This window comes from Candidatus Rokuibacteriota bacterium (genome assembly GCA_016188005.1).
GTDB lineage: Bacteria > Methylomirabilota > Methylomirabilia > Rokubacteriales > CSP1-6 > UBA12499.
In genome coordinates this window covers 1-55,534 of the sequence record JACPIQ010000012.1, presented here as the reverse complement: position 1 = coordinate 55,534, position 55,534 = coordinate 1, and the positions used below count along the sequence as shown (strand labels likewise).

The 55,534-nt window shown below is 68.2% G+C and carries 58 protein-coding genes and 1 pseudogene (1 of these 59 cut by a window edge); 43 read left to right on the top strand and 16 right to left on the bottom strand.

Annotated features, from left to right (window positions below):
- From HYV93_03860 to HYV93_03850, 3 genes are all read right to left on the bottom strand, one after another.
- Positions 1-243, bottom strand: the 5' portion of a protein-coding gene (locus HYV93_03860) for a DUF2283 domain-containing protein (GenBank protein ID MBI2525097.1). Its footprint begins 27 nt before the window's first position; 243 of the gene's 270 nt are visible here — the first part of the coding sequence; it begins with the start codon at positions 241-243; its stop codon lies beyond the left edge, outside the window.
- A gap of 5 nt (positions 244-248) precedes the next feature.
- Positions 249-512 carry a DUF4258 domain-containing protein gene (locus HYV93_03855; protein MBI2525096.1) on the bottom strand — a complete coding sequence of 88 codons (264 nt, stop codon included), beginning with the start codon at positions 510-512 and terminating at the stop codon, positions 249-251.
- Between the two features lie 200 nt (positions 513-712).
- Complete coding sequence (locus tag HYV93_03850) at positions 713-1,543, bottom strand: polysaccharide deacetylase (GenBank protein MBI2525095.1); 831 nt, start codon at positions 1,541-1,543, stop codon at positions 713-715.
- Positions 1,544-1,577: 34 nt separating this feature from the next.
- On the opposite strand from HYV93_03850, the gene HYV93_03845 reads away from it, so the two are divergent.
- The 3 genes from HYV93_03845 to HYV93_03835 all read left to right on the top strand — a co-directional run bounded on the left by HYV93_03845 (position 1,578) and on the right by HYV93_03835 (position 4,055).
- Entirely contained in the window at positions 1,578-2,528 is a 951-nt protein-coding gene (locus tag HYV93_03845; protein ID MBI2525094.1) for a MoxR family ATPase, read from the top strand.
- A gap of 350 nt (positions 2,529-2,878) precedes the next feature.
- Positions 2,879-3,706 carry an alpha/beta hydrolase gene (locus HYV93_03840; protein ID MBI2525093.1) on the top strand — a complete coding sequence of 276 codons (828 nt, stop codon included), beginning with the start codon at positions 2,879-2,881 and terminating at the stop codon, positions 3,704-3,706.
- Between the two features lie 157 nt (positions 3,707-3,863).
- Positions 3,864-4,055, top strand: coding sequence for an SDR family NAD(P)-dependent oxidoreductase (locus tag HYV93_03835; GenBank protein MBI2525092.1), 192 nt, complete (start codon positions 3,864-3,866; stop codon positions 4,053-4,055).
- A gap of 259 nt (positions 4,056-4,314) precedes the next feature.
- Here the strand turns inward: HYV93_03835 and HYV93_03830 are convergent, their stop codons facing one another.
- Positions 4,315-5,382, bottom strand: coding sequence for an Lrp/AsnC family transcriptional regulator (locus HYV93_03830; GenBank protein MBI2525091.1), 1,068 nt, complete (start codon positions 5,380-5,382; stop codon positions 4,315-4,317).
- 682 nt (positions 5,383-6,064) lie between these two features.
- Here HYV93_03830 and HYV93_03825 point away from each other — a divergent pair.
- The 20 genes and pseudogenes from HYV93_03825 to HYV93_03730 all read left to right on the top strand — a co-directional run bounded on the left by HYV93_03825 (position 6,065) and on the right by HYV93_03730 (position 25,228).
- Entirely contained in the window at positions 6,065-6,718 is a 654-nt protein-coding gene (locus HYV93_03825; GenBank protein ID MBI2525090.1) for a BMC domain-containing protein, read from the top strand.
- Positions 6,719-6,830: 112 nt separating this feature from the next.
- A complete protein-coding gene (locus HYV93_03820) occupies positions 6,831-7,103 on the top strand; it encodes a BMC domain-containing protein (GenBank protein MBI2525089.1) in 273 nt (90 codons plus the stop codon).
- Positions 7,104-7,216: 113 nt separating this feature from the next.
- Positions 7,217-7,684 (top strand): annotated as a pseudogene (locus tag HYV93_03815) (BMC domain-containing protein).
- Positions 7,685-7,759: 75 nt separating this feature from the next.
- Entirely contained in the window at positions 7,760-8,098 is a 339-nt protein-coding gene (locus tag HYV93_03810) for a BMC domain-containing protein (protein MBI2525088.1), read from the top strand.
- Positions 8,099-8,168: 70 nt separating this feature from the next.
- Positions 8,169-8,453, top strand: coding sequence for a BMC domain-containing protein (locus HYV93_03805; protein MBI2525087.1), 285 nt, complete (start codon positions 8,169-8,171; stop codon positions 8,451-8,453).
- A gap of 84 nt (positions 8,454-8,537) precedes the next feature.
- Complete coding sequence (locus tag HYV93_03800; GenBank protein ID MBI2525086.1) at positions 8,538-8,879, top strand: EutN/CcmL family microcompartment protein; 342 nt, start codon at positions 8,538-8,540, stop codon at positions 8,877-8,879.
- A gap of 63 nt (positions 8,880-8,942) precedes the next feature.
- Entirely contained in the window at positions 8,943-9,911 is a 969-nt protein-coding gene (locus HYV93_03795) for an LLM class flavin-dependent oxidoreductase (GenBank protein MBI2525085.1), read from the top strand.
- 105 nt (positions 9,912-10,016) lie between these two features.
- Positions 10,017-10,883, top strand: a complete 867-nt coding sequence (locus HYV93_03790; protein ID MBI2525084.1) for an amidohydrolase — start codon at positions 10,017-10,019, stop codon at positions 10,881-10,883.
- 10 nt (positions 10,884-10,893) lie between these two features.
- Positions 10,894-11,853: an amidohydrolase gene (locus HYV93_03785; GenBank protein MBI2525083.1), complete on the top strand. Its 960-nt coding sequence runs from the start codon at positions 10,894-10,896 to the stop codon at positions 11,851-11,853.
- Positions 11,854-11,869: 16 nt separating this feature from the next.
- Positions 11,870-12,943 (top strand): LLM class flavin-dependent oxidoreductase, encoded by a 1,074-nt coding sequence (locus tag HYV93_03780; GenBank protein MBI2525082.1) that lies wholly within the window; start codon positions 11,870-11,872, stop codon positions 12,941-12,943.
- Between the two features lie 439 nt (positions 12,944-13,382).
- On the top strand, positions 13,383-14,387 hold the full coding sequence (locus HYV93_03775; GenBank protein ID MBI2525081.1) for a TRAP transporter substrate-binding protein: 1,005 nt from the start codon (positions 13,383-13,385) through the stop codon (positions 14,385-14,387).
- A gap of 51 nt (positions 14,388-14,438) precedes the next feature.
- Positions 14,439-14,867: a TRAP transporter small permease gene (locus tag HYV93_03770; GenBank protein ID MBI2525080.1), complete on the top strand. Its 429-nt coding sequence runs from the start codon at positions 14,439-14,441 to the stop codon at positions 14,865-14,867.
- A 226-nt stretch (positions 14,868-15,093) separates the two neighbouring features.
- The gene (locus HYV93_03765) at positions 15,094-16,374 is read left to right on the top strand and encodes a TRAP transporter large permease (protein MBI2525079.1); all 1,281 of its coding nucleotides are present in this window, start codon (positions 15,094-15,096) and stop codon (positions 16,372-16,374) included.
- 56 nt (positions 16,375-16,430) lie between these two features.
- Positions 16,431-17,462: a TRAP transporter substrate-binding protein gene (locus tag HYV93_03760; GenBank protein ID MBI2525078.1), complete on the top strand. Its 1,032-nt coding sequence runs from the start codon at positions 16,431-16,433 to the stop codon at positions 17,460-17,462.
- 142 nt (positions 17,463-17,604) lie between these two features.
- Positions 17,605-18,066 carry a TRAP transporter small permease subunit gene (locus tag HYV93_03755; protein ID MBI2525077.1) on the top strand — a complete coding sequence of 154 codons (462 nt, stop codon included), beginning with the start codon at positions 17,605-17,607 and terminating at the stop codon, positions 18,064-18,066.
- A gap of 3 nt (positions 18,067-18,069) precedes the next feature.
- Positions 18,070-19,353, top strand: coding sequence for a TRAP transporter large permease (locus tag HYV93_03750; protein ID MBI2525076.1), 1,284 nt, complete (start codon positions 18,070-18,072; stop codon positions 19,351-19,353).
- A 29-nt stretch (positions 19,354-19,382) separates the two neighbouring features.
- On the top strand, positions 19,383-20,705 hold the full coding sequence (locus HYV93_03745; protein MBI2525075.1) for an acetyl-CoA hydrolase/transferase family protein: 1,323 nt from the start codon (positions 19,383-19,385) through the stop codon (positions 20,703-20,705).
- A 305-nt stretch (positions 20,706-21,010) separates the two neighbouring features.
- A complete protein-coding gene (locus HYV93_03740; protein MBI2525074.1) occupies positions 21,011-21,976 on the top strand; it encodes an LLM class F420-dependent oxidoreductase in 966 nt (321 codons plus the stop codon).
- A gap of 197 nt (positions 21,977-22,173) precedes the next feature.
- Positions 22,174-23,178, top strand: coding sequence for a DUF58 domain-containing protein (locus tag HYV93_03735; protein ID MBI2525073.1), 1,005 nt, complete (start codon positions 22,174-22,176; stop codon positions 23,176-23,178).
- Position 23,179: 1 nt separating this feature from the next.
- The gene (locus HYV93_03730) at positions 23,180-25,228 is read left to right on the top strand and encodes a DUF3488 domain-containing protein (protein MBI2525072.1); all 2,049 of its coding nucleotides are present in this window, start codon (positions 23,180-23,182) and stop codon (positions 25,226-25,228) included.
- Between the two features lie 28 nt (positions 25,229-25,256).
- On the opposite strand, the gene HYV93_03725 is transcribed toward HYV93_03730, so the two are convergent.
- On the bottom strand, positions 25,257-25,697 hold the full coding sequence (locus HYV93_03725) for a CoA-binding protein (GenBank protein ID MBI2525071.1): 441 nt from the start codon (positions 25,695-25,697) through the stop codon (positions 25,257-25,259).
- A 59-nt stretch (positions 25,698-25,756) separates the two neighbouring features.
- Between HYV93_03725 and HYV93_03720 the strand changes: the two genes are divergently transcribed.
- The 3 genes from HYV93_03720 to ggt all read left to right on the top strand — a co-directional run bounded on the left by HYV93_03720 (position 25,757) and on the right by ggt (position 28,755).
- Complete coding sequence (locus tag HYV93_03720; protein MBI2525070.1) at positions 25,757-26,371, top strand: cob(I)yrinic acid a,c-diamide adenosyltransferase; 615 nt, start codon at positions 25,757-25,759, stop codon at positions 26,369-26,371.
- A 107-nt stretch (positions 26,372-26,478) separates the two neighbouring features.
- Entirely contained in the window at positions 26,479-26,958 is a 480-nt protein-coding gene (locus HYV93_03715; protein ID MBI2525069.1) for a GNAT family N-acetyltransferase, read from the top strand.
- Between the two features lie 180 nt (positions 26,959-27,138).
- Complete coding sequence (ggt, locus tag HYV93_03710; protein ID MBI2525068.1) at positions 27,139-28,755, top strand: gamma-glutamyltransferase; 1,617 nt, start codon at positions 27,139-27,141, stop codon at positions 28,753-28,755.
- 23 nt (positions 28,756-28,778) lie between these two features.
- Here ggt and HYV93_03705 read toward each other — a convergent pair whose 3' ends face one another.
- A complete protein-coding gene (locus HYV93_03705) occupies positions 28,779-29,828 on the bottom strand; it encodes a methionine synthase (protein ID MBI2525067.1) in 1,050 nt (349 codons plus the stop codon).
- A gap of 15 nt (positions 29,829-29,843) precedes the next feature.
- On the opposite strand from HYV93_03705, the gene HYV93_03700 reads away from it, so the two are divergent.
- Genes HYV93_03700 through HYV93_03685 form a run of 4 tightly spaced genes read left to right on the top strand, consistent with a single transcriptional unit; the run spans position 29,844 to position 32,424 of the window.
- Complete coding sequence (locus HYV93_03700) at positions 29,844-30,104, top strand: hypothetical protein (GenBank protein MBI2525066.1); 261 nt, start codon at positions 29,844-29,846, stop codon at positions 30,102-30,104.
- Positions 30,105-30,135: 31 nt separating this feature from the next.
- A complete protein-coding gene (locus tag HYV93_03695; GenBank protein MBI2525065.1) occupies positions 30,136-30,765 on the top strand; it encodes an HAD family phosphatase in 630 nt (209 codons plus the stop codon).
- A 10-nt stretch (positions 30,766-30,775) separates the two neighbouring features.
- A complete protein-coding gene (locus HYV93_03690) occupies positions 30,776-31,738 on the top strand; it encodes an LLM class flavin-dependent oxidoreductase (GenBank protein ID MBI2525064.1) in 963 nt (320 codons plus the stop codon).
- A gap of 53 nt (positions 31,739-31,791) precedes the next feature.
- Positions 31,792-32,424, top strand: a complete 633-nt coding sequence (locus HYV93_03685; GenBank protein MBI2525063.1) for a hypothetical protein — start codon at positions 31,792-31,794, stop codon at positions 32,422-32,424.
- A 152-nt stretch (positions 32,425-32,576) separates the two neighbouring features.
- On the opposite strand, the gene HYV93_03680 is transcribed toward HYV93_03685, so the two are convergent.
- From HYV93_03680 to HYV93_03665, 4 genes are all read right to left on the bottom strand, one after another.
- On the bottom strand, positions 32,577-33,440 hold the full coding sequence (locus HYV93_03680; protein ID MBI2525062.1) for a DinB family protein: 864 nt from the start codon (positions 33,438-33,440) through the stop codon (positions 32,577-32,579).
- 149 nt (positions 33,441-33,589) lie between these two features.
- Positions 33,590-34,714: a CoA transferase gene (locus HYV93_03675; GenBank protein MBI2525061.1), complete on the bottom strand. Its 1,125-nt coding sequence runs from the start codon at positions 34,712-34,714 to the stop codon at positions 33,590-33,592.
- Between the two features lie 113 nt (positions 34,715-34,827).
- Positions 34,828-35,955 carry an acyl-CoA/acyl-ACP dehydrogenase gene (locus HYV93_03670; protein MBI2525060.1) on the bottom strand — a complete coding sequence of 376 codons (1,128 nt, stop codon included), beginning with the start codon at positions 35,953-35,955 and terminating at the stop codon, positions 34,828-34,830.
- Positions 35,952-37,169, bottom strand: coding sequence for an acyl-CoA dehydrogenase family protein (locus HYV93_03665; protein MBI2525059.1), 1,218 nt, complete (start codon positions 37,167-37,169; stop codon positions 35,952-35,954). Before HYV93_03665 ends, HYV93_03670 begins: the two co-directional genes overlap by 4 nt.
- 239 nt (positions 37,170-37,408) lie before the next feature.
- Between HYV93_03665 and HYV93_03660 the strand changes: the two genes are divergently transcribed.
- On the top strand, positions 37,409-38,788 hold the full coding sequence (locus HYV93_03660) for a PAS domain-containing protein (GenBank protein MBI2525058.1): 1,380 nt from the start codon (positions 37,409-37,411) through the stop codon (positions 38,786-38,788).
- Entirely contained in the window at positions 38,788-40,137 is a 1,350-nt protein-coding gene (locus tag HYV93_03655) for a sigma-54-dependent Fis family transcriptional regulator (protein MBI2525057.1), read from the top strand. The genes HYV93_03660 and HYV93_03655 overlap by 1 nt, the downstream gene beginning before the upstream one ends.
- Positions 40,138-40,210: 73 nt before the next feature.
- Here the strand turns inward: HYV93_03655 and HYV93_03650 are convergent, their stop codons facing one another.
- The 3 genes from HYV93_03650 to HYV93_03640 form a co-directional block, all read right to left on the bottom strand.
- On the bottom strand, positions 40,211-40,702 hold the full coding sequence (locus HYV93_03650; GenBank protein ID MBI2525056.1) for a hypothetical protein: 492 nt from the start codon (positions 40,700-40,702) through the stop codon (positions 40,211-40,213).
- A gap of 64 nt (positions 40,703-40,766) precedes the next feature.
- Positions 40,767-41,015: a hypothetical protein gene (locus tag HYV93_03645; GenBank protein MBI2525055.1), complete on the bottom strand. Its 249-nt coding sequence runs from the start codon at positions 41,013-41,015 to the stop codon at positions 40,767-40,769.
- Positions 41,012-41,686 carry a hypothetical protein gene (locus tag HYV93_03640; protein MBI2525054.1) on the bottom strand — a complete coding sequence of 225 codons (675 nt, stop codon included), beginning with the start codon at positions 41,684-41,686 and terminating at the stop codon, positions 41,012-41,014. The genes HYV93_03645 and HYV93_03640 overlap by 4 nt, the downstream gene beginning before the upstream one ends.
- Before the next feature lie 216 nt (positions 41,687-41,902).
- Between HYV93_03640 and HYV93_03635 the strand changes: the two genes are divergently transcribed.
- From HYV93_03635 to HYV93_03590, 10 genes are all read left to right on the top strand, one after another.
- On the top strand, positions 41,903-42,256 hold the full coding sequence (locus HYV93_03635; GenBank protein MBI2525053.1) for a winged helix-turn-helix transcriptional regulator: 354 nt from the start codon (positions 41,903-41,905) through the stop codon (positions 42,254-42,256).
- A complete protein-coding gene (locus tag HYV93_03630; protein MBI2525052.1) occupies positions 42,257-42,763 on the top strand; it encodes an NADH-quinone oxidoreductase subunit B family protein in 507 nt (168 codons plus the stop codon).
- A gap of 110 nt (positions 42,764-42,873) precedes the next feature.
- Positions 42,874-44,898 (top strand): hydrogenase 4 subunit B, encoded by a 2,025-nt coding sequence (gene hyfB / locus HYV93_03625; protein ID MBI2525051.1) that lies wholly within the window; start codon positions 42,874-42,876, stop codon positions 44,896-44,898.
- Entirely contained in the window at positions 44,898-45,836 is a 939-nt protein-coding gene (locus HYV93_03620) for an NADH-quinone oxidoreductase subunit H (GenBank protein ID MBI2525050.1), read from the top strand. Before hyfB ends, HYV93_03620 begins: the two co-directional genes overlap by 1 nt.
- Positions 45,837-45,839: 3 nt before the next feature.
- Positions 45,840-46,496 (top strand): hypothetical protein, encoded by a 657-nt coding sequence (locus HYV93_03615; GenBank protein ID MBI2525049.1) that lies wholly within the window; start codon positions 45,840-45,842, stop codon positions 46,494-46,496.
- A gap of 164 nt (positions 46,497-46,660) precedes the next feature.
- Positions 46,661-48,118 (top strand): hydrogenase 4 subunit F, encoded by a 1,458-nt coding sequence (locus HYV93_03610; protein ID MBI2525048.1) that lies wholly within the window; start codon positions 46,661-46,663, stop codon positions 48,116-48,118.
- Positions 48,115-49,692: an NADH-quinone oxidoreductase subunit C gene (locus HYV93_03605; protein MBI2525047.1), complete on the top strand. Its 1,578-nt coding sequence runs from the start codon at positions 48,115-48,117 to the stop codon at positions 49,690-49,692. Before HYV93_03610 ends, HYV93_03605 begins: the two co-directional genes overlap by 4 nt.
- 22 nt (positions 49,693-49,714) lie before the next feature.
- Positions 49,715-50,311, top strand: a complete 597-nt coding sequence (locus HYV93_03600) for a LemA family protein (GenBank protein MBI2525046.1) — start codon at positions 49,715-49,717, stop codon at positions 50,309-50,311.
- A 64-nt stretch (positions 50,312-50,375) separates the two neighbouring features.
- Positions 50,376-51,167, top strand: coding sequence for a TPM domain-containing protein (locus HYV93_03595; protein ID MBI2525045.1), 792 nt, complete (start codon positions 50,376-50,378; stop codon positions 51,165-51,167).
- A complete protein-coding gene (locus tag HYV93_03590; GenBank protein ID MBI2525044.1) occupies positions 51,167-51,616 on the top strand; it encodes a TPM domain-containing protein in 450 nt (149 codons plus the stop codon). The genes HYV93_03595 and HYV93_03590 overlap by 1 nt, the downstream gene beginning before the upstream one ends.
- 49 nt (positions 51,617-51,665) lie before the next feature.
- On the opposite strand, the gene HYV93_03585 is transcribed toward HYV93_03590, so the two are convergent.
- The 3 genes from HYV93_03585 to HYV93_03575 all read right to left on the bottom strand — a co-directional run bounded on the left by HYV93_03585 (position 51,666) and on the right by HYV93_03575 (position 53,949).
- Positions 51,666-51,938, bottom strand: a complete 273-nt coding sequence (locus tag HYV93_03585; GenBank protein ID MBI2525043.1) for a hypothetical protein — start codon at positions 51,936-51,938, stop codon at positions 51,666-51,668.
- 227 nt (positions 51,939-52,165) lie between these two features.
- Positions 52,166-53,338 (bottom strand): aminotransferase class V-fold PLP-dependent enzyme, encoded by a 1,173-nt coding sequence (locus tag HYV93_03580; protein ID MBI2525042.1) that lies wholly within the window; start codon positions 53,336-53,338, stop codon positions 52,166-52,168.
- Complete coding sequence (locus tag HYV93_03575) at positions 53,335-53,949, bottom strand: hypothetical protein (protein ID MBI2525041.1); 615 nt, start codon at positions 53,947-53,949, stop codon at positions 53,335-53,337. Before HYV93_03575 ends, HYV93_03580 begins: the two co-directional genes overlap by 4 nt.
- A 741-nt stretch (positions 53,950-54,690) precedes the next feature.
- On the opposite strand from HYV93_03575, the gene HYV93_03570 reads away from it, so the two are divergent.
- Positions 54,691-55,233 carry a sel1 repeat family protein gene (locus HYV93_03570; protein MBI2525040.1) on the top strand — a complete coding sequence of 181 codons (543 nt, stop codon included), beginning with the start codon at positions 54,691-54,693 and terminating at the stop codon, positions 55,231-55,233.
- Positions 55,234-55,534 lie beyond the last annotated feature (301 nt).

Below are 55,534 nucleotides of genomic sequence, written 5' to 3'. Positions count from 1 at the left end.
AGCGCGCGTCACGGCCGGTAGGCCCAAGCGACGCAAGACCCGGTTGAGGGCTGCTGCGGACAGCTTGGCTGGTGCCGTGATCTCGATGCCAATGGGCTTGCCGCCTCGGTTGAAGTCGATCACCAAGCCGCGTGCCGCCCTCTCGGTCCGATAGCTCTTGTCGCGCGGCCCCCGTGGAAGGTAGAGGTAGGCCGCCAGAGGCTGACCGTGTCGAAAGGTAACCTCCAAGTACGAGTTCTTCATATCCCTCACTCCCAGATCGGGTACGCGGTGACGACGACCAGCAGCTGCCGCTCCTGGTCCGGCTCTACGATAACCTCCCATGCCCTCCCGCGGTATCGTGTTTCGATGACCCAGCGGCCCTCGACGACGTCTTCACGACGGCCGGACGCCCGTTGCAACATTCGCCGGAGGTCGATCTCGCTGAAGCGCCGATCGTCCATCCGCTTGATCAAGTGGGGACTGAGGTCCAGTTCCCAGTCCCACCAGTCCGGCCATGCGGTCGGATTCAACTGCGACCTCCCTAGCCGATGGCCGACCCTCCCGAGATGTCGCCCCGCTTCACCCGACGACCACCTTTTCTCGCGTCGCCGCCGCGGGTACGCCGCGCTGGCCGGCCTGGCATCTGTCCTCGAGAATCAGGGCGGCACCGTGGTGTCGACGGACGCCGGCGGGGCCGCGGTTCACGCGGGAGCTTGGACCATGGTCGTGCTCACGTCCTGGCGCCACGCTGCCGCCAGTGGGCGCTGATCTCGCCAAGCGTGGCCACCCACGTGCGCGGGGTGTGGCGGACGTGGTCCACCAGCTCCCGCAGGCAGGCCAGCCGCGAGGGGCGGCCGATGATCTGCGGGTGGAAGGTGAAGTTGGTCACGCCATGCACCTCGCTGATGCCGTCGAACTCGGTGAGCCAGCCCTGGAGCACCGGCCCCGGCGCCTGGATGCTCCGCTGCCCCGTGAACATGAAGAACGGGGCGTCGTCGAGCACCCACGAGACGGGGATCTCCACCAGCGAGCGCCCCTCGACGGGCGGGTGGAGATAGGGCGCGAGGCTGTCCATCATGTTCGAGGAGTAGTCGAAGCCGTGGCGGGTGACGAGCCCGAGGGTGCTGGCGGAGAACTGCCAGGCCGGCGCGCGGTAGCCCACGGGGCGCTTGCCCGCCAGAGGTGTCAGCACCTCGAGGCTCTTGAGGAGAATCGCCTCCTCCCGGTCGGGCCCGAGCTCGCTCACCCGCTCGTGCTCGTCCCCGTGGCAGCCCACCTCGTGCCCCGCGCCGGCGATGGACCGGACGGCGTCGGGGTAGTGGCTGGCGACCCAGGCGGGGATGAAGAAGGAGGCGCGGATGCCCGCCAGGCGCAGGATGTCGAGGATGCGCGGCAACGCCTCCACGGGGCCGAAGCGCCCCTGGGAGAGCGTCACGGGCTCGCTGATGCCCCGCGCCATCCAGAGGGTCTCGGCGTCGAGGTCGAAGGTGAAGGCGCAGGCAGCCCGGGCATCCCGGGGCCAGCGGGGCGGCGTTCCAGCGGCGCCTCGTGGGGCAGTCATGGGTGACGCTCATAGTAGCCGGCTTGGTTGTAGTATGAAAGAGGCCATGCAGCGTGCCCTGGAGCAGATCCGCCGCCTCGAGGAGAGCGTCGGCCGGGCCCTGGTCGGCAAGCCCGAGGTGGTGCGCCTGGCGGTGACCGGACTCCTGGCCCGCGGCCACCTCCTCATCGAGGACGTGCCCGGGGTGGGCAAGACGACGCTCGGCGCGGCGCTGGCCCGCTCCATCGGCTGCGGCTTCCAGCGCATCCAGTTCACCTCCGACATGCTCCCCTCGGATGTCATCGGCGTCTCCATCTACCAGCCCGAGAAGGGCGAGTTCGTCTTCAAGCCCGGGCCGCTCTTCACCAACATCGTGCTGGCCGACGAGATCAACCGGACCACGCCCAAGACCCAGTCCAGTCTCCTCGAGGCCATGAACGAGGCGCAGGTCTCCCTCGACCACGCCACCTACCCGCTGCCGCGCCCGTTCATGGTGCTGGCGACCCAGAACCCCCGCGAGTACGAGGGGACCTTCCCGCTCCCCGAGTCGCAGCTCGACCGCTTCCTGCTCAGGATCCGGATCGGCTACCCGGGCGCTCCCGACGAGAAGGCGATTCTGCGGGGCGCGGGCGGCGCTCCGCAGGAGAGCGTCGAGCCCGTGCTGAGCGCACGGGAGGTGCTGGCGCTCCAGGCCGAGGCCGAGCGTGTGCGGGCCGAGGAGTCGGTGCTCGACTACCTGATGGCGCTGGTGGCGGCCACGCGCGCCTCGCCGTTCCTGAGCCTCGGCGTCAGCCCGAGGGGTTCGATCGCGCTCCTGCGCGCGGCGCGCGCCCGGGCGCTCTGCGACGGGCGGGACTATCTGGTGCCCGACGACGTGAAGGCGCTGGCGGTGCCGGCGCTGGCCCACCGCGTGATCGTCAAGGCGGCGCTGGGCCAGGCCGGCGGCGGCGCGGACGGCGAGTCGATCATCCGTGCGCTGGTCCAGGACACTCCCGTCCCCCGGTAGCCGGGCGGGAGCGGACGCCCCAGCTTTCGTGAGTCTCTGGCGACGCCTCAGACCGCCGCGCACCATCTGGCCCACCCGGGACGGGTGGTGGTGCCTCTTCGCCGCGATGGGCCTCGGCGTGGCGGCCATCAACACGGGCAACAACCTCGGCCGGTGAGAGGCGATCCGGCGGCGGGCGGCTCAAAAGAGCGGGACTCTGGCCCGGTGCGTTCGCTACAATCGGACCGCGGCTATGCAGGGCACTCGGGGGAACTGGCCGGCGACCTTCGAGTCCCGCGCGGCCTCGCAGAGTCCGAAAACCGCTGACGACGGGAAGCGCCAATAGGTGCTTCATCACGCGGAGGGATGTGGTGGCGGACATTCGAATGCGTCGCGGGTTCGTCGATACATTGGACGGCCAAATGTTCTATCGTGAGATGGGCGAGGGAAGCCCGATCGTGCTGATCCACCAAATCTTGCGCACTTCCCTCGATTACAGGCTCGTCATGCCCCTTCTCGGCCGATCCCATCGAGTCATCGCATTTGATTGGATGGGGTGCGGCGATTCCGACGCACCGCCGAAACCGTATACCCTTGAGGAACATGGCTCTGCCATCTGCTCAGCACTGGCGGAGCTTGGCATCTCGGGTGCCGCGGTTGCCGGTCACCATTCGGGTGCGGATGTTGCGATGGAAGTTGCGCTGCAGCGCCCAGATATCGTGAGCTGCGTAATCTTGTCAGGTCTCGCATACGTCGGCGATACGACGATGTTGCGGGAGCTTCATGCGAAGGCATCGAAATTGGCGGATCCGGTGCCGCGGATAGACGGAACACACCTTCTTGACCTGTGGCGGGAGGGGCTGCAGACGAACTGGGGGAAGCCTCGGCTGCCGGCCGATCGTCTCGATCTACTGAGCGAGTTTTTCCTCGAGCAAGTCAAGACTGGTTCACGACGGTTCGAGCCCTACGTTATGCAGTTCTCCTACGATGCCTCGAAGAAGCTACCTCTCGTCAGCGTCCCAATTCTGTTCATCCGCGCGAGCGACGACGTCCATATTTGCAGCGCCTCGGATGAATGGCTGCGCGATCAGCCGGCGGCGAGGCTAGTCGAGATCAGAGTTGAGGGAGGCGGCGAGATGCCGCGTCTCTATCCAGAACCCTGGGCCAAGGCGATCCTTGATTTTGTCGATCGTCGTTGATGACGGTCGCCAGCAGTCACGGAGAGGTTGCAAGTGGGGCGGGAGCACGGGGGCCCGTCGATCGAGGTCCGATAGACCGCGATCTGCGCGAGCGTCCAAGTGTTCGTGCCCGGTTGGGCCGGATGTCCGCGCCCGCTCGAGGCCGAAGAGGGATGCAGTGAACCTCTGCTTGACGGCGCTCATCACCGGGGGCGGCTCGGGAATAGGTCGGGCGACCGCTCTGCGCTTCGGGCGCGAAGGCTGTGCGGTGGCTGTGAACGATGTGAATCTCAGGGCAGCTGAAACGGTCGCGGCCGGGCACGAATCTCGTCGTCGACGGCGGAGCTACGAGCATCCTGGACGTAGGTGAGGAGTTCCGCATGTTTGAGGAAGACATGAGGAGAGTAAAATGGATGAGCAAGTGGCGGGGAAGAGCGTCAGGCCAAACGCGGCCCGAAGGAGGTGACGTCAGAGGTCTGGGGTTGCTCGAAGAGCGTTGTGCGGCGGCCGAAGCTGTGGCTGCGGAGGACATGGTCGCGTTCTGGTCCTCTCACGGTGCGCGGTCTTGGGACCACGCGAGACTCCCTTTGGCGCCGCGATGGCCAGCCCAGGGAGTATGCCTTCGCCGATCAGCCACGCGGTCTAGCCGAAGAAGCCCGGGGTGGCCTCGCTGCCTTCTCGGAATCCGGTCGTCTGCCTTCGAATTCGGCCAAGAGTGGGTAAAGAAGCTGCCGCTTCACGAGTCTCAGTACGTTCGTGGCGGACACGCCTGTGATCCAATGAATGTTTGCAATGTCGCGGGTCAGAAAGCGAAGGAAATCCTCGTTAGAGCGGAAGGCTCCAGCGACGAAGATGTCGCATTGGCCCGTGGTCACACTGACGAAGAACAGCTGAGGAAACGTCGCGAGTCTTGCGGCGACCTCACTCACGCGATTCGGCGTCACCGAAAGAGAGAGCAGCGCACAGTACTGAAAACCGAGGCGTAGCGGGTCCGCGAAAGCCTCAAAATGCAGGATGCCAAGCTGTTGGAGGCGGGCGACTCGCCGGTGTGCCGTCGCCTCCGCGATACCGAGTTCAGCTGCGACTCGCGAAAGGGACTTTCGGCCGTCAGCCTGCAGCAACGCGATGATCATCTTGTCTTGCGACCCAACACGCACCGGATCGTCGCTATCGGCACCTGATGGGCCGGCCAGGATCCGGCTCCGCCGACGCGCGCGGCGGGGCTGATCCGCGAAGAATAGTCCACGACGTTTGAAGATCTTCAAGACGTTTGAGGTGATGGACGTTCGAAAGCCCGGCATCTTGGATAAACGGCTCGTGAGAAAGTTCAAGAGGTCTGCGTTCGAGCGGAAGATACCGGCGAGGAAAAGGTTGTACTCAGTAGCTGTGATGCCGACGAAGAAAATCTCAGGGTACTTCGCGAGTTCGGCAGCCGTGGTTTCCAGGGTCGCGAGATCGAGCATGACCTGGATCTGGGCCCAGTACTGGAAACCAAGGCGCAAGGGATCTGCGAACGCAGTGAAGTGCAGGATTCCGAGCTTCTGGAGCCTGGCGACGCGCTTTCGGACGGTGGATTCAGACAGCCCAAGTTCTTCGGCGATTGCCGTGAACGGCATCCTCGCGTCGTCCTGGAGCCTGGCAATGATTTCCAGGTCCAGCTGCTGAGGCTCGTTGTTGCGCGACGGGCTGCGTGACATGAGAGCTAAGAAGACATACCCGGCCGCGCGGGTGTGGTCAGGGAGGGCCTAAGCTGCGGGCTGAATTGCCCCGGCGAAGGCGAGGTCGCGGAGACGGCGGACCAGCCGCTGAACAAGTGTGGCCTGGTCGCGACGCTCGAGGTGAGCGGCCGCCAAAGCGGTGCGGGTTCACCGACGCGAATCAATTCGCCACGTCTGTCTCAAGCGGCATCACTGGGGTGTGACCACCCCTGGGCTTGACTGGCGTGGACCTCGTCAGCTTCGTCTGGCGATCCAGTTGGCCCGGGAGCGCCAGTACACCATTGACCGAAAACGCGAGCACATCTACGCCCTCGCTTCCCCTCGCCCCAAAGCCTGGGATCATCCCCGCCCCCCGTGCTGAGACCGTCAAACCCGCCCCGGAGACCCGGCACCGTCGATTCCCCCCGCCCGGCAACAGTCTCACATGGGTTTGACAGGTCCCGGCGATCTCACGCTCCGAGACCTCGGACGATGTGTTGCATTTCCCTATTGACTTAGTCCCACGGGGGATGCTAAGTCAAGGGCTACTTCGTCAGTATAGAGCATCAATACTCCGAAATCTCTCACAAGAGGCACGGTTGGTGAGCTAGATCGGATACATCGAGACGGGAGATTCGGGCACGTGTTGGGCGATTTCATGCAGTAAGGAAGGGTGTCAAGAATGATGAACGGTTCTCTTGGCTTGGTGGAGACGCGAGGGTTTGTCGGGCTGGCACGAGTGGTAGATACGATGGTGAAGACCGCGCCGGTCAAGGTGGGAAGATACCACAAGATCGGGGGCGGCTTCGTGATGGTGTGCGTTGAGGGGCCACTCTCCGCGGTGAAATACGCAGCGGACGCTGCCTTCCAAGTCGCTCCCGAAAAACACATTGCGGTGGCGGTGTTGCCTGCGCCGAGTCGCGCGGTGCTTGCCCTATTGGGACTTCATTCGAGGCCCGAGATCGGTGAAGGCTTGGCGCGAATTGGTCCGTCCGCGTCGATGGGCTTCTTGGAAACGAGAGGCCTTCTGCCCCTGGCCCTCGCGTTGGACGCGATGATGAAGTCGGTCGCCGTGGTCTTCGTCGGGCATGAACTTGTCGGGGACGGCCTTGTCACGGCGTGTGTGGTGGGCGACATCGCTTCAGTGCAGCATGCGATAGATGTTGGAGCCCACGAGGCGAGTCGGGTCGGCGAGATGGTAGGAGCACACTTGGTCACGAACCCGCAGATGGATTTCGCGCAGGCTTTCAGCGAGATCACACGTGTGAAACCGTCCGAGGGCGAACTCACAGAGCGATCACTGTTTTCGGACCAACAGGGCCAGTGGGGGTCATAGGGGGCAATTCGGTCACAGCGGGCTCTTCGATGGAGTGAGGGAGCGTCCCAGAGGACTCGAGTCAGCGGTACAGAACGCCAGAGTGAGCGCATCACGCTCGTGGAGTGCGGCCATGGCGCATGGATCTGTCGGGATCATCGAGACGGTGGGATTTGTTTCGCTGGCGCAAGCCGTTGACACCATGGTGAAGACGGCAAGGGTCAGGGTTCTCAGATACGAGAAGGTGGGGGATGCGATTGTCTCGGTGTGCGTGGTGGGTGACATCGGTGCCGTGCGGGTTGCGGTGGATGCTGGACTCCGAGCCGCGGAGGCACTCGGAGAGGCGAAGGCCGCGGTGATCGCGAACCCGAGCCCTGGTCTGGCGGCGCTGTTGAATACGGAGTGACAGCGGGTGGGATCCGAGTAGCACGCGTGAGGGTTGGCCGGGACCGAGGAGGGCGGACACGCGGGGCGGTGGGGATGGTGCAAAGGGGAGGAAGAGAGGCGATGGCAGAAGGGATGAGGAAGCAGTCGCGCACCTCACAATCTCCTCCGTCCGAAGGGGCCAGGGAGTCGGTGAGCGCCACGAGTGATCTGGCAACGCTTCAGCAGCCGAAGAGACAGGAAGGCGTGAGTACCGCGGGGCCGGGGGGCAGGAGCGGGCCCGATGTCGCGGGCGCGTCAGCGCTGGTGCCCGCTCTGGAAGTGTCGTCGTGGGCATTTCTGGAGCCGGAGGCGCTGGAGGCATCAAGGCAGAGTGGAAAGAATGCGCTGGGTCTCATCGAGACCTGCGGGTTCCTGCCGCTGGTCGTTGCGACGGACGCGTGTCTCAAGGCGGCCAATGTGTCGCTGGTGCGATATGACAAGGTTCTCGGAGGCATGGTGGCTGTGTGTGTCGTAGGGGATATCGGCGCCGCACGAGTCGCCGTGGATGCGGGAGTCGCGGCCGCCAGTCAGGTGGGAGAGGTGGTCGCGTCCGCCGTCCTCGCGAATCCTGCTCGCGAGCTCATGGCCTTCTTTCTGGGTGAGCAGCCCCGAGCCGCTGACGCTGCGGAGCCATCAGTGCCGAATGCGTTGGGGTTCATCGAGACCAAGGGCATGGTGACCGCCGTGTGTGCGCTGGACATCATGATGAAGAGCGCCAAAGTGGCATTCGTGGGCTATGAGAACCCAGGGTCAGGCGCGGTGACCGGGATCGTACGCGGAGAGCTCGCTGCGGTGAGACACGCAGTGGACACCGCGGCGGCAGGGGCTCAGCGGGTTGGCGAGGTGATCGGCACCTATGTGCTGACCAAACTTCAGAGAGACCTTGAGGGACCGTTTCTCCTGCGTGCCGAGGGTCGCAGGCCTGCGCTCACCTCGAGCGCAAGGAGGTTGACCATTCCGGAACAGACGGCGTAGTCGATGATAGTGCTGTGTTGCTCTTGCTGGGAGCCATGCATTCACATTCGTGCCAACAGGAGGCTTAGTGATGGCAGAGATGTCACTGGGGATCGTTGAAACGAGGGGGTATGTGGGTCTCATCGAGGCCTCGGATGCGATGGTGAAGGCCGCCAACGTGAAGGTCATCAAGTACGAAAAGGTTGGCGGCGGACGACTTGCCATCGCTGTGGCCGGAGATGTCGGTGCTGTGCGGGTGGCAGTTGAGGCCGGGGTCGAGGCCGGCAAGCGATCAGGAGACGTCTGGGCGACGGTGATTGCGAATCCGACACCGGACCTGAGCAAGTTCCTGAGTCTCACGGGCGGAGGGGAATGAAATCTCTTGTGTCGCTGTCCGAGTGAGGAATCTTTCAGGACTCCTGGCTGAGGCGAGAGAAAGAGGGCGCCGGAGAGAGCACGCATGATCCTCGGAAGGGTAATCGGGACCGTATGGGCGACCCACAAGCAGGAGAAGCTGACGGGGTTGAGGTTCCTTGTTGTTGAGCTGGTAGGTTCTGGTCGAGGGGCTGCAGAGCGCGGGGAGGTCATTGTGGCGATGGATGCTCTGGGCTGCGGAAGAGGGGAGATGGTCCTGGTGGTGCAGGGCATGACCGCGCAGAAGGTGGTGGGCGACGCGGGGATCCCGATCGATGCTGCAGTCGTGGCGCTGGTTGACCGGGTTGATTACGGACAGGGTGATCGAGCCGAAGGCGCCGAGGAAGGACCGCCGGATCCTGATCACCTCACGAGGTTAGGGAGCTAGGGAATGGAGTTCTGGTACGGATTGTATGGCATGCAGCGGCCCCGTGGATGCCCGAGATCATTCGTGAAGATGTACGAAGAACTCATTGATCACGCCTGTCGGGCCGAGGAGCTTGGCTTTGGCAGTTTCTGGGTCACGGAGCACCATTTTTGGTATGACGGGTATTGCCCGTCACTGCTCCCTGTGCTGGCTGGTCTCGCTCGGCGAACCTCGAGGATCAAATTGGGCACAGGAGCGTTCCTCCTTCCGTTACATGATCCGCTGCGTGTGGCCGAGGATGCGGCCGTGGTCGACAACTTGTCGCACGGGAGGCTCATGCTGGGCATAGGCATCGGGTACCGCCCCGAGGAGTTCGATGGCTTAGGGACTGAGAAGCGGACGCGAGGGGAGCGAGTTGTCGAAGGCATCACGGTCGTGCAGAAGGCACTCAGCGAGGATAGCTTCAGCCACCACGGGAAGCACTACCAGTACGAGAATGTGCACGTCGTACCGAAGCCGCTCCAGCAGCCGCACCCGCCGATTTGGTTTGCCGGGGGCACCGCCATTGTTTCCGCCGAGCGAGCGGGTCGTCATGGGCTGGCGTATTGGCACGGTCCGGCTACGACCCTTGAGATGGTTTCGGCATGCCGTGAGGCGTACTTCAAGGGTGCAAAGGCAGGCGGGGTTGCGAGAGAGAGCTTGAAGATGGCGGTCATGAGAGATGTCTGCGTTGCCCGAACCCAAGAAGAGGCCGAGCGTTACATGCGGGAGGATCTGATTCCGCAGTACGAGGAGCAGCTGGTCGGGTTTGGGTTCATTCTTGACGAAGCGGGGAATCCGTTGCGGAAGCTGCCCAGGGAGCATCCGTTCTACCGACGATTGCTTGACAGCTTTGTTGTCGGCACCCCGGAGAAGGTGACAAGGGAACTCAAGAAGTACCAAGCATTGGGGATCGATGTGGTGATGCCGCGAATCTTCCCTGCGTTCTTTCGCAACGAGCGGATCCTGGCGGAAATGGAACTCTTTGCCACGGAAGTGATGCCGCATTTCTAGAAGCTGCGACCGGAAAGGCCGTGGGCTTTGTGAGGCTGTCGGGCCAGGGGTTCCGGGAAGTCGTCGGTCGGGGTCGGCAATGGCGGATCCGATAGGAGCCAGTGAATGGAAATCATTGATGTGCGTGCGAGGCCGAACACCAAGGAGTACATGTCGCTGTTTGAGGCGAGCCCGGGGATTCAGATGGTCTTCAGGAAGATGGGGGCGTCGATGCCGGCCAGCGCGCCGATCGATGAGTTCATCCGTGACATGAGGGAAGCGGGGATCTCCAGGATCGTGTGCACCGGGAGAGACATCGAGACGACCGGGGGATGGAAGGTGACCAACGACTACGTGGCCAGTCTGATGTCCCAATACCCGGCTCACATCATCGGAGTGGCTGGCATCGACCCGCTGAAGGGCTCTGGCGCTGTGAAGGAGACGTTCCGCGCTGTCCGGGAGCTTGGTCTCAAGGGCATCTCGATCGACCCGTTCGCTGTTGGAATGTACGCGAACGATCGCAGGCTGTACCCGGTCTATGAGCTCTGTGCTGAGCTCGATGTTCCTGTGTTCATTACGATCGGACCTCTACCGGTCGCCGGCCCGTACCTGAGCTTTGGGTCGCCCATGCCGATCGACGAGGTCGCGACCGATTTCTCGCGCCTCAAGATCGTGTGCTCCCATGGGGGCTGGCCATTCAGCCGGGAGATGGTTGCGATCACGTTTCGGCACGACTACGTCTATTTCGAGACGTCCGTGTATCACTTCATGCCAGGGGCGGAGCTGTGCGTGGAGGCGGCAAACACGTGTATTCCAGATCGGTACTTGTTTGCGACGGCGTTTCCTTTCGCGCCGATGAAGGAGACGGTACAGCGCTTTCGAAAGCTGCCGTTCAAGCCAGATGTGCTGGAGAAGGTCATGTACAAGAACGCGGCGGACCTATTCAAGCTCGAGCCGGCGGCTGGAACGCGCTCCGGCCGACAGCTGTTCTAGAGGTGGCGAGATGACGAACATTATCGACTTTCGCGTTCGACCCTCCACGGCGGAGTTCGTGTCGATCGCGGACAATCCGGTATTCAAGGACATGATGAAATGGATCGGCTACGAAAAGAAGACCTCGCCCGTGGAGCACTTGGTCAGGGAGATGGAGACCGCCGGCATTTCGCTGGCCGTCGTGCAGGGAAGAGATCTCGAGACGACGTTCGGGTGGAAGGTCTCCAATGACCACGTCGCCAGCATCGTGCAGCGCTTTCCTCGGAATTTTGTCGCGTTTGGAGGAGTTGATCCCAACAAGGGGATGGAGGCCGTCCGGGAAGTGCAGCGGTGCATCGAGAAGCTGAAGTTCAAGGGGATCTCGATGGATCCGTACATGCACAGGCGATACGCAAATGACAAGAAGCTGTATCCGGTGTACGCGAAATGTGCGGAGCTGGGTGTTCCGGTGATTCTCACGAGTGGACCGGGTGCGTTCGTGCCCGGGTCTGTCATGGAGCACACGGCGCCGAGAGTCATCGATGAAGTCGCGGCGGACTTCCCGGAGCTGACGATTGTTGTTAGCCATGGGGGATTCCCGTGGGTCACGGAGATGGTCGGTGTCGCGATGCGGCATGTCAACGTGTTCTTCGACTGGTCCGCGTACGAGCTCATGCCGGGAGCCGAGTTATACGTGCAGGCGGCAAACACCATCATTGCCGACAAGGTGCTGTATGCCAGCGCGCATCCGTTTGTTGATTTCAAGGAGAGCTTGAAGCGGTACGAGAAGCTCCCGTTCAATGAGGACGTGAGGGAGAAGGTGATGTTCAGGAATGCCGCCCGCATTCTGAAGGTGGAGGTGAGTGTGGCGGCTCCTGCTGGTCGTGCGCGCATGGAGCCGCGGGCGGAAGGGCGCTCGGAGGGGCAGGTGTACTACTCAGGGTCCCCGTTCGTGTCCGTGCTGCAGGGGAGCCGTGGGCAGGGCGCGTGAGGAGTAGGGGCGGGCGATGAGAACGGGACTGTTCTTCAGCCTCGATACGGACGGGCGCCAAGAGCCTGTTGACCTGTACGACGAAGTGCTGGAGCAGGTGAGGGTGGCCGACGACATCGGCTACGATTCTGTGTGGGTTGCGGAACATCATTTTGGCGACGACCAAGTTCTGCCCTCGCTGCAGACCATGCTGGCGGCGATCGCCACGACGACGAAGGGTGTGCGGATTGGTACCGGTGTGAAGGTGCTACCTCTCGATAATCCGGTGCGTGTTGCCGAGGATTTCGCGGTGGTCGACATCGTTTCGAATGGACGGCTGCTGTTTGGGGTGGGGGCTGGACATCGGGAGGAGGAGTTTCGCGGCTACCGCGTCGAATTTGGCAACAGATGGGAGCGATTCTCCGAGGCCCTCGACATCGTTGTGAAGGCATGGACGAACGATTCGTTCGCGTACGCGGGACGGTACTACAAGGTTCCTGTGCTGGCGGCGTTGGGATCGGGAGGGGCAGCGTTCTCGGTGGAACCGTATGTGCGACCGTACGTCGTTCAGTGGCAGAGAGGTGGTGTCCGACCGAAGTATCTCCCGGTGACGCCGAAGCCAGTCCAGATGCCGCATCCGCCAATCTGGGTCGGGGCCTCGTCGGAGGAGAGCATCAAGTTCGCCGCGAAGAGGGGGTACTCGTTGCTGGTCTCGCCGATAGAGACGTTCGCCGAGGTGAAGCAGGCATCCCTGATCTACGCCGCGGCGCTGCAGGAAGCCGGCAGGGATATCGCCGATGTGGAGATGACGACCATCCGGGAAGTGTACGTGGCTGAGAGCAGGGAGGCGGCTCGTCGGGACGTCATGGAGCCGCTGGCGCAACTGTATAGCCGATATGTCGGTCGGCCGGTAGATTTCTCGGAGCTGAACGAGGACCGGTTCATCGTCGGGGATCCTGACGAGGTTCTGGACAAGATCAAGGTGTATCAGAGCGAGGCGGATGTGCGTCACATCGTGTGTCGAATGAGTTTCCCAGGGCTCGCGCACCAGCGGACGTTGGACTCGATCCGACTGTTTGCGGCCGAGGTCTGGTCGAAACTGCAGGCGTGAGCGTGAACCGTCGCAGGGAGGGCGGTTGCGGTCGCTGAAGCCTTGCAGCTGGCCGCGCTGGATCGCGTCCGCTGCGGTGTGCTGGGCGTGAATCCTGCTCGGTCCGCCATGTCCGTTCCTCCTTTCCATCTTTCCATCGCCGCACACAGCTTCCTCGGGTGGCCACGAGCGAGATGCGGGCCATTCGGGCGCGCGCGCGACAGGCGGGAGGGGGAGTGCGACGCGGGCGCGGGGGGCCTGTTCCTCAACTCCTGCCACACGGGGGCAAGCCAGGAAGGTAGGGCGAACCTTCAAGGCCACAGGCAAGGCCGACCGGAGTGCGCGGTAACGCTCGGTGATGGGTGCGATTGGAAGATGGGCATAGTGGTTTCACCAGGGATGGGCGCGGTGGAGAGGGAAGACATGCGTCGGCGCTGAGACGCAAAGGAGGGCGATGGCCATGGCGAAGGCGAGATCCTTGGGGACGATCATCCTTGCGGCAGTGGTTCTGCTCATCGGAAGCGCGGGCGTGGCGCGTGCTCAGGCCATCCTCAAGTTCGCGCACGCAGGAAGTCCCGCCATGTCGTACTCCCGGGGCTACGATCAGTTCGCCGCGTGGGTCAAGGAGCGAACGAATGGGCGAGTGGTGATTGAGGTATACGGGGCGGGACGGTTAGCACTGGAGGTGGACGCCTACCGCGGAGTGATGCAGGGCAACATCGAGATCGCCTCGATCTCGAGCAGCAACATCGGGGCACTCACTGAAGCGCTGTACCTTGCCGGGCTCCCGTATGTGTTCAAGGACCTGCGCCATGTCGTCGACGTCTTCAACTACAGCCCTATCGGTGAGGAGATCAAGGCACGCGTGGGAAAGGAGCTGAACGTCCAGGTGCTGATGTTCTTCCCGGGACAGGGCTTTCGGACCGTGGCTACCGCGCGCAAGGCTGTCCGGGTGCCGGACGATCTCAAGGGACTCAAGATGAGAGCCACCTCCTCGAAGGTGGAGATCGCGCTCTTGAAGGCGTGGGGAGCGAGGCCGACACCCGTGAGCTTCGCGGAGGTCTACACGGCGTTGCAGCAGGGCACCGTCGACGGCGAATACCTGCAACATCAGTGGGTGTACTTCCCGAAGCATCACGAGGTGATCAAGTACATTGCGGAGCCCAACGCGTCCGCAGACGTCCAGGTGGTGTCGATGCGGCGAGAGGCCTGGAACAAGATATCCCCTGCAGATCAGGAAGTCGTCCGCAAGAGCGCCATCGAAGCCGTCGAGCTGGCCTACAAGCTCGATCAGGAGCAGAACGAGAATGCCCGGGCGAAGCTGGCTGAAGCCGGCGTCAAGCTGTATGCGCCCACGGGGGCGGATCTCGAACAGTGGAAGAAGAAGGCAATGACCGTCTGGGACGAATTCAAGGCTCAGGTCGGCCCGGACATGATCAAGCGAGTGCAGGCCTTCAAGCGCTAGTCCCTCGGCGCGCACATGGCCCGGGCTCTGGCGAATGTTCCGGAGATGGTGATGGCGGCGCTGTTCGCAGTCCTCATTGTGGTGACGAATCTCGCGGTGGTCTTCAGGTATCTCCTGAACGATCCTCTCATGTGGTCAGACGAGGCGAGCCGCCTGCTGCTGATATGGGTCACGTTCATGGGGGCGGCGATTGGGGTGAGACGGGGGAGTCACTTCGCGGTCGCGTTGGTGGTCTCGGCCTTGCCCGACTCGCTGCGGCGCTCTCTGTTCACGCTCAGTAACCTGGCGATGATGGCGTTTGGGGCGGTATTCCTGATCGTGGGAGTTGTAGTTCTCCGACAGATGGTGGTTGTGCAGTACGTCACGATCGGCATCTCGATGGCGTGGGCGTATCTGGCCATTCCCGTGTCCGGTGGGCTGATGGTCACCTACGCCGCAGTGCGAGTTGTGTCAGGCGGGCATGACGCGCGCACAGGGTAGCTCGTCTGGATCGAGTCACTCGGCACGTCGCCCGGATGAACGGCTGGTCCCGGCGGCGCAGCCCGCGTGACCCTAGCGCGCCCAGCTAGCCCAGGCCCTGACATCGGATCGGCGGACCGCGGCGCGGCATGGTGAAGCCCGTCGGCCGTATCCCTGGAAGCGGTCTGGTTCATGTCTTCGTCCGCAGCCTGTCGGTGAGATGGAGAACGCAAGAGGTGAGCACGGAATGATTCTGCTCGTGTTGACCGTGGTGTTTGCGGGGAGTGTCGTTGTGGGAATACCGGTGGCCTTTGCGCTGGGGGTGACGTCCTTCGTGGTGCTCGTCATCCACCCGGCGTTGAGGCTTTCGTTGATCGTCGAGAGAGCGCTGTCCGGTGTGGACTCTTTCACGCTCCTAGCAGTGCCGTTGTTCATCGTGGCTGGTGCCCTGATGGATACCGGGGGTATCTCCCATCGACTCGTCCGTCTCGCGCGGGCCCTGGTCGGTCACGTTCGGGGCGGGCTGGGGATGGGAGTGGTGGTGTCGGAGATGTTCTTTTCCGGGATTTCCGGGTCCACCCTCGCCGATGTCTCGGCGATGTCGGCGATGATGCTCCCTGCGATGCGGCGAAGTGGATACCCGGCCCCGTATTCGGTCGCCATCATCGCTGCAGCCTCGGCGATGGGGATCCTGATCCCGCCATGCATCCTGATGGTGGTGCTGGCGGGCATCGCGAACGTCTCTGTTGCCGCGCTGTTCATCGCGGGGGTCGTTCCGGCGATGGTGCTCGCGCTGGTCATCATGGCCATGCTGTTCTATCAAGCGCGCCGGTACCAGCTGCCTTCGGAGGGGCGGGCGTCGCTGCGCGAGCTGGGGAACGCCCTCATCGACGCGCTCATCCCGCTGGGCATGCCCGTGATCATCTTCGGCGGGATCCTAAGTGGAGCGACGACGCCCACCGAGGCCGCGGGGGTCGCGGTCTTGTACGCATTCGCGGTCGGTGTGTTCGTCTATCGCGAGGTGCGGATCGCCGATCTGCCGAGGATTCTGGCCGACAGCGCTGTCATCTCCGGGAGCGTGCTCCTGTTGGTGGCGCTCGCCACGATTTTCTCGTACCTCCTCGCGGTGGAACACGTGCCGGAGAGCGCCGCGAAGGTGATGGTGTCGGTGTCGTTTGCCCCGTGGGTCTTCCTGATACTGGCGAATCTGATCTTCGTGCTCGGCGGAGCCGTGCTCGAGGGCCTTCCGGCAGCACTGATTTTCGTCCCGATACTGCTGCCCGTAGTGGACAAGCTGGGAATCAACGTGCTGCATTTCCTGACCCTCGTGGTGGCCTCGGTCGGCATCGGGTTGTTCCTTCCTCCCATCGGCGCCGGTCTGGTGACAGGGTGCACGATCGGCAAGGTCAGCATGCAGGAGGTGTTCAAGCCGATGGTGACGTTTCTCGTAGTGCTGTCGGTCGGAATGGTGGTTCTGACGCTGGTTCCGTGGTTCACGACGGTGTTGCCCGAAGTTCTTCTCAGATGACCCCGGGGCAATGGTGACAGGCGGCTGGACGGAGCGCTATCTAAGGAGGAGCGAAGATGACGACTGAACGCTTGGGGCTTAGGCGGGGATTCTGCGTGCTGTTTGCGGTGTTCGTGACGATGGGCGCGCTTCTGGGTCCGCGAGACGTTTTCGCCCAGAAGCCGATAACGATCAAGCTGGCTTCGCCGGCCGCAGCGAAACAGGCGTCCGGTGTCGTGTTGCAGCGGTTTGCGGACAGGGTCAAGGAGCGGTCGGGCGGGAGAATAGTCGTCGAGGTGTATCCGAGCAATTCATTGTACGGACCCAGGGCGGCGGTCGAGGCCATGCAGAGCAAGGTACTGGAGATGGCGGCAGTGTCGAACGGGAACTTTGCCGCGTTCCAGAAGACGCTGAACGTGCTCGATCTGCCCTTCTTGTTCACGGATAGAGGGCACCTTCACGAGGTGCTGTGGGGCCCGATCGGGACGAAGATGAACAGGGAGATCGAGCGGGACACCAAGCTGAAGGTGCTGTGGTATCAGGATATCGGTGGATTTCGCCAGCTCTATACGTCGAAGAAGGCGGTGCGGGTGCCGGAGGACGTGCGGGGGTTGAAGATCAGGACCACGACCTCCCCGGTCGAACAGGCGATCGTGAGGGCATTCGGTGGGCTTCCGACGTTCGTGGACTGGGGAGAAACGTACAGCGGATTACAGCAGGGTGTCGTGGATGGCGAGTTGCTGCTGTGGAATTGGCTGGTGCCGTTCAAACACCACGAGGTGATCCGGTACGCTCTCGACCTGGACCTGTACGCGATCGCATGGGTGGTGCTGGTTGAGCCAACCTTCTTCAGCTCGTTGCCGGCGGATATGCAGAAGATGATTTCCGAGGAGGCCGACCAGGCCGCGAAGTACGCGGCGAAGCTGGACGAGGACGACGTCCGGACTTCTCGAAAGTACTTGGTGGACAAGGGTGTGAAGGTATACACGCCGACGCCAGCGGAGCGGAGCAGGTGGAGGAGCCTAGGGGTCGGTGTGTGGGAGGTACCGGAAGTGGTGAAGACGGTTGACATGGGTCTCGTGAAGGAGATCGGGAAGGCTGGCAAGTGAGGCGTGCGGGAATGCGGGGAAGGCTCCGGCGGGGCGCGGGCCGGCTCTAGAGCGGTTGGGGGCGCGTACGGCGCGGAGGATGGGGGTGGGTGAGAGTGGCGCTTCGGGTCACGATGTGAGGCGGGGACGCGCGCGGATTCTGATGGAACAGCTGCCGGAAGCTCTCGTCGTCGTGTTGGTCGCCCTGCTCGTGGTGCTGGCCAACGCGGGCGTACTGTTCAGGTACGTCTTTCTCTTGCAGGTCTCGGGGATCGACGAGCTCCAGAAGATGCTGCTCGTGTGGCTCGCGTTCACCGGCGGCGCCGTCGGGGTCAAGCGCGGTGCTCACTTCGGCGTCCACCTGGTCATGGCGCGGCTGCCTGTTCGGGTCCGGGAAGCGATTGCCGGCACAACTGAGCTGTTTGTGCTGGTGTTCGCCACCGTGCTGGTGATGCAGGGAATTCCGGCGACGAAGATCGCTTTCAGGCAGGTATTCACTGGATTGGGAATCTCGATCGGCTGGCAGTATCTGGCTGTTCCAGTGTCGGGCGGGCTCATGGTTGGGTACGTATGCTATAGAGCCTACGGGGTGGTGGCGAGGATGCGGGCGGCGAGAGAGGCGTAACGAGTGACCCTTCTGCTCCTGGGAGTGGTGTTCGTCATGCTGCTCGTCTTAGGAGTCCCCATAGCCTTCACGATGGGGGTGGCCGCCGTCATCGCGATCTTCCTGACGGGGACGGTGCCGCTCCTGCTCATTCCCGGTCGGATGGTAGCGGCAAGTGACTCCTTCGTGCTCTTGGCCATTCCGTTCTTCATCCTGGCGGGGACGCTGATGGAGATGAGCGGAATCGCGCATCGTCTGTTGACACTGGCGCGGGCGCTCGTGGCTCACTTGCGCGGTGGGCTCGGGATGGCCGTGGTCGTGGCGGAGATGTTCTTTTCGGGAATATCGGGATCGACGGTTGCGGACGTCTCAGCCATATCTTCGATGTTGCTCCCATCCATGCAGAGGGCAGGATACGCGCGGCCGCACTCGGTCGCGATCATCTCGGCGGCGTCTGCCATGGGGATCCTGATCCCGCCCTGCATCAACATGATCATCCTCGGCGAGCTGATGTCGTTGTCTGTGGCGGCGTTGTTCTTCGCGGGATTCCTTCCGGCGGCCGTGCTCGCCGTGTTGATCATGGGCCTCGTCTACGTGCAGGCGCGGAGACTGGACGTTGCGCGAGAGGATCGGGCGACGTGGCGGGAGTTCTTGAGGGCCGCTTCCGGAGCCGCGGTGCCCCTGGGGCTCCCGGTCATCATGTTTGGCGGCATCCTGGGTGGGGTCTTCACGCCGACGGAGGCTGGAGCGGTGGCGGTACTGTACGTCCTGGTGTTCGGAGTGGCGGTGTACCGGACAATCACGGTTCGGGATCTGTGGCACGCCCTCCTTGATACGGGGGTGAACACGGGAGTGATCATGCTGCTGATCGGAGCCGCCTCGGTGCTGTCGTACCTCTTGGCGGTGCAACACCTCCCACAGATCATCGTCCGGGCCATCGCCGGGGTGTCGTCGGGGCCGTGGTTCTTCCTGCTGGTAACGTCCCTGGTCTTCGTGTTCATCGGGTCGTTGCTCGAAGGGATTCCGGCCATGATGATTTTTGTTCCGATCTTCCTTCCGGTGGTTGAAGAGCTGGGCATCAACCCGCTCCATTACGGGATTGTAGTGATCGCCGCGGTCGGGATCGGTCTCTTCGTGCCTCCGGCCGGCGTTGGTCTCATTGTTGGATGCGCCGTGGGGCAGGTGAGTATCGACAAGGTGAGCAGGGGGATGGTCCCCTTTCTTCTTGTGTTGCTTCTGGGGTTGGGCATCCTGATCTTTGTCCCAACGATTACGACCGTGGTACCGGCGGCGCTGGGAGTTCGTTAGCGCGAGCGCGCTGGCCAGGAGGGAGTGTCATGGATTGGCAGGAGCGTTACGCAAAGAAGATCATCTCGGCCGAACAGGCGGCATCGTTGGTCGGGAATGGACAGGTGGTGCGGTTGCCGCTCGCTCGGGTTCCGCTCACGATCATGAAGGCGCTTCTCGCTCGGCGTGGGCATGGGCTCGAGCACGTGAAGCTCGTGCAGGGGTACCCTGCCCATGAGGCGCCCTTCTGGAACGACGGGGGCTGGGCCGAAGTGTTTCAGCCGGTGTCCGAGTATATCAGCGGGTACAACCGACCTGGGATGAAGGCGCGTCTGGTCGACTTCCTGCCCGTGGATTACCCGCTGTATCCGGCATGGACGCAAGATCCGTTGCGTAGCGACCGTTGGTGGGTGCCTGACGTGTTCTTGTGTGTCGTCGGCCCGCCCGACGGGCAGGGACAGGTGAGCTTCGGTGTACACCGCTGGTATTCGAAGGAGCTTGCTCTCAATGCGCGCCTCACGATTGCAGAGGTCGATCCGGGAACCATCCGGACAGGCGGCGACAACCTCCTTGACGTCGATGAGATCGACTACCTCGTGATCGAAACTGAGGGGCACGTGACGGCGACGGCGCCGCCACCTGGCGAAGAGGAGAAGCAGATGGTGGAGGTGATCGGGAAAGGGGTCGCTGAGCTTGTGCGAGATGGCGATACCATTCAGACCGGGGTGGGAACGGTGTCCGAAGCGGTCTGCGCGTTCCTCGGTGAGAAGAATGATCTCGGCGTGCACTCGGAAGTCATTACGAGCAGCATGGTCGAGCTGGTAAAGCGAGGTGTGATTAACGGAGTACGGAAGTCCATGCACCAGGGGAAGGTGGTGGGCGCCATGCTCGTCGAGGCCAGCGATTTGCAGTTTGTCAACGAGAACCCGATGTTCGAGCTGTACAGCGTGACGTACACGAACAATTTGTGCAGGATTGCCGCGCAACACCGGCAGGTCGCGGTCAATACGGCGCTGGCGATCGATCTCACGGGCCAGGTAGCAGCGCACACTCTTGGACCGTCCATATACAGCGGCATTGGCGGACAGACGACATTCAATATTGGCGCGGTGAACTCCCCGGGGGGACGGTCGGTGATCGCGCTACCGGCGACGGCGCAGGGAGGCAAGGTGTCTCGGGTCGTGCCCCAACTGCCGGAGGGTACGGTGGTGACGACGCCTCGATACTACGTGGATTTTGTCGTCACGGAGTTCGGCACCGCGAGCCTTCAGGGTAAGACCCAACGGGAGCGGGCCGAGGCGTTGATAGACATCGCCCATCCTGACTTCCGACCGGAACTGCGCTCAGCTGCAAGAAAGCTGTTCTGGCCATAGGCGGAGCGTTACCCACGGAGCGCGCGGTTGGGTGGGAGGGTCGTGACCGAGTTCGTGGGCCGGTGGTGGCTGACTGCTTGAAGGTGCGGTGGAGTGTGGGCCACCAGGGGGATAGGCGGAGAGCCGTACGCAGCGCTTGCCGCGCGAGGGGAAGTGGTTGCCGTGCGCATGGCTGAGTGAGGGGTTGCGGTAAGACGCAAGACTCTGGCGGACCGATGGCGCAAGGTGCGGATCGCACGCGATCCTACTCGACACGTGGCTCCGGCGCCACGCTCCAAGTGGCTGCCTTCCGAAGGAGAAACGCCATGAAATTCGGCTTCGACCTTCCTACGCGAATGGCCAGGCTCGATGCGTCAGAACGTCACGTCAATGAAATCGTGAACCCGCACACCATCACCGCATTGGCGCAAAAGGGCGAAGCATTGGGGTTTGATTCGGTGTGGGTGAGTGACCACGTCGTGATACCCGCCACCTCGGAGGGCTACCCGTATACCGAGGATGGGACGTACCCCCTCCATCCGCAACGGCCTTTTCTTGAGCCTCTCGTGTCGCTGGCATATCTGGCCGGCTGCACTCGCAGGATCCGGTTGGGGACAAGCGTGGTCATTCTTCCGTACCGGAATCCCGTCATCACTGCAAAGATGCTGGCGACGATGGATGTACTGTCGGCTGGCCGCTTGATTGTGGGCGTAGGGATTGGATGGTGGGCGCAGGAGTTTTCCGCGCTCGGAGTGCCGTTCTTTCGAGACCGGGGCGCGTACTCAGACGAGTGTGTGCGGATCTTCAAGGAGTTGTGGACGAGCGAACTGTCGAGTTTCGAGGGGAAGTATCACAGCTTCTCGAGCGTCGGGTGTTATCCAAAGCCGGTCCAGAAGCCGCACCCCCCGATCTGGATTGGGGGGCAGACGACGTCGACGCTGAAGAGGGTCGCCCGACTTGGAGACGGATGGCATCCCTTGGCTATGCGGAAACCAGTCAGGCTGGATCCGGGGGAGCTGAAGGACAAGGTCGCTGAGCTTCGCCGCTTGGTCGAGGCGGCCGGCCGGGATCCCGAGGCGATAGAAGTAAGCCTGCGAATCAGGCTGAGATTCAGCGATGCCGATCGGGGGGAGCGACTGACCGGTACGGTAGGGAAGGTGGCAGACGATATCAGACGGTATGGGGAGGCGGGAGTGAGCCATTTCTTGTTTGATCTTGAGATGGATTCATTTCAGGGGATGGCTGAGACGTTGGAACGCTTTGCTGTGGAGGTGAGACCGCAACTCACGTAGGACGAATGAAGAGAGGAGCATCGCTCGGCCAGGAGCGCACTCTCGCCGCGGGCCACCATCCAGCCGACGACGTACCGCCTGAAGACGTAGCGCACGGCGTACAGGTAGAACTAGCCCCACTTCGCCGGTTCGAGCAGCTTGGTGATATCCTAGCTCCACAGGTGTCCGACACTCGAGCGACCTGAACAGAGCCTTTCGTGAATCTCTGGCGACGCCTCAGACCGGCACGCACCATCTGGCCGACCCGGGACGGGTGGTGGTGCCTCTTCGCCGCGATGGGCCTCGGCGTGGCGGCCATCAACACCGGCAACAACCTCCTCTACCTCCTCTCCTCGATGCTGCTGGGGCTGGTGGTGGTCTCCGGCATCCTGTCCGAGGCCGTGATGCGCGGGCTGCGTCTGACGGCCATCCTGCCGGAGGAGGTCCACGCGGGCCGCCCCGCGCTCGTCGGCGCCACCGTGGCGAACCGCAAGCGGCGGATCCCTTCCTACTCGATCAGCCTCGAGGCCCTGGGGCAGGGCGGGCCCGGCCGCGTCATCTATCTGCCGCGGCTGTCCGCCGGCGACGAGCGCGTGGTGACCTGGGAGCTGACCCTCGCCGCGCGCGGGCGGCACCGCCTCCCCGGAGTCCGGGTCACCACGCGGTTCCCCTTCGGCGTCTTCCTCAAGGCGGGGCAGGTGATCCTCCGGGCGGAGGTCCTGGTCTACCCCGCGCTCGTTCCCGTGCCCGCGCATCTGCTGCGGCGCATCGGCGGCAGCGGTCCGGCGCAGACGCGCCGTCGCGGGCGCGGCAGCGATCTTCACAACCTCCGCGACTACCGGCCGGGTGACGATCCCCGGCTCATCCACTGGCGGAGCAGCGCCAAGACCCAGGCCCTCACGGTGCGCGAGCTCGAGGCCGAGACCAGCACGGACACGCGCATCGTGCTCGACGGGACCGGCGCGCGGGATCCGGCGCGGCTCGAGACGGGGCTGTCCGAGGCCGCCTCGCTGGCCTGCCATCTCCTCCGCGCCGGCGCCACGGTCGAGCTGGCCGGTCCCGGCCTGCTCGTCCCGCTGGCGCGCGGGCGCGGGCAGGAGCGCCGGATCCTCACGGCGCTCGCATTGTACGAGCCGCGGCCCGCCCGCGCCGGGACCGGCCTCGCCCGCGCGGCAGGCCGGGAGGGCGCGGCGCTGCGCGAGATCCGCGTCGGGATCGGCTGAGATGTCGCCGACGCTCGCCGTGCGGATCGCCACCTATCTCCTCGTGGCCGACGGGCTGGCCGCCCTCTTCCTGGCGGGGTTGATCGGCCCGCTGGGGCTCGCGGTGGTCGGCGCGGCGCTCGCGCTCTCCTGGTGGCAGGAGCCGCTGCGGGCGCGCGTGCACACGCGGGGGCTCGGCGCCGCGCTGGCCGCGGCCGCCGCCATCGGCTCCGCGGCGGATCTCCTCTTCCTCGCCGACACGCTCCTGGACGGTCTCGTGCACCTCCTGCTCTTTCTCGTCCTGGCCCGGATCTTCACGCTGCGCGCTCCCGGCGACAGCCGGGTCGTGGCCTTCCTGTCCTTCTTCATGCTGGTGGCCGCCTCCTCGGGCGCCTTCGGCGTGGGCTTCCTCTTCGTCTTCGTCGCCTGCCTCCTCCTATCCACGTGGATGCTCCTCCTCCAGCACGTGCTCGCCGAGTCGGCGCCGCACGCGGGCCGCGTCATCGTCGGCATCCCGCCGCAGCTGGCCTGGGGGCGCGGGCTCCTCGGGCTGGCCGCCGGCGCCGCCGCCGCCACGCTCCTGATCACGGCTGCGCTGTTCTTCGTCATCCCGCGCGTCGGGCTGGCGGCCTTGCCCTTCCGGGCCAAGCTCGGGCCGCTCGTCACCGGCTTCACCGATCGCGTGGAGCTGGGCGCCTATGGCCAGATCGAGACCGACGCGAGCATGGCCATGCGCGTGCACATCCCCGAGGGCATGGGGGCGGCGGAGGAGATCCCCGGTCTGCGCTGGCGGGGTATCGTCTTCGACGAGTTCGACGGGCGGGCGTGGACCGTGGGCCAGCCGGACCGGATGGCGGTCCGCCGCTCGATGACCGCCGACTTCCGGCTCGGCGGCTATCGGGGGCAAGGCCGGATCCTCAGGCAGGAGTTCTACCTCGAGCCCATCGGCACCGAGGTCATCTTCGCGGCGCCCCGCATCCTGCGGCTCGAGGCGCGGGCGCGGGAGATCACGGTGGACGACATGGGCAGCGTCTCCATCGCCCAGCCCTCGGCGCGGCTTCACTACATCGTCGAGTCGGAGCTGGAGGCGCCGCGCGCGGGGGTGCCGGATGCGTGGGGGTTCGCCAGCGCCGACGACCCGGCCGTCGCGCGCTACCTCCAGCTGCCGCCGCTTCCCGCGCGCATCCCCGCGCTGGCCCGCGAGGTGACGGCGGGGAGCCGCAGCCCCTACGAGGCCGCGCGCCGGCTCAACGAGCACCTGGCCCGGGAGTTCGCCTACACCCTGGCGCTCGAGCGGCGCACGACCCTGCCGCCCCTCGAGGAGTTCCTCTTCGTGCGGCGCGCGGGCAACTGCGAGTACTTCGCCGCCTCGCTGGCCGTGATGCTCCGCTCGCTGGGCGTGCCCGCCCGCGTGGTAGGGGGATTCCAGCGTGGGGAGTGGAATCCCTACGGCCGCTACTTCGCGGTGCGGATGCGGGATGCCCACTCCTGGGTCGAGGCATATTTCCCGAGCGCCGGCTGGCTGAGCTTCGACCCCTCGCCGCGCGCTGCGGCCGAGGCCGGGCGGAGCACGCTGGCGCTCTATCTCGACGCCCTGCGCATGCGCTGGTACCGCTACGTGATCAACTGGAGCCTCCGTGACCAGGTCGAGGTGGCCGTCGGCCTCAGGCGCCAAGCCGGGAACTGGGGAACATGGGTGGCCGCGTTGCGGGAGACCCCGGCCCCGCGCGCGGTCTGGCCGGTCATCGCGCTCGCGGCGGCCGCGGCAGTGGCCCTCGTGCTGTACAGGGGCCGCTCGGCGCCGGCCGCCCGCGCCGCGCGCCGGATGCCGCGCTTCTACGCTCGCGCCCTGCGCGCCCTGGCCCGGCGGGGGCTGAGACCCTCGCCGGGGGAGACCGCGCGCGAGTTCTGCGCCCGAGCCGCCGCCGCGGTCCCGGGCTGGGCCGAGCCCGTCGCCGCCATCACCGTGGCCTACGAGCGCGCCCGCTTCGGCGCGCTGACCCTCACGGCCGCTGAGGAGGCGGCCCTCGAGGGCTCGCTCGCCGCCCTGGCTCGCCGGCGGGCGGGCTGAGACCGCCCCCCCCACGGGGGGGAGCATCCTAGCGGAGGCGCTGATGCTCCACGAGGAGACAGCGGTCCTGCACGACCTCTATTCCCGCCCGGGCCAGCGTCTCGGCCGCCGCATCGTGGGTGATGCCGAGCTGGAACCACACCACCCGCGGCCTGGTGGTGAGGATGTCCGGCAGATGCGGCGGGATGTCGCGCGGGCGCCGGAAGACGTTGACCATGTCCACGGGACCCGGGACGTCCGCGAGCCGGTGGAAGACGGGACGGCCGAGGATCTCCGTCACCTCGGGGTAGTACACCGGCACCGGGACGATGTCGTACCCCTGGGCGGCCATGTAGGCCGGCACGTAGAAGGCGGGTCGGTCCGCCCGCGCCTCGGGCTTGATGCCGAGCACGGCGATCCGCCGGCACCCGCGCACGATCCGCGCGATGCCGTCCGCGTCCGTCACCAGGTTCTCCCGCCAGTCGCCCACGCCACGAGTCTAGCATCACCGCGCGACTGTGATAGCGTGAGGGCGGGAGGAGCCCGTCCATGCCGATCCGGATCACCCGCGTCTACACGCGCACCGGCGACAGGGGAGACACGGCCCTCGTGGGCGGCCAGCGCGTGGCGAAGGACTCCCCGCGCATCGAGGCCTACGGCACCGTGGACGAGCTGAACGCCGTCGTGGGGCTGGCGCGCGTCTTCAACGCCGAGCGGCTCAAGAGAGGGAAGGACCATCGCTGGCTCGACGAGGTGCTCCGGCGCCTGCAGAACGAGCTGTTCGACCTGGGGAGCGAGCTGGCCACGCCCGAGGACGCGGCCTACGAGGGCATGCACCGCGTGGGCGAGGCCGAGGTGACGGGGCTCGAGCGGCTCATGGACCAGTGCCAGAAGGACCTGCCCCCGCTCAAGTCGTTCGTGCTCCCCGGCGGCGGTCGCGTCGGCGGCTTCCTCCACCAGGCCCGCACAGTGTGCCGGCGCGCCGAGCGGCACATCCTGGCGCTCTCGCGGGTGGAGCCCATGAGCGAGTGGCCGCTCAAGTATGTCAACCGGCTGAGCGACCTGCTCTTCGTCCTCTCCCGCTGGGTGGGGCTGCGCCTCGGGGAGACGGAGTTCCTCTGGGAGCGGGGGCTCGCCTCTCATGCGCGACGCCAGCGTCGATGAGTCCCGCGGAAGGCGTTGGCCGTGAGGCGCCGGGGCCCGGCGGGCGCGCCCCCCGGGCCCCGGCGTCAACCAGTTCCCCGACACTCATTGGCCAGGCCGCGGCGGCACTGTCCTGGCGGGCGGGCGGGTACGCGATCCGGCGGGCGACCCCTGCGGATCACGACGCGGTGGCGCGGGAGCTCGCCGCTTACCTGGACTTCCTCGGCGAGCCGCTCGACGGCGAGGGACTCGACCGCGACATCGCCCGCTGGCAGGAGGCCTATGACGGCGCCCGCGGCGTGATGCTCCTCGTGGTGGACCCTCGAGGAGCGCTGGTCGGGACGGCGGCCGTGCGGCGCCTGGAGCCGGAGGTGGGCGAGCTGAAGCGCATGTGGATCCGGCCGGCGCATCAGGGGCGCGGCCTCGGCCGTCCGCTCCTGGACGCCTGCCTCGCCGTGGCCCGCGCGCTCGGCTGCCGACGCCTGCGCCTGGACAGCGAGCGCAGGCTCGAGGCGGCGGTGCATCTCTACCGCGCCTACGGCTTCTCCGAGATCGCCGACTACAACGGCAACCCGCGTGCGGAGCTGTGGATGGAAGTGCGCCTCTGACGGGGCGCGGTCCGCCCTTCCAGGTCCCCCAGCGGCCCTGCTCCACGGCGGCGAGAAACTCGACCCCGTTCACGCGCGCGATGGGCATGTGGCCTCCGGAGATGAGGAAGTCGTGTGCTACACTGCCTCGGCTTTAGCACGCGCGCCTCGCACGACGCAAGTCCCTGACAAGGAGGGCTCGTGGACCCGGTCCGGCCGCTCGCCGAGGCCCCCCGCGGCATGGTCGCCTCGCCTCACAGGCTGGCCTCGCAGGCCGGCGTCGAGGTGCTCGGAGCGGGCGGCTCGGCGGTGGATGCCGCCATCGCCACGAGCGCCGTGCTCTGCGTCGTCTACCCGCACATGACGAGCGTGGGCGGGGATGCCTTCTGGCTCGTCCACGACGCCCACCGGGGCGGCGTGCGCTTCCTCAACGGCGGCGGCCGGGCCGCCGCCGCCGCCGCGCTCGACTGGTTCGCCTCCCGCGGCCTCGACGAGATCCCGCTTCACGGCATCGTGCCCGCGACGCTCACCGTGCCCGGGGCCGTGGACAGCTGGTGCCAGGCGCACGCGGCTCACGGGCGGCTGCCCCTCGCGCGCGATCTGGCGCCGGCCGTCACGCTGGCGCGCGACGGCTTCGAGGTGTCCGAGCGACTCGCGCGCTGGACCGGCGAGGCTTCCGGGGATCTCGCCCGCGACCCCGGCGCGGCGGCCATCTTCTTGCCGGAGGGGCGGCCGCCGGTGGCGGGGCAGCGGCTCGCCAATCCCGACCTGGCGCGGACGCTCACGGCCATCGGGGCCGGCGGGCGCGCCGCCTTCTACGAGGGCGAGGTCGCGCGGGAGATGGCTCGACACGCCCGCGCGCACGGCGGCTTCTTCACCGAGCGGGACTTCCTCGCCCAGCGAGCCCGCTGGGGCGAGCCGCTGTCCGGCGGCTACCGCGGCGTCACCATCTACGAGACGCCGCCCCCCACCCAGGGGCTGGCCGTGCTCGAGATGCTGCGCCTGCTGGAGCCCTACGACCTGGGGGCCATGGAGTACCTGGGCCCCGATCACGTCCATCTCCTCGTCCAGGCCAAGATGCTCGCCTACCATGACCGCGACAGGCTGCTGGCCGACCCGGACTTCGCCCGGGTGCCGGTGGAGCGCTTGCTCTCGCGCGCCTATGCCGACGAGCGCCGGCGGCTCATCGATCCCGCGCGGGCCCTGCCGTGGGACGGCGTGCCGGCCGCGGGGAGCCTGGCCGGCGACACCGTCTACGTCTGCGCGGTGGACGCCGAGGGCAATGCCGCCTCGCTGATCCAGAGCCTCTACGGGATCTACGGCTCCGGGGTGGTGGCCGGGAGCACCGGCGTCGTGCTCCAGAACCGCAGCGCCTACTTCTCGCTGGACCCCGACCACCCGAACCGCCTCGAGCCGGGGAAGATCCCCTTCCATACCCTCATCGCCTCGCTGGCCTTCCGCGGGGACGGCCTCTGGCAGGCCTTCGGCTGCATGGGCGCCGACGGCCAGCCGCAGATCCACCTGCAGGCCTATACCGCCATGATCGACTTCGGCCGGAGCCTCCCCGAGGCGCTGGCCTCGCCGCGCTGGCTGTCGGGACGCTTCGTCCTCGGCGACCCGCGGGACCTCCTCAACATGGAGGGGCGCTTCCCCGAGCACACCTTCGCCGAGCTCGAACGGCGGGGCCACCGCATCAACCGGTGGGGGGCGTGGAGCGAGCTGGCGGGGCACGCCCACGGCATCACCGTCGACCCGGACCGCCGCACGCGCCTGGGGGCCGCCGACCCGCGCAGCGACGGCGCGGCGCTGGGCTGCTAGCGACGAGGTGGAGCCCGGGATTGTCAGGATCGCGTAGCCTGCCGCGTGAGCTCCCGGCGGACCAGCGCGGCACCCCCGGCCAGCGCCCGCAGCTTGCCGCGGGCCACCTCGCGCGAGAGCGGCACCATCCCGCAGTTGGTGCAGGGGTGGATCCGCTCGGGGCGCACGTGCTTCATCGCCGCCCGGATCACCGCCGCCACCTCCTCCGGCGTCTCGACCCGGTCGCTGGCCACGTCCACCGCGCCCAGGAGGATGTCCTTGTCGCCGAGGAGGCCGAGGAGCGAGATGGGCACGTGCGAGGCCGCGCACTCGAGCGAGACGCCGCCGATCCGGCTCCGGGCCAGGAGCGGGAAGGTCCGCTCGTACTCCCGCCACTCGCCGCCCAGCGTCTGCTTCCAGTCCGTGTTGGCCTTGATCCCGTAGCCGTAGCAGATGTGGACCGACGTCCGGCAGGCGAGCCCCTCCACGGCGCGGTCCAGCGCCTCGATGCCCCAGTCCCGCACCTCGTCCATGTAGACGTTGAAGGCGGGTTCGTCGAGCTGGATCATGTCCACGCCGAGCGCCTCGAGCTCCCGGGCCTCCTCGTTCAGGAGCCGCGCGAGGGCCATGCCCAGCTCGGCCCGGCTCCGGTAGTGCGCGTCGTGGATCGTGTCCACGATGGTCATGGGGCCGGGCATCGTGAACTTGAGGGGGCGCTGCGTGCGGGCGCGCGCGAAGCGAACCTCGCGGGAGTGGACGGGCCCGCGGCGGCGCACGGGGGCCACCACGGTCGGCACCTCCGCCCGGTAGCGGTCGGCGCGGATGCCGATCGTCACCATCTTCGAGAAGTCGATGCCCTCCACCTCCTCCACGAAGCCCCAGACGAAGTGCCGGCGCGTCTGCTCGCCGTCGGTGACGATGTCGATGCCGGCCTCTTCCTGCTCGCGGAGCGCCAGCACCACCGCGTCTTGCTTGCCCTCCTCGAGCGCTTGCCCTTCGAGGAGCCACGGCGACCAGAGCCGCCGCGGCGTGGCGAGCCACGCCGGCTTGGGCAGGCTGCCCGCGATGGTGGTCTTGAGCATGGCGACCGCCATGGTATCATGGCCGCCGTGAAGCGACGGTTGACGCTCCTCGTCCTCTTCTCCCTCGCCGCAGTGGGCTGCGAGTCGGTCCCAGAGAAGCAGTGGTACAAGCCCGGTGGGGCTTACACGCTGGCGGATTTCCGCAACGACGAGAAGGCCTGCACGCGCGATCGCAAGCTCGACGAGGCGTGTCTGAAGGCGCGCGGCTGGGTGCCGCTGTCCGGGGACATCGCCCCCACCAAGGCCGAGCCCACGCCGACCCGGACCCGCCCCATGGGACGCTACTAGTGCTTCGCCCACCGACCTTCCCGCTCGCCCCGTGACCTCGTCCCGCATCGAGGCCGTGATCCTGGATTTCGGCGGCGTCCTCTGGGACATGCGCTGGGACGTGGCCTCGGCGCTGGACGCCGACCACGGGCTGCCGCGCTCCTCCGTGTTCGAGACGCTGTACCGGACGGACGCCTGGCGGGAGATCGAGCGGGGCGTCGGCGATCCCGCCGCGTGGCGTGAGAGCGCGCACCGGGCGCTGGAGGCGCGCGCACGCCGTCCGCTGCCGCCCCTGCACGACCGGTGGCGGGAGGCGCAGCACGCCATCGCGCCCACGCTGGCGCTGGTGCGGGCGCTGCGGCCGCCGTACAAGGTCTCCATCCTGAGCAACGCGGATGCGACGCTGCGTCACCGTCTCGAGCGCGAGATCCGCATCCACGATCTCTTCGACGACATCGTCTGCTCGGCCGAGGTGGGGATGGCCAAGCCGGAGCCCGCCATCTTCCACCTCGCGGCCGACCGCCTCGGGGTCGCGCCCGCGCGCTGTGTCTTCGTGGACGACTGGGACGAGAACGTCGCTGCCGCGGAGCGCGTGGGGATGCAGGCGGTCCTCTTCCGCGTGGATCGCGGCGACGATCTCCGCGCCCGGCTGGGCGCGCTCGGCGTCGCGCCGGCCGCCTGAGAGCGCCCCCATGGCGCGCATCGCGGCCTTCCTCAACTCCGGCGCCGATCTCGGCGCCGCGGTGACGCTGGCCGCTCGCGCGGAGGGGCTGGGCTACGAGAGCCTCTGGACCACGCATGGCCTGGGGCGCGATGCGTTCCTGGTCCTCGCCGCCTACGGGCAGGTCGCGCCGCACGTGGGGCTCGGGACGGGTGTCGTCCCGATCTACCCGCGGCACCCGGTGCTGCTGGCCCAGGAGGCGCTCACCCTCCAGGACGTGACGGGCGGACGTCTCCGTCTCGGCATCGGCGTGAGCCACCGCGCGTCCATGGAGCAGGCGCTGGGGCTCCCCATGGGCGAGCCCCTCGAGGTGATGCGGGAATACGTCGCCGTGCTGCGCAGCGCCCTCACGGGGCGCGTCGAGCACGCAGGCGCTCGCTACCGCGTGGCGTGGCAGAGCGGGCTTCCACGGCTGCCGGCCGCGCCGTCCCTGCTCCTGGCCGGGCTCGGGCCGCGCATGCTCGAGCTGGCCGGGGAGATCGCCGATGGGGTCGTGCTCTGGCTCTGCGCGCCGGAGTACATCCGCCGCGTGGCGCTGCCCGCGATCAGGGGCGGGCGCGCGCGCGCGGGGAAGCCGCCGGACGGCTTCGAGGTGGTGGCGGCGGTGCCCGCCGCGCTCACGGTGGAGCGGACGGCGGCGACGGCGCTCTTCAAGGCGGAGCTCACGCGCTATCTCGCGCTGCCCTTCTACCGCGCCATGCTGGTCGGGAGCGGCTTCGCGGCCGAGCTCGCCGCCTACGACCGCGCCCCCGGCCCCGAGGCCGTGCCCGATCGCCTCGCGGCGGCGCTGGGCGCCGTCGGCGACTACCGGGCGCTCCAGGACTTCGTCGCCGCCCACCGCGAGGCCGGCGTCACCCTGCCGGCCATCCGCCCCATCGGCTTCCCCGACGCGCGGCACTATCTTCCGACCCTCGAAGCCGGCGCGGCCACCTGACCGTCGGGGTCAGGTCTTGCATTCCAACATCGGCAGGGGCCCGATCTTGCATCGTGGTATCGGTGACGGCGCTGTTCATCAAGCTGGAGCGGGGGCGCAGCAGCGTCGGGGCCAGGGCCACGTGTCGCTTTTCAAGACCTGACCCCGGGCGGGGCCGGGGCTTGCGTGGCCTCCTCGGGCACCTGCCGATCGTCGAGGAGGACCCCGACACCGCGGCGCTCATCCGCCGCCTCCGCCACGTGAGGAGCGCCAGCGGCTTCAGCCGCGCGGAGTTCCTCGCCATGTGCCGCTGGAAGAGCCCGCGGGCGCTCCCGCAGTGCCGGCGCAATCGGGCGGCCACGATCCGGGCGGTCTCCCGCGACGTCCTGGCGACGCGCAGCGAGCGCCGCCGCATGCAGTTGCTGGTGGGACTCCGCGGCGTCAGCGTGGCCATGGCCTCGGCGATCCTGACGCTGCTCGATCCCATCCGCTACGGCGTGCTCGACATCCGCGTCTGGCAGCTGCTCTTCGCGCTCCGGTCCGTGGGCGTCAACCCCCGCGGCCGCGGCTTCACGGTGGAGCAGTGGCTCCTCTACCTGCGTGAGCTGCGCCGCCACGCCCGCGAGCGGCGGGTGACGCCCCGCGCGCTCGAGTGGACGCTCTTCCACCACCACCGGGCCATCCAGACCGGGAGGCTGTACTGCTGACCTTGGGGTCAGGTCTTGCATTCCGACATTGGCAGGAGTGCGGTCTTGCGTTGGCCTACGGCTCAGGGACTGGTCATCGTGTGCCGCTCGGAGGGTAATGGCACTGGGGCCGGGGCTCCGTGTCGGTTTGCAAGATCTGACCCCAAGGGCCGCTACGGCTTGCCGTCGAGGGCCCGCTTGAGCTGGTCGAGGTGGTTGTCGTCGTGCCACGCCATCATGCCGATGAAGTCCTTGATCGTCATGCGCCCGCGCGTGGCGTGGACTCCGGCCCGCTCCAGCTGATCCGGGGCGAGATGGCGCAGGAAGGCCAGCGTCTCGGCGCGCCGCCCCCGGAAGGCGGCCAGGGCCTCGGCGGCATCGTTGCGGAGGTACTGGCGCTCGGTGGCCCAGCGGTCGGGCTCCACGGGGAGGAACCTCGGCTCTTCCATGGCGAGGATGGCCTGGAAGCGCCCCATGAACCCCTCCTCGGTGTCCCGGATGTGGCAGACGATCTCCTTCGGCGCCCAGTTCTTCGGGTCGGGCCGCCGGGCGAGGGTCGCCTCCGGCACCCCGTTGATGGCCGCCGAGAAGTCGTCCGCTGTCCGCCCCATCCGCGCCATCTGCTCCTCGATCGTCGCCATGGCCTGACCTTCGTCGGTGACGAGCTGGTGGAAGAGATGCGACTCGCGCTGGTAGAAGCCCTGCGTGTGGAGCGAGTCGCCGAGCCGCAAGAGCGTGTAGTCCAGATGATGCCCCATCTCGTGGAGCAGCGTGCGGAGAAAGGTCCGGAACGCGACGACCCGCTTCTGCCGGGCCGTCCGCATCCAGAGCGTGATGAGCGGCGGCTGGCCGGGCCGCCGCCCCGTCTCGTAGAGCCCGTGCAGCTCTCCCCACTTCGCGTGGGGGCGGGCCGCCAGCACCTGCACCCTCACGGTGGGCATACCGAGGGCCGAGGCCACGGCCGCCACGAGCCGCTGAGCCGCCCGCTCGGTCGGCGGGCGGTCCTCGCTGCGGAGCGCCTCGGCCAGCTCGGTCACGAGCGGCCGGAGCGCGGCGGCCCGCGGCAGCGGGACGGCCGTGATCCCGTCGCTCCGGAGGTAGATCGCCTGCTGCCGCCGGGTGAGCTTCGTGAAGTAGGCGAAGCGCCTCGTGCGGGGCGAGCGCGCGGGGCCGGTGGCTCCGCTCGTCAGGGCCGCTGCCCTGCGACGATGCCGCGGCGGCGAAGACCCGCGACGGCGCGTGGGCCGAAGCCGACCTCGCGCAGCACCTCGTCGGTGTGCTGGCCCAGCACGGGCGGCGGGCCGGCATCGGGGGCCTGGGTGTCGGAGAAGCGGAGCGGCGGGCCCATCATGCGCAGCCGGCCGACCTCCGGGTGGTCATAGGTGACGATCATCCCGAGCTGCTGCACGGCGGGATCGTCCATGCACTCCAGCAGCGTCCGGGTGCCCGCTGCCGGGATGTCGTGGTCCGCGAGGACCTTCAGCCACTCGGCGCGCGGCCGGGAGGCGAAGGTCGCCTCCAGCAGCGGCATGAGCGCCTCGCGGTTGTCCAGTCTCAGGAGCCAGGAGCCGAAGCGCGGGTCGTCGATGAGGTCGGGGCGGCCGATGACCTGGCAGAGCTTGCCCCAGAAGGCCTGGTTGCCGCAGGCGAGGAAGAACCACTCGCCGTCGCCCGCGCGATAGAGGCGATAGGTCGGGTTGTCGCGGAAGACGTGCTGCTTGCCCGCATAGTCGACCACGTTGCCGGACTGCAGCGCCAGCACGCCCTGGAGCAGCGAGGTCTCGACGCGCTGGCCGCGGCCGGTGCGCTCGCGGGCGAAGAGCGCGGCCAGGATCGCCTGGCAGGAGAGCGCGGCCGTGTAGTAGTCGGTGACCGCGATGCGCATGTACTGCGGCGGCCCCCCGAAGCCCTGGATCGCCATGACCCCGCCCATGGCCTGGGCGAGGGGATCGAAGCCGGGGCGGTCGCGGTACGGCCCCTCGGAGCCGAAGGCGGTGGCGGAGGAGTAGATGATCCGCGGGTTCCGCCGGCGCAGGTCCCTGTAGCCCACGCCGAGCCGGTCGGCCACGCCCGGGCGCATGTTCTCCATCGCCACGTCCGCGGTGCGCGCGAGGCGGTGGGCGATGGCGCGGCCGTCCGGTGTCTTCAGGTTGACGGCGATGGAGCGCTTGCCGCGGTTCCAGCCGAAGAAGCCCGGCAGCTCGCGGAAGGAGTCGCCCTCGAGCGACTCGACCTTGATGACGTCGGCCCCGAGGTCGGCCAGCATCATGGCCGCGTAGGAGCCGGCGATGTAGGAGGTGAGGTCGATCACCCGCACGCCCCTGAGCGGGCCCCCCTCGCCCCGGGCCCCTGTCCCCTTGGCTCCCCCCCGGCGGGCGAGGGGGTGCCGACGGCCTGGAGATGTCGTCTCGCGCGGCGCTCGCTTCATCGGGCTCCGGCGACGTGGCGGGCGACCAGCTCCCGGTGGAACTCGGCGTCGCCGAAGAGGGGCTCCAGCGCCTTGGCGCGCTTCATGTAGAGGTGGAGATCATACTCCCAGGTGAACCCGATGCCCCCGTGCACCTGGATGGCGTCCCCGCAGGCCCGCCGCGCGGACTCGCTCACGTAGGACTTGCAGATGGAGGCCGCGACGGCGGCGTCCTCGGCCCCCGCTTCCAGCGCCCAGGCGGCGTAGTACACCGCCGAGTGGGAGTTCTCCGTCTCCAGCAGCATCTCGGCGCAGCGATGCCGGATGGCCTGAAAGGAGCCGATGGGCTGGCCGAACTGCTCGCGCACCTTCGCGTACTCCACGCTCATGTCGACGCACCGGCGCGCGGCGCCCAGCATCTCGGCGGAGGCGCAGACGGCGGCCCGCCGGAGCAGGGCCTCGAGCAGCGGGCCGGCGCCGCCCGGCTGGCCGACGACGGCGTTGGCCCCCACCCCGACGTTCTCGAGCCGCAGCTCGGACCAGCGGCTGCCGAGGTCGATGCCGACCATGCGGCTGAGCGTGACGCCCGCCTGCCTCGGGTCCACGAGGAAGAGCGACAGCCCCTCGGGGCCGCGGGCCGGCACCAGCACGACGTCGGCCACATGCGCCCACGGCACGAACCGCTTCAGCCCCGAGACCTTCCAGCCGTCGCCGGACCTGACCGCGGTGGCCGTCGTGGAGGCGGGATCCCAGTCGAGCGTCTCCTCGATCAGGGCGGCGGTGGCGCGCTTCTCGCCGGACGCGATGGCCGGGAGCCACGTGTCCTTCTGCCCGCCCGAGCCGCCCAGCAGGAGCCCGACGCCCCCCAGGACCACGCTGGGGAGATAGGGGCCGGGATAGGCGGCGCGTCCCAGCTCCTCGATGGCGATCGCCAGCTCGACCATGCCGAGGCCGGCGCCGCCATGCTTCTCGGGGAAGGGCAGGCCGAGCCAGCCGAGCTTCGCCATCTCGCTCCAGAGCCCCGGATCGTACCCGCGCGGATCGTGCATCATGGCCCGGACGTGCGCGGGCTTGCACTGCTCGTCGAGGAAGGCGCGCACCGAGTTGCGGAGGAGGACCTGGTCTTCGCTGAAGGAGAAGTTCATCGGGCGCCTCCGACGCGGTCGGCGCGCGTTTCCTTGGGGAGCCCCAGGATGCGCTCCCCGATGACGTTCTTCTGGATCTCCGAGGAGCCAGCGTAGATCGTGCCGGCGCGCGACCAGAGGAAGGCGTAGGCCCAGGTCCCCTGCTCGCCCACGGCGGTGTCGATTTCGAGCCGGAGCTCCTCGGGCGCGCCTTCGGTGAGCTGGCCGTAGGGCCCCAGGATCTCCATCGCGAGCTCCATGAAGCGCTTCTCGAACTCCGAGTAGGAGAGCTTGCTCAGGGAGCCGCCGGCGCCGGGGTGCTCGCCCCGCTCGAGCAGCGTGAGCATCCGGAGCGCGCCGTAGCGCTCCACCTCGAGCTCGGCCCAGATGCGCCCGAGCTTCTGGCGGATGATGGGATCGTCGACGAGCGGACGGCCGTGCCGCCGGATCCGCCGGGCCGCCTCCACGAGCCGGCCGTACTGCGAGGCGTAGCTCGTGATGCGGGCCAGCGCGCGGCCCCCGCGCTCGTAGCCGAGCGTCGTCTGGGCGATGGCCCAGCCCTCGCCGAGCCGGCCGACCTGATCCGACTTCTCGACGCGGGCGTTGGTCATGAACACCTCGGAGAACTCCGACGACCCGGTGATCTGCTTGAGCGGCCGCACCTCGACGCCCGGCTGGCGCATGTTCATGAGCAGGCACGTGATGCCCTTGTGCTTGGCCACGGCCGGGTCGGTGCGGGCCAGGAGCAGGCCCCAGTCGGCGATGGAGCCGGCGCTGGTCCAGGTCTTCTGCCCGTTGACGATGAAGTGGTCGCCCCTGTCCTCGGCGCTGGCCCTGAGCGCGGCCAGGTCGCTGCCCGCGTTGGGCTCCGAGTAGAGCTGGCACCACAGCTCCTCCGCCATGAGGATCTTCCTGAGGTACCGCTTCTTCTGCGCCTCGGTGCCATGGACCACGATGGTGGGGCCCACGATGCCGAGCCCGAGGGCGTTCGTGGGAGCCGGGGCGCAGGCCCGCGCCAGCTCGTCGGCCACGATGGCCTGCTCCATGGGCCGCGCGTCGCCTCCCCCGTACGCCTTCGGCCAGCCCATGCCCAGGTAGCCGGCCTCGCAGAGCTTGCGGTGCCAGGCGCGCCGCTCGTCGAGCGTGCGGATCGGCGTCCGCGGCAGGTTCTGCTCGAGCCAGGCGCGCACCTTCTTGCGGAAGGCGGTGTCCTCGGCGGTGTAGTTGAGATCCATGGGGAGCCTCCTGGGTGTCGAGGGACGCGGTCACCCGTTATCTAGCACGCCGGCGGGAAGACGGTCAACCGGCCTCCGCACCCTTTCCCGACGCCGAGGCGAGTGCTACAGTGGCCGCGAGTACCCCTCAAGATGGGCCGACGAGATGGAGACGAGCCAGTCGCTGGACTCTCGCGCCGATCGGGACGATGACCTGCCGTGACCGGGCCGCGAGCGACCGGTCCGCCGGCGCGAGCTGAATGTTTCGCCCCGGCCCCCCGCGTGTCTCGTTCGGATCGGTCCCCGTCTGGTTGCCGCTCTCGGCCTTCGCCCTCGTCGCCCTCCTCCTCGCCGCCGGGGTCGCGGTCGGGATCCAGTACGAGCGGCACCGGCTCCTGGCCTCGGGACTTCCCGTTCCCCCACCGGATCCCTCCAGCCTCGTCCGGGGGCTGAGCTGGCCGGAACTGGTCGCGACCTTCGCGGCGCTCCTCGTGCTCGCCGCCATCGGCATCGTCCTGTTCGGCGCCTACCAGAACTACCGGGCTGTCGCCGAGACGTTCGAGCGCGTCAAGAGCCTGATGCGGAACATCCTGGAGAGCATCCCGACGGGCGTCCTGACCCTCGACGCGGGCGGCGCCGTCACCTCGCTGAACGGCCCGGGCGAGCGCCTGCTGGGTCTCCGGGCCTCCGCGATCCGGGGCCGGCCCGTGGGCGAGGCCTTGCAGGCCGTCCCGGAGCTCACGGCGTGGGTCCTCGGCGCCCTCGCAGGAGATCGCCTTCATCAGGAGCGCGACTTCGCGTTGACGGCGGAGGGAAGCCGGCGGGCGACCGTGCGCGCCTCGGCGTCGGACCTGCGGGACGAGTCCGGCGAGACGGACGGCCTGGTGGTGCTGCTCCGCGACATCACGGAGGTGAGCCGGCTCGAGCTGCAGCTCCGGAGATCCGACAAGCTGGCCGCGCTGGGGACGCTCGCTGCCGGCGTCGCCCACGAAGTGAAGAACCCGCTCCACGCCCTGGGCCTGAACCTCCATCTGCTCCAGGCCGAGCTCGCGCCCGGGCCGCCTCCCGGGGCCGCGATCCGCGGGTATTTCGACGTCCTCCGATCCGAGCTGCAGCACCTCGATCGAATCGTGGAGAACTTTCTCCGCTTCTCGAAGCCCCTGGTGCCCGAGTTCAAGCCGGTGGAGATCGCTGGCCTCGTCGAGCGTGTGCTCGGCCTGGTCGCATTCGAGGCTGCCAGCCACGGCGTCGCCATCGAGAGCCGTCTCGATCCCGCGCTCACGAGGATCCTCGGTGACGAGGGACAGCTCTCCCAGGTGTTCCTCAACGTGATGATCAACGCGCTACAGGCCATGCCGAACGGGGGGGCCCTCGCGGTGACGACGCGACGGGATGGCGGCTGGGCCGAGGTGAGCGTCAGGGACACGGGGCCCGGGATTGCCGAGGACGTTCTTCCCCACGTGTTCGATCCGTACTTCACGACGCGGCCCAGCGGGGTCGGCCTCGGCCTGGCCATCGCTCACCGGATCGTGCAGGGGCACGAGGGCAGCATCGATGTCGAGAGCCAGCTCGGGAGCGGGACCACGATGATCATCCGGCTCCCGCTCAGTGAGGTCGGGAGACCTCGCGAGGAGGGGTGATGGCCGGTCGCGTCCTCGTCGTCGACGACGAGCGCAACATCCGCGAGGCGCTCGCCAGGCTCCTCGAGAAGGCGGGCCACGAGGTGGGGGCGGCCGCCAGCGGCGAGGAGGCGCTCGCGGCGCTCCAGGACGGGGGGGTCGAGCTGGTGATCACCGACCTGCGCATGGTCGGGACCGGGGGCCTCGAGGTCCTCAAAGCGGCCAAGCAACACTTCCCGGAAGCGGAAGTCGTCCTCCTCACCGCCTACGGGAGCGTCGAGAGCGCCGTCGAGGCGATGAAGCTGGGCGCCTACGACTATCTCGTGAAGCCCGTCGATCCGGAACGGCTGCTGCACCTCGTGGCGAAGGCCCTGGAGCACAGGGCCCTGAAGCAAGAGGTACGGGAGCTCCGAGAGCGCGTCGCGATCAAGACCGCCTTCGGCCTGATCGTGGGCCGCAGTGTGCAGATGCGGAAAGCCCACGAGACGGTGCGGCAGGTGGCGCCCACGCTGGCCACGGTCCTCATCATGGGCGAGTCGGGGACGGGCAAGGAGCTCGTGGCACGGGCCATCCACAGCCGGAGCCCGCGGCGCGGGGGCCCCTTCGTGACGCTGAACTGCGGGGCCCTGCCGGAGACGCTGGTCGAGTCGGAACTGTTCGGCTACGAGCGGGGTGCCTTCACGGGCGCCGCCGGCACCAGGGCCGGGCGTGTCGAGCAGGCGAACGGCGGGACCCTGTTCCTGGACGAGGTCGGCGAGATGAGCCCCAAGACACAGGTCGATCTCCTCCGGGCGCTTCAGGAGCGGGAGGTCCGCCGGCTCGGAGGGGACCGGCCGAAGACGGTCGACGTCCGCTTCATCGCCGCGACGAACAAGGACCTCGCCGAGGCCGTGAAGACCGGCGCCTTCCGCGAGGACCTCTACTACCGGCTGGCCGTGGTGCCCATCACCCTGCCTCCCCTTCGCGACCGGTCCGAGGACATCCCCCTGCTCGCCACGGTGTTTCTTCGGGAGTTCTGCACCCAGTACGGCTGCTCCGAGAAGTCCTTCTCGGCCACGGCGCTCCAGATGCTCCGTGGGTACGCCTGGCCCGGCAATGTCCGGGAGCTCCGAAATGTCGTGGAGCGGCTGGTCGTCACCGTCGGGGCTCGCCTCATCCGCCCCATTCACCTGCCCTCCACCGTCATGACCGGGTCAGCGCCGGAGCGAAGCATCACCATCCCGCTGGGGCTCCCCCTCCACGCGGTCGAGGAGCAGGTGATCCGGAAGACGCTCCAGGACGTCACCTCGCACCGCGAACGGGCCGCCAAGACTCTCGGGATCAGCGCGCGGGCCCTGCACTACAAGCTGCGCCGGTATCAGATCGAGTAGCCGGCTCTCCCGTCCGAGGGAGCCGCAGACGACCGCTGCAACTCTTGCACCCGTCCCGCGGCCGCCGGCGCGCTCACGGGCCGCGGCGGGAGCGGATCGGCCAGGTCAGCGGCCGGTTCTGCGAGAGGCAGCGGATCACGCCCGCCCGATGACCGAGCCGCGCGTACGCAGCCACGAGGGCGAGCCGTACGACGCAGGCCTCCACCTCGATGCGGAGCGTCCGGACGAGGGGGATGCCTGCGGCCTCGGCGCGGGTCAGCAGGATGAGTGCCGTCTCGAGGTGGCGCACGGCCAGCCGAGCATTCCCGGCGTGGAAGTGGCTGATCCCGAGCATGCGGTGAAGGGTCGGATCCCGCGGACGCTGCTCGAGCAGCGATGAGAAGGCGCGCGTGGCCCGTGCTGGGCGGCCCGCGGCGAGGTATTCGAGCGCATGGCGGTACGCCGCGTCCCGACGGTCCGCTTCGTGCGCGAGCGCGTCGAGCGCGCGGTCAGCCGCGTCGAGATACTCCTGTCGGGTCACGACCGGATCGAACGCGATCGGCAGGCGCCCGAAGAAGTACCCCATCACCGATCCTCCCGTTCCTGGACAACTGCAGCCGCATCGCCGCGAGCTGGAGCCGTGGGACGGGTCACTCGGCGGCCTCCCCGGCCACATGAAGCCACGCCTCGGTCCGCCCGTGCCCCTGGGCACCACCATCCGGGGGCGCGGCGCCGAGGCGGAGGGACCCCTGGCATCCGCAAAAAATGCAGCCGATGACCTGGCCATCCTGCGCCGTCACCCGCTGCCAGCTCTGCCCGCACATCCCGCACGTGATGACATAGATCATGTGGTTGCGGGCCCCTCCGCCCCGCGGGGTCGTGCCTGACAGTTGGGTCATGAGCATTCGCCCTCCTCTGCCGGTGCGACCGCGACAACCGGCATCGTGCGCGCCCAGAACGTCGCCCGGGGATGGCGGCCCGCCGCGGCGGGCGCGCGAGGCCCGCGGCCGCTCGAGAGGCGCCCCATCGTCCAGACGACCAGCAGGGGCCGCCAGCTGTCCGGGGGAGTTGCTGTGACGAACGGGCCGAACGGGATCACGCCGTCACTCAGCGCCACGAAGACCAGGAAGCGGCAGGGCTCGCCCGGCGTGCGGTAGATCGACAGCCCGGCCACCGAGGGTTCTGCCGATACCGCGCGCGACAGGTCAAGGAAGCCCGTGAGCGTGTCCTGCTCCCGGCCCGCTGCCGGCGCCACCTCGAGGCTCCAGACCCGACAGCGCGGCACCGGGTAGTGGTAATAGCCGTCGACGATCTCGAACGGCTGCGAGACAGGCCCGTCCACGAGGGTCGTCGCCCAGGTGGCGGCCCCCTCCGCTTCGAGGAAGCGTTCGCATCCCGGAGCGGTGGGGCGATCCTCGATCCAGACGACGCGATCGACCCTGTCGGCGTACTGGCAGATCTGCACGGCATCCAGGGTGCGCTGCTGGATCATCCGGGTCGCAAGATCTCGCAGGCGGTCCAGCAACTCGCGCTCCCGTCCCGGCCGAGCGCCAAACACCCTCAAGAGCATGGTGGGATACCCCCATCGAACTTGTCGGCAAGGGGCGTGCCATCGTGGACGAGCAATGGAAAGGGCAGGGGGATCACCCGGTTACGAGGCGGAAGACCGCGGGCGTCCCGGGACCGCTCGGCAGATGACCGCAGGATTTGCGGCCGTCCTCGCCTCCCGGGTTGACAGGTCGTATATATTGACAATTCGTATATATCGTTATATTAAAGAGAGCCTATGAAGCAGTCGGCACCCGGCGGGCAGCTCCACGTCTTCAAGGCGGAGTTCTTCAAGGCGCTGGCCCACCCGGTGCGCATCCGCATCCTCGAGATCCTCGTCAGCGGCGGACGCAGTGTGCACGAGCTCCAGGAGGCGCTCGGCCTCGACCAGCCCACGGTCTCCCAGCAGCTCGCGGTGCTCAGGGCCAAGAACATCGTCGAGACCTCCAAGGAGGGCACGGGGGTGCGGTACGCCGTGCGTGACGCCTCCCTCCGGGAATTCCTCGACGCCGCCCGCCGCATCTTCGACAACCAGCTCATCGGCACGCAGACGATGCTTCGCGAGCTCCGCCGGGAGGCGCGCCGCCGGTAGATGCGCCTCCTCTCGAAGATCTTCCGGGTCGGCCTCGTGACCGAGCCCCTGCCGCCGGGCGGGGCCGACGTCGTCCGCCTCCTCCACGAGGTCGATGCGCGCGCCCGGCGGCTCTTCGGCCGCGCCGTCGCCATCCGGGAGGTGGACGCCGGCTCGTGCAACGGGTGCGAGCTCGAGATCACCGGGCTCACGAGCCCCGTGTACGACAGCGAGCGCTTCGGCATCCACTTCGTCGCCTCGCCCCGGCACGCCGACATGCTCCTGGTGACGGGCCCCGTGACGCGCAACATGGCGGTGCCGCTGCTGAAGACCTACGAGGCGACGCCGGCGCCCAAGCTCGTGGTGGCGGTGGGGGAGTGCGCGCGGACCTGCGGGGTCTTCCAGGGCAGCTACGCCGTGGCCGGCAGCGTGGACCAGATCATCCCGGTCGACGTGTCCGTCGACGGATGCCCCCCGGAGCCGACCGCCATCCTCCAGGGCATCCTCGCCGCGATCGGCCGCCGATGAGCGCTTGCGCGAAGAGGCCCGGCCGCCACACTGAAGTCACTCACGTTCGGGTAACGCAGTGATCCGGCTGCGCCTCGTCCCGGCCATGCCCCTCGCGCGGGGAAGGTGAGATGGCCCCCGAGCAGCTCCTCGTCGCGGTGACCCTGTCGGCGTATCCGGCCGGCGCGCTCGCGGCGCTCGGGGTCCGTGGAGCGGCCGGGCGCGGCCTCGTCGCCGGCTGCGCGTTCCTGGGCGCCGTGGCCGGGCTGCTGCTGGGCGCCGTCTGTCTCGGCGCCGGGCTCGCGCCCACCGTCACCGCTCCGTTCCTGCCGCTGACCGGCGTCGCCCTTCGCATCGACGGCCTGAGCGCGTTCTTCCTCATCCTCATCGGCGTGGTCGGCGCCGCGGTCGCCCTGTACGGCTTCGGCTACTCGGCCGCGTACCAGGGGCGCTACTCCCTCCGCCGGCTGGGCGCGCTGCTGAACGTCCTGCTGCTCTCCCTCACCGTGCAGGTGATGGCCGACAACGCGCTCACCTTCCTCATGACGTGGGAGACCATGTCGCTCGCGGCCTACCTGCTGGTGCTCACGGAGCACGATCGGCCGGGGACGGTCCGGGCCGCCACCTGGTACCTCGCCGTCACGCATGCCGGCTTCGCCGCCCTCGTGGCGATGTTCTTCCTGCTGTCTGCGGGCGAGCTGACGACCTCCTTCGCGGCGATGCGCTCGGTCTCCCTGGCTCCGCTGGTCCGCGACGCGGCCTTCGTGCTGGCGCTGGTCGGCTTCGGCGCCAAGGCGGGCGTCGTCCCGGTGCACGTGTGGCTGCCCATGGCGCATCCGGTCGCCCCGAGCCACGTCTCGGCGCTGATGTCCGGCGTGGTGATCAAGATGGGCGTCTATGGCCTCCTCCGCGTGACGATCGACCTGCTCGGGGGTGGGCCCCCGTGGTGGGGCGGTCTCGTCCTCGGCGTGGGCACCGTCTCGGCGCTCCTCGGGGTGCTCTACGCCCTGATGGAGCACGATCTCAAGCGGCTGCTCGCCTTTCACTCCGTCGAGAACATCGGCATCATCTTCATCGGGATCGGCGCGGGCTTGATGTTCCAGAGCTACGGGCTGACGACGCTCGCCACCCTGGGCATCGTCGGCGGCCTGTATCACACGATCAATCACGCCTGCTTCAAGGGGCTGCTGTTCCTCGGGGCCGGATCGGTGCTCCACGCGACGGGCACGCGCAACATGGAGGAGCTGGGCGGGCTGATCAGGCGGATGCCGCGGACCGCGTTCTTCTTCCTCGTCGGCGCCTGCGCGATCTCGGCACTGCCGCCGCTCAACGGGTTCGCCTCCGAGTGGCTGGTCTTCCAGGCCCTGCTCGGCGGGTCGGCGATCCCCCAGCCGGAGGTCGCGGTGATCATGCCGATCGCGGTGGCCATGCTGGCCCTCACCAGCGGTCTGGCCGCGGCCTGCTTCGTCAAGGCGTTCGGGATCACGTTCCTGGCGATCCCGCGATCTCCGGAAGCCGCGCACGCGCACGAGGCCCCGCCGTCCATGCAGGTCGGGATGGTCTCGCTGGTGCTGATGTGCGTGGGGCTCGGGCTGGCGCCGTTCGCCGTGGTCCCGCTCCTCGGGTCGAGCCTCGCGGGGCTCGGGGGCCTCGCCCCCACCGCGGTGACGTTCACCCTGGCCCTGCCCCTCCGCGTGCCGGGCACCTTCGGGCAGATGTCGGCTCCGCTCCTGGCGCTCGGGCTCGCCCTGCTGCTGGCCCTCGTCCCCCTGGCGCTGTGGCTCCTGGGCGCCAACCGGCGGCTGCGCGTGGGTGACACGTGGGGCTGCGGCCGCATCGGCCAGACGGCGCGCATGGAGTACACCGCCACCGCCTTCGCCGAGCCGTTGAGGCGCATCTTCGCCGAGCTGTACCGGCCATCCCAGGATCTGTCGATCGACTTCCACCCGGCGTCGAAGTACTTCGTGCAATCGATCGAGTACCGGAGCGAGATCCACCCGTGGTTCGAGCGGGTTCTCTACGCCCGGCTGCTGCAGGGCCTCCGCAGCGCGGCCACGGGGGTCCGCCGGCTCCAGGGGGGCTCGGTGCACCTCTACCTCGTGTACATGACGCTGGCGTTGCTGGTGCTGCTCACGGCGGCGAGGTGGGGGCGGTGATCGGGTACGTGCTCGAGGGGGCGCAGGCGGCGCTGGCGCTCCTGCTGGCGCCGGGCCTCGTGGGGCTGGTCCGCTGGATGAAGGCGCGGCTGCAGAACCGCCGCGGCGCGCCCGTCTGGCAGCCGTACCGGGAGCTGGGCAAGCTGTTCCGGAAGGAGGTCGTCGTCTCGAGCACCGCGTCCTGGCTCTTCCGGGCGGCGCCCTTCGTCGTCTTCGCGAGCGCCGTGGCGGTCACGTTCCTCGTGCCGATCCTCGCGGTGCCGCTGCCGTTCGACGGGGTCGGCGACCTGCTCGTCGTCGTCTACCTCCTCCTGCTCGGCACCTTCTTCCTGTCCCTCGCCGGACTGGATCCGGGCTCGCCGTTCGGGGGGATGGGCGCCAGCCGCGAGATGACCGTCGCCGCGCTGGCCGAGCCCACCATCGCGCTGGCGATCTTCGCCCTCGCCCTCGGCGCGGGCTCGACCAACCTCGGCCAGATCGTGGCGCGCACCATGGCCGATCCGGGGGCGGCCCTGAGCCCCGGGCACCTGCTCGCCTTCGGCGCCCTCTTCATCGTGACCCTGGCCGAGACCGGGCGGCTCCCCATCGACAACCCGGCCACGCACCTCGAGCTGACGATGATCCACGAGGCGATGGTCCTCGAATACTCGGGGCGCTACCTCGCCCTCATCGAGTGGGCGGCGGCGGTCAAGCTGCTGATCTTCTTCTCCTTGCTCGGCAACCTCTTCGTGCCGTGGGGTGTGTCCGTCGCCTTCACGCCGGCGGCGGTCGCCGTCGCCGTGGCCAGCCTGCTGGCCAAGCTGGTGGTCCTGGCAGGGGCCGTCGCGCTGCTCGAGACGCGCATCGCGAAGCTCCGGCTCTTCCGGGTGCCCGAGCTGCTGAGCGCCTCGTTCGTGCTGGCCCTGCTCGCGGTCACCTCGTCGTTCCTCCTGAGGTAGCACATGGAGAGCGTCTTCTCCCAGCTCTGTGTCCTCGGCTCGAGCCTGGTGCTCATCTTCGGGCTCATCCTGCTGTGGCGGCGGGGCGTCACCGCCTACATCAACGCCTTCCTGTGGCAGTCCACCGTGCTGTCCGGCGTGACGGCGACCGTCGGCTACTTCGGCCACGACCCCGAGCTCTACTGGGTCGCGGGAGGCCTCTTCCTGCTCAAGGGGGTCGCGATCCCGCGGCTCCTCCGGCGGATGGAGCGGCGCTTCGCGGCCGAGCGCGAGCTGGAGCCGTACGTCAACACGGCGACCTCGCTGGTCGTCTCCGGGCTGCTCGTGCTGTTCGGCTATGCCATCACGCGGCCGCTCGTCGCGCTGAGCCAGCTGCCGACACGGGCGGGCATGCCGCTCGCCATGGGGCTGGTGCTCGTGAGCCTGTTCGTCGTGCTGAGCCGGAAGAAGGCGCTGACCCAGGTCATCGGGTTCCTGATGCTCGAGAACGGGCTGGCGCTGCTGGCGGTCCTGGGGACGTACGGGATCCCCCTGATCGTCGAGCTCGGCGTGTTCCTGGATGTGCTCATGGGATTCCTCGTCATGCAGATCTTCATCTATCAGATCCACGAGACCTTCGAGAGCATCGACGTGGAGCAGCTCAACCGCCTGCGGCACTGAGGGGACAGGGTCGATTTGCTTCGCCATACTTCGTTACTCGGTCGCCAGCGACGCTCAACGTACAGGGAGGACGCCTCGCGTCGCTGGCTCCCTCGGGCCTCGTCTGGCTCGCAACTCGACCCCGTCCCACGGGCCATGGTGACGGGCCCCCGCACCGAGCGATCATGAGCGTGTTCAGCCTGCTCCTGGGCCCGCCGCTGGCGAGCGCGCTCCTGGCCGTGGCGGTGACGCCCTACCGGCGTTTCGTCGGATGGGCGAATGCCCTGCTGTCCCTCCTCTCTCTCGGCGCGTCGGTCGCCCTCTGGGGTCACATCCTCGCGGGGGACGTGCCGACCTCGGGCCCCGGGGAGTTCCTGCGGGCCGACGCGCTCTCGACCTTGCTCGCGCTCTGCGTCAGCGTGGTGGGGGCGCTGGCCGCCTGGCTCGGCCCGGGGGTGGGCGGGGACGACGGCTACGACGGGGCCCAGGCCCGGCGGTTCCGCATCTTCGGCAACCTGTTCGTGTTCACGATGCTGTTCGCGGTGACCTCGAACAACGTCGGCTTCATGTGGATCGCCATCGAGGCGACCACGATCACCTCCGCCCTGCTCATCCCGCTCCACGTGACGAAGGCCTCGGTCGAGGCCTCCTGGAAGTACATCCTGATCGGCTCCGTCGGCATCGCCCTGGCGTTCGGGGGGACGGTGCTGAGCTACTTCGACTTCGTCAACCTGGCCGGCCACCGCGAGGGGGCGCTGAACTGGACGGTGCTGATGGCCTCGGCGTCGCGCCTCCACCCGCAGGTGATCCAGCTCGCCTTCGTCTTCATCCTCGTCGGCTACGGCACGAAGGCGGGGCTGGCCCCCATGCACACGTGGCTCCCGGACGCCCACTCGGAGGCGCCCGCGCCCCTGTCCGCGATGATGTCCGGGGTGCTCCTCGCGGTCGCGCTGTACGCGGTGATCCGGTGGGAGGCGGTGGCGAACGCCGCGGTGGGGACGCGGTTCACGGACGGGCTCTTCATCGCCCTCGGCATCCTCTCGCTCGTCATCGGGGCGTTCAGCCTCGTGATCCAGCGGAACTACAAGCGCATGCTCGCGTATTCCAGCATCGAGCACACGGGCCTGATCTGCGTGGGGCTGGCGCTGGGCCCCCTCGGGACCTTCGCCGCGATGCTGCACCTGCTCAACCACACGCTGGCGAAGTCGATGATGTTCTTCCTCGCGGGGCGGGTGCTCCAGCGGTACCGCACCACCGAGATCGGCCGGGTATCCGGCCTCCTCACGGTGATGCCGTGGACGGGCCGCCTGTTCGCGGCCGGGGTGCTGGCCGTCGTCGGCTTGCCCCCCTTCGGCCTGTTCATCTCCGAGTTTGCGCTCTTCCGCGCGGGCTTCGCGGCCGGCCGGCCGTGGCTGATGGGACTCGTCCTGGTCCTGCTCGTCGTGGCGTTCGTCTCCATGATCGGCCATCTCAACCGGATGCTGTACGGCGCGCCGGCGCCGGGCGTCACGGTGGGAGAGGGAAACGGCTGGCCGCTGGTCCCGCTCGGCGTGTGCGCGGCGGCCCTCGTCGTCCTGGGGCTCACGCTGCCCGCCCCGCTGCAGGAGCTGCTGGCGGGGATCGTGGAGATCGCCGGGCGATGACCCGTCTGTCCGAGCTCAGGGAGGCGCTGACCGACCGGCTCGCCGATCGCGTGGCCGAGCTGCGCGTGGTGCGCGGCAACGAGCTGCACTGCTCGGTCCGCGCACTCGACGTCGCCGCCCTGGCCGCCCTGCTCCGCAGCGGGTTCGGCGCCGAGCTGGTCTTCATGGCCGCCGCGGACCGGCGCGCGGACCGCGGGGTCTTCGAGGTCCATTACCTCTTCACGCCCGAGCGGGAACCCTGGTTCCTCCACGCCACCGCCGCCGTGCCCGCCGACGCCCCCGCGCTCGGCTCGCTCGCCACGTTCCACTATCCGGCCTCGCGCTTCGAGCGCGAGATCTACGATCTCTTCGGCATCGCGGCCGAGGGCCACCCCGACCCCCGGCCGCTCGTGCGCCACGGCTTCTGGCCGGCGGATTACTTCCCGCTCCGGAAAGATGCCGGCCGGCGCGAGTTCAGCGACGACGGGCAGGCCTTCCCCTTCACCGAGGTGGGCGGTGAGGGCGTGTACGAGATCCCCGTGGGGCCGGTCCACGCCGGCGTGATCGAGCCGGGCCATTTCCGGTTCAGCGTCGTGGGCGAGACGATCATCGACATGAAGGCCCGGCTCTACTTCACCCACAAGGGCACCGAGAAGCTCTTCGAGGGCCGGCAGCCCGCCGCCGGGGTGGAGCTGGCCGAGCGCATCTCGGGCGACACCACCGTGGGCCACTCGCTCGCCTTTTGCCAGGCGCTGGAGGCGGCGGCCGGGGTGGCCGTGCCGGCGCGCGCCGCATACCTGCGCGTCGTGCTCCTGGAGATGGAGCGGCTCTACAACCACGTGGCCGACGTCGGCATGATCGCCAACGACACGGGGTATGCGGTGGCGCACTCCCACTGCTTCCGGATCCGGGAGCGGCTCCTGCGGCTGAACAAGCGGCTGACCGGGAACCGGCTCCTCCGCGGCGGCATCGTCCCCGGCGGCGTCGGCGCGGACCTGCCGGCGGGGCTGGACCTGGTGGCCGAGGTGGAGGCCGCCCTGCGCGACTTCGAGGAGATCGTCGGGCTGACCCTCGAGAACACGCTGGTCATGGACCGGCTCGAGGGCACCGGCCGCCTGACCACCCGGACCGCTCGCGACCACGGCGTCCTCGGCTACGTCGCGCGCGCCTCCGGGATCGACGCCGATGTCCGCCGGGACCACCCGTTCGCCGCCTACGCCAGCCTCTCCTTCCGCGTGCCCGTCCTCGACTCCGGGGACGTCAAGGCCCGGACCCTGGTGCGGATCGAGGAAGCGCGCGAGTCGGTCACGCTGATCCGCCAGGCGGTGGCACGGTTGCCGCGGGGGCCGCTGGCCGCCCCCCTGGGCGCGCTGCCCGCCTTCGCGCCCGCCTTCTCCATGGTCGAGGGGTGGCGCGGCGCCATCATCCACTGGGTCATGGCGGGCGCCGACGGGAGGCTCTGGCGTGTCAAGATCCTCGACCCGTCGTTCCTCAACTGGCGGCCCCTGTCCTACGCCCTGCTGAAGAACATCGTCCCGGACTTCCCGCTCTGCAACAAGTCCTTCAACCAGTCCTACTCGGGCAACGACCTGTGACGCCGAAAGGTATACTCGAGGCATGAACCGGACCCTGCTCATCGTGCTCGGCGGGATCGCGCTCGTGGTGCTCGGCGGGATCGGGTGGGCCGTCGGCGTCAACAACGACCTGGTGGCCCGCGACCAGGACGTGAAGGAGAAGTGGGCCCAGGTGCAGAACGTCTATCAGCGGCGGGCCGATCTCGTGCCGAACCTGGTGGAGACGGTCAAGGGCTTCGCGGCCCAGGAGCGCACGGTGCTGGAGGAAGTCACGCGGGCCCGGGCCAGCGTGGCGGGGATCAAGGCCACGCCCGAATTGCTCAACGACCCGCAGGCGCTGCAGAAGTTCCAGCGGGCGCAGAGCGAGCTGGGCGGAGCGCTCTCCCGGCTGCTGCTGGTCGTGGAGCGCTATCCGGAGCTCAGGAGCAACCAGAACTTCCTCGCCCTCCAGAGCCAGCTGGAAGGCACCGAGAACCGCATCACCGTCGAACGCCGGCGCTTCAACGAGGCGGTCCGCGGCTACAACACGCGTCTCCGGCTCTTCCCGGGCAGTCTCGTGGCCTCGTTCGCCGGCTTCAGGGAGAAGACCTTCTTCGAGGCGGCGCCGGGCAGCGAGGCCGTCCCGAAGGTGAAGTTCTGATCGCCGTCCGGGCGGCCGCAGTCCATCCCGTGCCGTGCTCCCGCGCCTCCTGACCGCCCTCCTCCTGCTGGCTCTCTGCGCGAGCGCGGCTGCGGCGGCGCTCAGCGTCCCCCCGCCCCCCGCCCGGCGCGTCAACGACTACGCCGGCGCCCTGCCGCCCGCGGAGCGGGAGCGTCTGGAGCAGACGCTCGCGGCGCGCGAGCGGGAGAGCCGCAACCAGGTCGTGGTGGCCATCTTCCCGGCGCTCTCGGGCGAAAGCCTGGAGGACTACTCGATCCGCCTCGCCCAGGCCTGGCGCATCGGCCAGAAGGGCCTCGACAACGGCGTCATCTTCCTCGTCTTCCTCCAGGACCGGAAGATGCGCCTCGAGGTCGGCTACGGGCTCGAAGCCACCCTCACCGACGCCCTCAGCGCCGCCATCATCCGTGACGTGGTGGCGCCGCGCTTCCGCCAGGGGCGGATCGCCGACGGCGTCAGCGACGGGCTCGACGCCATCGACCGGGCGATTGCCGGGACGTATCGAGGCGGCCCGCCATCCCCCGCGCCGCGGGGCCTGCTCCCGCTCATCCCCTGGGCGATCGGTATCGGAGTCGTGGTGATGGTCCTCGCGACGCTGGTGATGGGGCTCAGGGAGAGGGCGGATGCACGCCGCTACGGGTGGACCGGCGGGGCGACGGGCTGGCACTCCGCGAAGACGCGCGCCGGGCGCCGCTCGGGCAGCACCGTCTGGCCGTGGTTCGGCGGCGGGCTCGGCGGCGGCTTCGGGAGCGGAGGATTCCGTGGCGGCGATGCCGGGGGCGGCTTCGCCGGGGGCGGCGGCGGCTTCGGCGGCGGCGGCGCGAGCGGGAGCTGGTGATGGCGCGCCATCCACGCTGGGTCCGCCGGTTCCTGAGCGGCGCCGATCTCGACGAGGTGGCCCGTGCCGTCACCGAGGCGGAGACCCACACGGCAGCCGAGATCCGCGTGCACCTCGACGCCCGGTGCGCGGGCGATCCGCTGGCGCAGGCCGTCAAGGTGTTCGATCGCCTTGGCATGTATCGGACGGCCGAGCGCCACGGAGTCCTGATCTACATCGCCGTCGGGGACCGGAAGCTGGCCGTGATCGGGGACACCGGGATCCACGAGCGGGTGGGGGAGGAGTACTGGCGACGTCTCGCGGCCTCGATCACGTCGCACTTCAGGGAGGCGCGCGCCCGCGACGGGCTCATCCACGCGGTGCGCGAGCTGGGTGAGGCGCTCGGCCGCCACTTTCCCCGGCGCCCGGGGGACGCCAACGAGCTGAGTGACACGGTGAGCGCCGGCTAGCGTCCCGTCCCGGCACGAGACACTCGGGGGACGCGGCCCGGAGCCCGGGCTAGGTCGCGCCGAGCCGTGCGGCCACCGGCGCGTGATGCGCCGCGGCCGTCTTGACCGGGAGCCAGACTCCGGTGCGGTGAGGGGCGAGCCCGCGCCGGTCGCACTGTCGCCGGTCCTGGTGGCGCATCTCGCGGCGTTGACGCCGTTGCGCCGCGCGCCGGTCCCGGATCACCAGCACCTCGGGGTCGCCCTCGAACTTCTTCTCGAGCCAAGCGTGCAGTTCGTAGTCGAAGCGGGGGACGATCAGCATGAGCCGCTCCTGCATCGCCATGCCTACCTCCTGTTCTCGAGGGGCAATGCCGGCGCCATGCTGCCACGCGGGGACCACGACCGTCAATAGTTTTCACCACGACGGCACAGGACACGACGACTGGCAGGTCCGGGCGCAGGAGGCGGAGGGGCGGGGACATGCGCCCGGGCGAGTGAGAGAACTTCTTTCGGTTGGGAGCGTCTTCCCTGGAATGGCCGCCGAGGAGGCGGGTCCATGGTCAGGCGCCGTCAGCCAGTCTCCAGCAGGTACGCCTCCGCGGCGGCCAGGCCCGCCCCGAGCGGCACGGGCAGGCCGAAGGAGCGGAGCGTCATCTCCACGCCGGCGAGCCCACCCAGGAGCTCGAGCTCGTTGAGGCTGCCGAGGTGCCCGATACGGAAGACTTTCCCCTTGACGGCCCCGAGGCCCACGCCGAGAGACATGCCGAGCGCCTTGTTGGCGTGGGCGATGTAGGCGCCGGAATCCGAGCCTGCCGGCATCACGACGGCGGTGAGCGTGTTCGACTGCTCCGCGGGGTCGCGGCAGAGGATCTCGAGCCCCATGCCCCGCACGGCCCGGCGGCAGGCCTCGGCCAGGCGCGCGTGGCGCCGGAAGACGTTCGCGAGCCCCTCCTCGCCGAGCATGAGGAGCGCCTCGCGCAACCCGAAGAGCAACGCCGTGGCCGGCGTGTAGGGGAATTCCCCAATCCGGTTTCGCTCGAGGACAGGCGCCCAGTCCCAGTAGGAGCGGGGGCAGCGGGCCTTCTCGCCGGCGGCGAGCGCCTTGTCACTGACGGCGAGGATGGCCATCCCTGGCGGGAGCATCAGCCCCTTCTGCGGCCCGGTGAGCGCCACGTCCACGCTCCACTCGTCCATGCCGAAGTCGATGGCGGCCAGGGAGGAGACCGTGTCGACGAGCAGGAGCGCGGGGTGCCGGGCGGCGTCCATGGCCAGCCGGAGGGCGGCGATGTCGGAGGTGGCGCCCGTGGAGGTCTCGTTGTGCACCGCCAGCACGGCGCGGATCTGCTGGGTCCCGTCCTCCCGGAGGCGCCTCTCCACCTCGGCGGCGGGGATCCCGTCGCCATAGGGCACCTCGAGCCTGTCCACCTCGATGCCGTAGGCGGCGGCCACCCGGGCGAAGCCCGTCGAGAAGTGGCCGTTGACGCAGGCGAGCACGCGGTCCCCCGGCGAGAGCGTATTGACCAGCGCCGCCTCCCACGCCCCCGTGCCCGAGCCGGGGTAGAGGACGATGTGGCCGCGCTCCGTCTGGAACACGCCCTTGAGCCCCTCGAGGCACTCGCTGACGAGGGCGGCGAAGCGCGGCCCCCGATGGTCGATGATGGACTCGGACATGGCCCGCACGATGCGCTCGGGCACGAGCGTGGGGCCGGGGATCTGCAGGAACGGCCGCCCGGGCCTGCTCATGGTTGCACCCACGTTTCGGAGAAGGCGAGGAAGGCGGTGCTGCTGCGGCGACCGACGAAGTCGCGCGGAACGGGCTGGCCCCTGAGCGGCCGTCCGTTCACCCGGGCATTCACCCGCTCGGCCTCGACGAAGAGGCTCCACATCTCGTGGCGCCCCGTGGCCGACTTCTCCGGGGGCAGGGCCACCAGGAACGGCTCGCCGAGGCCCTCCCAGGCGAGCGTGGCCTCGACGCCGTCCCCCTTGACCCACTCCACGTGGCTCGCGCGCTGATCGCCCGAGGTCGCCACGCCCTCGAGCTTCCGGTAGACCATGGCGTCGAGCGCCGTGACGCCGCGGAAGGCGCCGAAGTGGGCGACGAAGCCCTGGACGAGCCAGCGGGCCAGCGGCTCGTTGTCGGTGACGCAGACATTGAGCGCCTCCGGCAGGCTCCGGTCGAGCAGCGGCGCCTCGAGGAGCACGAGGGCATGGCCGCGGCCGTGGGGCGAGAGGACGACGCGGAAGAAGCTCACGAGCGTGACGAAGGGGCCGTCGGCCTCTTCCTTCAGATACATGCCGGGGTTCTCCCCCGACCAGTCCACCTTACCTGGATGGATCGGCGTGCGTGTCGTCATGGCGCCCTATCATACACGCCTGGCGCGGGCGGTGACAGCCAGCGCCGCGGTGCTCAACCCGTTCCCCTCGCCGGCTGTCAGAGCTCGGGGCGGCCCGCATCAGGAATTTTCCCGACATTCCCTTCGATCGCCCTGTGCAGGGGGCAGCCGCGGTAGTGGTGCCCCAGCGCGCCGGCACCCCCAGAGCCTTCGCGAATCGCCGTTGCCCGGTCCGGGCCCATGCTCTATAGTTGCCGCGTCCCGACCGAGAAGGGAGCCCGCGCATGACCTTTCGAGGCTCGCTCGCGCCGCTAGCGTCCCCGGTCGGAGGCTGGCCATCACGGGCCCCGTGGTCCGCGAGTCCCGCCCTCCCGAAGTCCCCAAGCCTCGCCTGCTCTGGGTCGAGCTGCCGGCCGCGCCGCTCACGGAGTATCCGAACCGTCCAGGCACTCCTCGGGCACGGGGATGCATCCACCACAATGATCTACATGCACGTCCCCAACCGCGTCCCCGCCGGCGTCCGGAGCCCGGCCGACCGGATGTCCGCGCCGTGACGGGCCGGGCGACACCCGCGGGCGCATGCGTCAAGATACGCTGCGCGATCTCGCAGCCTGTCCCGGCGTCGCCACGTGTGCTGGATGGATCGCAAGATGCGGACATCTTGGAGCCGGATGCGGCCAGGACACCTGGCGGGGTTGTCGCCAAGTGAGGGGTGCGTGGATCCTCGTCGGCGTAATCCTGGCGTTGCCCGGTTGCGCGGGCATGAACCCGAATCCAGGGGAACGTACAGCGGATATGGCGTGGGAGCGCCAAGACTATCAGCGGGCGCTTTCCGTCATTCGGACGGCGGCTGAGCGTGGTCAACCGTGGGCACAGCTTCGGCTCGGCGTCGCCTATGAGCTCGGTGTAGGGGTCGCCAAAGATACCCGCGAGGCTCTGGCATGGTATCGAAAGGCGGCAAGGCAGACCGCCGAAGGCGGGTGGGCCGAAGGCAGGCTCGTTGGGGCAATGGGGCGGCCAGGGTACTTCAATCAGAACAGCGATGCACTCATCGCCCAACACCAGATTGCCGGTATCTATTTCCGCGCAGAGGGCGTCACCAAGGACCTCGCTGAAGCCTATTTGTACGCCAAGAATGTTGCCGAGAAGACCCAGGGCCGAAGTCTGTTCTACTGCTGTGAGTTCTCTCGCGCGCGCTACATCACCGCCGAGGCTATTGCCGAATCGCTTTCCAAGATCGAGGGCGCAATGACATCCGATGACAGGAAGCGGGCCGAGGAGCGACGTGGGGCTTGGACGCCATGATTGAGCGGCGACGATGAATGACGGCCGGGGTGGTCCGCTGCGAGTGGAAATCGTGCATAGCCAGCCTAGTGTGCCGAACTCCGGGCGACCATCGCCGAAACCGCGGGTCGACGTCCGGGTACGGACGACGGCTCGAAATCACCGAGGCCCCAGGATGTGGCTGTCATTTCCCAAAAGCTTTCCCCCAGGCGTTTCTCAAACGATTCCACCACCCGGAGGGCCAGCGGCTGTTCTCTGTTTACGGCATTCGGAGCACTCCGTGCAAGGCCGTTTCTCGTTGACGGCGGTTTTCGAAGGCCTG

Bases quoted from the DNA above. Each gene is read 5' to 3' on its own strand.
- HYV93_03580 (MBI2525042.1), bottom strand. From the start codon at position 53,338: ATGAGCAGGCCCGGGCGGCCGTTCCTGCAGATCCCCGGCCCCACGCTC.
- HYV93_03665 (MBI2525059.1), bottom strand. From the start codon at position 37,169: ATGGATCTCAACTACACCGCCGAGGACACCGCCTTCCGCAAGAAGGTG.
- HYV93_03705 (MBI2525067.1), bottom strand. From the start codon at position 29,828: ATGGCGGTCGCCATGCTCAAGACCACCATCGCGGGCAGCCTGCCCAAG.
- HYV93_03585 (MBI2525043.1), bottom strand. From the start codon at position 51,938: ATGGCGATGCAGGAGCGGCTCATGCTGATCGTCCCCCGCTTCGACTAC.
- HYV93_03645 (MBI2525055.1), bottom strand. From the start codon at position 41,015: ATGACCCAACTGTCAGGCACGACCCCGCGGGGCGGAGGGGCCCGCAAC.
- HYV93_03605 (MBI2525047.1), top strand. From the start codon at position 48,115: ATGACCCGTCTGTCCGAGCTCAGGGAGGCGCTGACCGACCGGCTCGCC.
- HYV93_03770 (MBI2525080.1), top strand. From the start codon at position 14,439: ATGGCGGCGCTGTTCGCAGTCCTCATTGTGGTGACGAATCTCGCGGTG.
- HYV93_03850 (MBI2525095.1), bottom strand. From the start codon at position 1,543: ATGACTGCCCCACGAGGCGCCGCTGGAACGCCGCCCCGCTGGCCCCGG.
- HYV93_03805 (MBI2525087.1), top strand. From the start codon at position 8,169: ATGGCAGAGATGTCACTGGGGATCGTTGAAACGAGGGGGTATGTGGGT.
- HYV93_03690 (MBI2525064.1), top strand. From the start codon at position 30,776: ATGGCGCGCATCGCGGCCTTCCTCAACTCCGGCGCCGATCTCGGCGCC.
- HYV93_03800 (MBI2525086.1), top strand. From the start codon at position 8,538: ATGATCCTCGGAAGGGTAATCGGGACCGTATGGGCGACCCACAAGCAG.
- HYV93_03825 (MBI2525090.1), top strand. From the start codon at position 6,065: ATGATGAACGGTTCTCTTGGCTTGGTGGAGACGCGAGGGTTTGTCGGG.
- HYV93_03670 (MBI2525060.1), bottom strand. From the start codon at position 35,955: ATGAACTTCTCCTTCAGCGAAGACCAGGTCCTCCTCCGCAACTCGGTG.
- HYV93_03765 (MBI2525079.1), top strand. From the start codon at position 15,094: ATGATTCTGCTCGTGTTGACCGTGGTGTTTGCGGGGAGTGTCGTTGTG.
- HYV93_03610 (MBI2525048.1), top strand. From the start codon at position 46,661: ATGAGCGTGTTCAGCCTGCTCCTGGGCCCGCCGCTGGCGAGCGCGCTC.
- HYV93_03660 (MBI2525058.1), top strand. From the start codon at position 37,409: ATGTTTCGCCCCGGCCCCCCGCGTGTCTCGTTCGGATCGGTCCCCGTC.
- HYV93_03630 (MBI2525052.1), top strand. From the start codon at position 42,257: ATGCGCCTCCTCTCGAAGATCTTCCGGGTCGGCCTCGTGACCGAGCCC.
- HYV93_03775 (MBI2525081.1), top strand. From the start codon at position 13,383: ATGGCGAAGGCGAGATCCTTGGGGACGATCATCCTTGCGGCAGTGGTT.
- HYV93_03755 (MBI2525077.1), top strand. From the start codon at position 17,605: ATGGAACAGCTGCCGGAAGCTCTCGTCGTCGTGTTGGTCGCCCTGCTC.
- HYV93_03830 (MBI2525091.1), bottom strand. From the start codon at position 5,382: ATGTCACGCAGCCCGTCGCGCAACAACGAGCCTCAGCAGCTGGACCTG.
- HYV93_03600 (MBI2525046.1), top strand. From the start codon at position 49,715: ATGAACCGGACCCTGCTCATCGTGCTCGGCGGGATCGCGCTCGTGGTG.
- HYV93_03785 (MBI2525083.1), top strand. From the start codon at position 10,894: ATGACGAACATTATCGACTTTCGCGTTCGACCCTCCACGGCGGAGTTC.
- HYV93_03720 (MBI2525070.1), top strand. From the start codon at position 25,757: ATGCCGATCCGGATCACCCGCGTCTACACGCGCACCGGCGACAGGGGA.
- hyfB (MBI2525051.1), top strand. From the start codon at position 42,874: ATGGCCCCCGAGCAGCTCCTCGTCGCGGTGACCCTGTCGGCGTATCCG.
- HYV93_03790 (MBI2525084.1), top strand. From the start codon at position 10,017: ATGGAAATCATTGATGTGCGTGCGAGGCCGAACACCAAGGAGTACATG.
- HYV93_03760 (MBI2525078.1), top strand. From the start codon at position 16,431: ATGACGACTGAACGCTTGGGGCTTAGGCGGGGATTCTGCGTGCTGTTT.
- HYV93_03640 (MBI2525054.1), bottom strand. From the start codon at position 41,686: ATGCTCTTGAGGGTGTTTGGCGCTCGGCCGGGACGGGAGCGCGAGTTG.
- HYV93_03655 (MBI2525057.1), top strand. From the start codon at position 38,788: ATGGCCGGTCGCGTCCTCGTCGTCGACGACGAGCGCAACATCCGCGAG.
- HYV93_03730 (MBI2525072.1), top strand. From the start codon at position 23,180: ATGTCGCCGACGCTCGCCGTGCGGATCGCCACCTATCTCCTCGTGGCC.
- HYV93_03820 (MBI2525089.1), top strand. From the start codon at position 6,831: ATGGCGCATGGATCTGTCGGGATCATCGAGACGGTGGGATTTGTTTCG.
- HYV93_03740 (MBI2525074.1), top strand. From the start codon at position 21,011: ATGAAATTCGGCTTCGACCTTCCTACGCGAATGGCCAGGCTCGATGCG.
- HYV93_03780 (MBI2525082.1), top strand. From the start codon at position 11,870: ATGAGAACGGGACTGTTCTTCAGCCTCGATACGGACGGGCGCCAAGAG.
- HYV93_03590 (MBI2525044.1), top strand. From the start codon at position 51,167: ATGGCGCGCCATCCACGCTGGGTCCGCCGGTTCCTGAGCGGCGCCGAT.
- HYV93_03635 (MBI2525053.1), top strand. From the start codon at position 41,903: ATGAAGCAGTCGGCACCCGGCGGGCAGCTCCACGTCTTCAAGGCGGAG.
- HYV93_03615 (MBI2525049.1), top strand. From the start codon at position 45,840: ATGGAGAGCGTCTTCTCCCAGCTCTGTGTCCTCGGCTCGAGCCTGGTG.
- HYV93_03745 (MBI2525075.1), top strand. From the start codon at position 19,383: ATGGATTGGCAGGAGCGTTACGCAAAGAAGATCATCTCGGCCGAACAG.
- HYV93_03570 (MBI2525040.1), top strand. From the start codon at position 54,691: ATGAACCCGAATCCAGGGGAACGTACAGCGGATATGGCGTGGGAGCGC.
- HYV93_03575 (MBI2525041.1), bottom strand. From the start codon at position 53,949: ATGACGACACGCACGCCGATCCATCCAGGTAAGGTGGACTGGTCGGGG.
- HYV93_03650 (MBI2525056.1), bottom strand. From the start codon at position 40,702: ATGGGGTACTTCTTCGGGCGCCTGCCGATCGCGTTCGATCCGGTCGTG.
- HYV93_03845 (MBI2525094.1), top strand. From the start codon at position 1,578: ATGAAAGAGGCCATGCAGCGTGCCCTGGAGCAGATCCGCCGCCTCGAG.